Raw genomic sequence first — 57,671 nt, 5'->3', positions numbered from 1 at the left:
AGAAGAGTTAGCCTACTTACGAGCAGAGAATGACGTGCTAAAAAAGTTAGAAGCCTTGGCTCAAGCCAGAAAGAAAAAAGCAAAGACAAGACGATAGTCGTCGAAGAGTTCAAGGCAACACATAGCTTACGACACCTTTTAAAGGCTACGGGGCTGCCAAAGAGTGTTTACTATTATCATCGCACTACCTGTAAGCAACCCTGTGCAAGCAATGATTTACTGGTAAAAATACGTGATATTTTTCACACGCATAAAGGACGATATGGCTATCGCAGAATTACGAGTGCCCTGAGAACAATGGGGGTACTTGTTAATCATAAGCGCGTTCAACGGCTGATGAATGAGTTAGGACTCAAGTCAAAAGTAAGGCCTAAGCGCTATAAATCCTATAAAGGTGAAGTATGTAAAATCGCAGAAAATACGCTTAACCGCGAGTTTACTGCGCAGAAGCCAAATCAAAAATGGGTGACGGATGTGACGGAGTTTAAAGTGGATAATGAGAAGGTATATCTATCGCCTATGATTGACCTATTCAACCAAGAGGTAATCAGTTACGAAGTCAGAAAATCCGTTGCACTCCCTTTGGTAACTGACATGCTTAAAACAGCAACTGCTAGGTTAAAGCCAAATGAAAAGCCAATTGTACACTCAGATCAAGGGTGGCAATATCAAAACAAACAATATCAAAATCACCTTAAGGAAAGAGGGTTGCAACAAAGCATGTCAAGAAAAGGAGATTGTTTAGATAATGCGGTTGCTGAGAACTTCTTCGGCATATTGAAGAGTGAGATGTACCACAACGAAACGTTTAAAGACGTGAATGATCTTATTGAAAACATCAAAGAATATATCCACTATTACAAAAATGAGCGTATTAAGCTGAAACTAAAAGGCCTGAGTCCGATACAATATCGAAATCAGGCCTTGGCAACCGCTTAGAAATGAGTCCAACTTTATGGGGTCACTTCAGCCAGCGGTTTTTTTATGCCTAGCACGCAATTGCATTTATTAAAACTAATCGAATTAGGTTTACCAAACGTATAGAAAAACAATATGCATTTAAAAATTTATGCATACCTACTCACACTTGCCGCCATATAAGGAATCAGCATGTTTTCGCTCTTCAAAAAAGATCCTCTAAAGAAACTAAATAAAGACTACAGTGCGAAGCTCGAACAAGCTATGCACGCCCAGCGAAATGGCGATATTAAGAGTTACTCAATGCTCACTCATGAAGCTGAGCAAATTTTAAAAGAAATAGAGGTATTGGAAAAAAAATAAGCTTAAATTCGCATACATAGCTTTTTAAAGTATTATTTTAGCTAGTTAACCATCAGTATAAGCTTTTGCCGATGGTTAACACGCTAAGAAAATGGAAAGTAGCCAGCTCCGGGAAGTTAACCGATGACAAACACATATCCCAGCAAAAACAAGTATCAATAAAGAATAAAATTTCAGCAGTGAAAATTTGTTACAAGGCGTTATTATCGATATCTTAGCCACTGGTTGTCGCTTTAACGTGCATGTTAGCTCAGGTTTTTGTTCATTTACTCTCACCGATAGACAGTACAGCGGTCATTATCAGTGCGCATATTCGAAATAATCAAATGCAAGGTGACAGGCTAAATGTAGGGATTGAGTTTGCGCAAGAAGAACAAAAAAATGCAAAAGCCACTCGATATGTACGAAATAGAGATTAGTTGATAGTAATCTACGGAGTGTTTGGTTGAACTCACATTTGCTAAGAGGTAAAAAATAGATTACTCCATTTTCAAAACCAATAGGCTATAAAAATGGAGTGTTAATAAGCTTTCGAGCGCTTTAATTTCGCTTAAAATACTGAGCGAAATGAAGAACGACCAGCATTACGACGTTCATTACGGCGACTACGCATGCGACTATGAAGCTCACGACGCTTTGAATCTAACCATTCGTCACGAGTGATTGATGCATCAGAGTTACGTGCTTCTTCGCGGCTGCGATACGCACAAAACTCTTCAAACGCTTCAACATCGTCATTAAATTCACCAGCAACTAGCTCTATCATAATTGCATCATCTAAGAAGCCTAAAACAGGGATATGATCAGGCACTAAGTCTTCAGGATCACTAAAATAGGCCAATGCACTTAAAATTTCTACGCGCTCTTCTTCGGGGATTTGCCATTCACTATCTTCAATCATTGCGACAAATGTTTCTAACTTTTTAATACGAAGACGCACAAACTCTGGAACATTTTCCTTTATATTTGAGCTGATTTTTTTAGCATTATTAATTATTACCTGCTCACTGAGTGCCTGTGCACCTTGCTGAGCTTTTCGCATTACATCACGAAAGTGCTCTAAATCAGCATCGGATAATTCAAACTTAACTTCAAACGCCATTTTAATTCTCCTGTTTTGGCTATTTGGTCACAGTACTTCATCACCATGACTAACAACTATGAAATACCTCGTTGTCATTGTTGAATTTAGCAGATACTGCTGCGCTCATCACCTTTAAAATTAATTTTTTATAAAACACTTGTGGTTTTAGTGTAACAAAGTGTTATTATTTTGTGCATTCGTTAAATGGATTTCAACTAATCAGTGTTCTTATGTCGCTAGAGAGTCAGCTTGTAAAGCATAATACCCCTTCTTCGAACGAGCCGCTCGCTATTATTGAACAAGCCGAAGTACCTCAACTAACACCTTCTAAAACGTGTGATAACTGCCACCAAACGGTGTCAGGTGAATTTTGCTCCCACTGCGGTCAATCTCTCGATTCGACATTAAAATATTTTTGGGTTGTTATTTTGCACTTACTCGATGATATTTTTAGTTTTGACTCTCGGGCAAGTCGAACTGTTTGGCCTTTAATGTTTCGCCCAGGTTTTTTAACTAGTGAGTACTTTGCTGGTCGGCGGGTTCATTACGTTCCTCCCTTACGGCTATACTTATTTATCAGTATTGTTTTTTTCCTTGTTTTAAAGCTTACAGTTGCAGCTGAAGAAACACCTGATCTTGACCTCAACAGCAATAAAGTTGCAATAAATCAAGTAACTAAACATATTGAAACACTCAATGAACAAAAATTAACGCTAACCACGGAAGAAAACAGTAAAACGTTAAACAAGATAGACGCAGAATTAGTTCGCTTCAATCGTTACTTAGAAGAGTTAAGCCTTGATAACACAATTGAAGAAAATGCAAAGCTCACTGCAAGCACGCGCAAGCTAATCACCTTAGAACTTGAGCGAATTAAATTAAATAAACAAATTAGTGGTCTGCAAGATAACAAAGATACAGTTAATGTATCGTTCGGGTTTTTATCAAATGAAAGCAACAAAAAGCTAAGTGACTTGGCTACATCACTCACAGAAAAAGCAAAAAAAACCTTCACGTCTGACACAAACCGTTTAATTAACGAAGTGCTAGGAAAGCTTCCTCAATTAATGTTTGTGCTGTTACCACTGTTTGCCGTTTTACTTAAAGTTGTTTTTATTTTTTCAAAACGTCTTTATATGGAGCATTTAACAATAGCGCTTCACAGCCATAGCTTTATTTTTATGAGCTTATTATTAATTGATATTTTAGATGTATCACATGACAGCCTTATGGATGTTGGCAGTAGCTTTAGTGCAGCCATCGCAAGCTTGTTAGCGTTCATTAGTTTTGGATTACTGCTCTGGATACCCGTTTATCTGTTTATTATGCAAAAGCGCATCTACAAACAAGGTATTTTTGTCGCACTTTTGACTTACGGATTTGTTGGTATTATCTATTTTGTTTTAATGGCATTAACTACGATTGCAGCAATTATTTGGGGCTTAGCTGAAATTTAGATATCTTTTTTGATGTGGCTTAACTTACGTTTACGTAAAACCGATAACTAGCTCTAATAAGATGTAAATAGAGCTAGCTAGTTCACAATAAAAACTTATTGACCTTTATACTGCTCTTTTGCTTTTTCTAATTCACCATCGCTAATGCCCAGAGATTCTGCTGCTTCTTTAATAAGCTCTGGTTGCGTCATTACCAAGCCCATCAAGGCTTGAAGTTTTTCTGGTGGAATACCTAACTGCTGTACAAGCGCCATGGCCATCATTGGATTTTGTGTAAACGCTTGAAAAAGCTCATGTACTTTTTCATCACTTACATTATGCTCTTTTAGTGTTGCTATAATAGGGTTCATGTTTTTGCCTTAGTTCGCTTTCTAGATACCCACTATTATATGGGCAGATCATTCGTTTTAAAGCTGTACAATGTAATTACTCTACGAGTAGTACCACTTTACCTGCATTTTCGTTATTTTCTAATATACGATGTGCCTCATTAGCTTGTTGCCAAGGCAATGTCTTATAAATGTTAAAATCGAACTTTTTACTGACAATATCAGCGTAAAATTTATCAACAAATTCGTTACGCAATTCTCGTTTAAATTCTAAACTTCTATTACGAAGCGTGGAAGCATGGAGTGAGATACGCTTTTGTAGTAATCGAGCAAAATCTACTTCAGCAAAACGCCCGTCTAAAAATGCCAGCATAATGATTTGGCAATCCATTGCGGCAATGCCCGCATTTTTATTTAAATAGCGCCCTGAAACAGGGTCAACGATAACATTTGCCGATAATTTATGAGCCTTCATATACTCTACAAAATCGACTTGTTTGTAATTGATTACATGATCCGCACCCAGCTTTTGAGCATGCTGACACTTTTTATCACTTCCCGCTGTTATTACAACCGTTGCACCAGCACGCTTGGCCATTTGAATAGCAGCGCCTCCTACACCACTTGCGCCAGCATGAATCAAAGCCGTTTGCCCTTGTTGTAAGTTACCTAATTGAAAAAGCGCCCCGAATGCAGTTAAATAGACTTCACTAATAGCTGCCCCTTCAGCCATAGATATCCCCTGAGGTAGACGCATAAGTTGTGCAGCATCTATTGCAACGTATTCACTATAAGCGCCGCCTGCACATAATGAAAACACTGGTTTTTCAAGCCATTGGACATCTACATCATCACCTACTTCAACCACAAGTCCAGCACATTCTAACCCTAAAATAGGGCTGTCGCCTTCAGGGGCAGGATACTTCCCTTGACGTTGCATGCTATCGGCGCGATTTACACCAATTGCAGCGACCTTGACTAATACCTCATGCGGTTTTATTTGTGGTTTTTCAATTCTACATAGTGTTAAGTTTTCATCATCGTGAGAAATATACTGCACAAAGCCTCCTATTTAATTAATTTTACGCCATACCTCGGCTTCGACTAATTCACCATTTTCAGTAAGTGAATGATGCCACAAATCACCCTCTATTTTGTAGTCAAAAGCCATGGTTTTACCAAGCAACGATGGAATATTGCCATAAGAAAAAGTTTCAACGAATTGTTGATTTTTTAATACATATTTACCGCCACCAGCATAGTGGAATTTACCATTTTTTTGCGTAATGTAGTTAAAGTGTGTAGGGGTGATAAGCTTCACTGAGGTTAATTGTGGAGCCTTGGCATTGACAAAACCGCCGTCTACAGCATATTTTCCTTCAACAAACTCCCAGCTACCTAGTAGTGGGTTAGCCATTGAAAAAGAAGAAAACGCTAACAAACTTACTGCTATAAATTTCATAATCTACCCTTTTATAATTTAATAAAAAAAGGCCAGTGTACCTTTTTATAATTTATTGGCTATCAGACTTGTGGCTAATTCGGTTTCATTTAAATCGCCAACTTTGTTTATATGGATATACATCGTATACCTCACCTGCCTGTATTTTTGCTTGGCAACTCTGCCAAAAACGAGCAGAAAATAAATCAACATGGTGGCGGTTAAACACTGCAAACGCAGCTGTATTAGCGCTAAAGAAAACGGTAAACTGACTAGGAAAAACATCGTTTTGTGCTATATCAAAATAGCTTTGTGCGCTAAGCTCATCTAACGGGTTATCACTGTTTGGCATGTCTCTGAAATTACATTCAACTAATGGACATATTTCATCATAATCATAAAAAACGACGCGCCCCCAACGGGTTACACCAAAGTTTTTCATTAACATGTCTCCTGGAAATATATTTGCACCAGCCAACTCTTTTATTGCTTTACCGTAATCAATCATCACGTTTTCAAGTTGTTGATTATCGCATTGATTCAAATATAGATTGAGGGGCGTCATTTTTCTCTCAACATACACATGTTTCAATATCACCGCTTTATCTGTAATAATCACACTACTGCCAATCACATTTTTCATCTCGGTTAGCAACTCATCACTAAAACGATTTAAGTCAAATGCTAAATACCTAAACTCATGGGTATCTACCAGCCGGCCCACTCTGTCAGCTTGTTTTACGAAATCGTACTTCGCCATGACCTGTGCTTTGGTGGCTGTTTTTGGTGCATTAAACTTATCTTTAATGACTTTATAAACATATTCAGAGCAAGGAGTTGTAAAAACCAGCATAACCATACCCGGTGTACCTGGAGCTGCAATGTATTTATCTGTCGGTGGGCTGTTTTTTGTTGTATCAACTTTGTAGCGGTAAAACTCTGTTTTAGCATGCTTTATGAAACCAATAGCATTAAATAACTCAAATCGTTGTTTATGAGGCATGAGTACACTTAGGTAATCGACATAACGCGCAGGCTGATCAGTATCAACCATAAAGTAAGTGCGCGCAAAACCAAATAGTAAACTCAACTGATCTGCGCCCATCATTACTGCGTCTAACTTTAGGCCTTCTTCAGTATTTAAAATGGCTACAGCAAACGGCATGTTATCACCATTTTTAGCAATGCACCGACCGATCAAGTAGCATGCTTTATTACGAAAAAACAGTGAGTTTGCATATTCTATATACCCGTCGTTCAAATTAATTAATTCATAAACTTGAGGACATTGTTGTTTCGCTCCTAACATCAACGTGCTTTGCAAAACAGATACGTCTTGTGAGAAATTATTAAATGGGGTTCTAAACGCCTGCGCTAATACCAGCTCAGTAACGGCACTAGCAAAACCACTTTTTAATGAAATACGCTTTACTAAGTTATCAAATGGTCGAGGGGCTGTGCGGTATTTAGCCTTTAAAACGAATAAGTGCACAGTACGGATTTTTCTATCATGCCATATAGCACCAAATGTAGAGTTAAAAAAGGTATGTGCTATTGGTTGATTTTCGTGATTATTTACCATTGCCGCGTAGATGTTTTTTGCCTGCTGCCAGATACGAGCATCATCGTATTCTTTGTATGCTATTAACTTAACCGCACTACTAACATTAGCAACTTGACGCTCATACACTTGCAGCCGGGCACGCATAGCGGCCTGAACATCATGCCATTGCCTTTGCTCAAAGCGGCTTTGAGCACCTAAAGTGATATTCAAAAACTCAGCAAACATCGCCTCAAAGCCAGCAAACACAGCTCGTGCAAGCTTCGTTGCAATAACTTCCTCGAGATTGCAGTTATGGGACTGATTTTTATTATGTTCAGGCTTTAAATTAGGCATATTTTTATCGCTTATAACGATTATTTTACATTAGCAGTTTACATACCATAGCAAGCAGGCTTAAATTTAGATAATTAATAAAGCGAATGAATAAGATTGATCAAATGAATATTAGGAATGTCGATCTCAACTTACTTGTCTACCTTAATGTGCTCATTGACGAGCAAAATGTTTCAAAAGCAGCAAATAAGCTCGCACTAACACAGCCTGCGATGAGTAATGCACTTAAACGGCTGCGTGATTTATTTGAGGATCCGTTGTTGGTTCGGGCAGCAGGTAATATGACCCCAACAGCAAAAGCGCTGAGCCTTAAACCCGAAATAGAAGCCTTATTAAAAATGGCAGAGGCAATCACTCAACCTAGCGAATTATTTAACCCTACCAATGCTGAACTTACTTTTAGAATAATGGCGAATGACTATTTAGAATCTACACTAGTCGCGCCTTTTATAACGTCTCAACTAGAGAAACACCCCGGACTCAATTTTGATGTACTTAGCCCCAGTGATGTAAACTTACAAGACATGGAAAAAGGAACAATAGACTTAGCCATAAATCGTTTTAATGGTATGCCCCGCTCATTCCATCAGGCAACTGTATGGCGAGATAATTACTGCTGCCTTACGCATCCTGCAAATAAATATTTAGACTCACCTGATTTAGAGCAATATTTAGCCGCTGAACATATTTGGGTCAATCGTGCTGGTTGGGGCGCTGAAGCCGCTGTCACAAATAAATCAGGCAGTCAGAAGCTTGGCTGGGTCGATGAAGCTCTTTGGCAATTAGAGCAAACTCGTCATATTCGTGTATTCACTCGCCATTACATGGTGGCAAGCTTACTCTGCCAATCAAAGAAACTCATTGCAACACTCCCGCGTAGACAAGCAATGCTGCTGGCAAAACACACCGATCTAGTCATTAGCCCAGTCCCTTTTCAGGTGGTGCCAATTGAAGTCAAGATGCTATGGAGTCCTTTACTGCACCACGCAAGCCCTCATCAATGGTTACGCCGCGAATTAATAAACTTTGCGAGCACTATTGCGGATAGATAAGTTGGTTGGGCTAGACCCAACCCCCTACTTATTGATTAAATCAATATCAGTTATTGAAAACAACAATTTCATTAATAGTGCTTCAGAGGCTAGAGTAAAGTCATACAAAATGATTCACTCACCTAACAAAGAGACATGATTATGATGCAAACTACAGCAAGCTTCACCCAACAAGATGGTTTATTCATTGATGGTAATTTACATACTTTTATCGAACAACAACTTTGCGAAAAAGCAACATTAACAAGTGAGTATGTGTACCAAGCGTTAGCAACATTAGTAGATGAATTTGGTTGTCAATGTCGTAAAAACAAACATCAGGATGATGATACTCTAGATGCCCAAACTTTATTACACGCGTACCAAGTTGAACACGCACACCCTCATTGCCACGTAGACGCACAAACAACAACAGCTGTGCTAGATGAGTATTGCTGTCAAGTGCCTGCAATTATTGTTGTTGCATTAATGGATACGCTAAGTGGTACGCCAAGTAATGAAGATGATGCACAAGAAATTTATCAACGTGCTGCCCAATTAACAAATCGTCCATGTATGTACCGCGCTGCATTTAAAAACGAAAATGCAGCTTAAATTATGATTGCTCAATACGCTCGATAATCTTCTTTGCAAACTCGCTGCAACTGAGGATTATCGCGCTATGACCGTGTTTTTCTAAATCAAACGTTATCTCATTTGCTTCAAATGTTGCTGATAATGCATTTTCAATCGCTTGTGCAGCTTCATGCCAATTCATAAACCGCAACATCATAACCGCACTTAAAATACTGCTTGTAGGATTTGCTTTATCTGTTCCTGCAATGCGTTCGAATGGGCCATGAGTTGGTTCAAAAAAAGCCACTTGACCATTCAAATTTGCAGCGGGCATAACTCCAATCCCCCCTACTTGGGCGGTTAACATATCAGCTAAATAATCCCCGTTTTGATTGGTTGTTACAACTACATCAAATTGCTCTGGGTGCATTAGGGCTTGCTGTAACATGTTATCAGCAATAACCTCTTTAATAATTAGCGATGGCGCGTGTTCTCTTTCAATAATTAACCAGCGACCATTTTCATGTGGGATAGCACCATATTCTCGCTTTGCTAACTCATAGCCCCAACGCTTAAATGCACCGTCTGTAAATTTTAAAACATTTCCTTTGTGAACCACTGTAAGCGACTCACTTTTTTGCTCTAATGCATACTCAAGCGCATAACGCATGACTCGCTCAGAACCTTCTTTAGATATGTTTTTAATTCCGATGCCGCATTGTTGGTCAAACCGTAAACGAGTAACGCCCATTTCTTGGCATAAGAAATCTAAGATTTTCTCAGCCTCAACACTGCCCGCTTGCCACTCAATTCCAGAATAGACATCTTCAGAGCTATCACGAATGACGACGATGTTTGTTTTTTCTGGATGCTTTAATGGTGAAGGTAATGCGCTATAACCTTTAATGGGACGTATGTTGACGAATAAATCCATTTCTTGTCGAAGTGCAACATTGAGAGATCTAAAACCACCACCAAGCGGTGTTGTGAGCGGCCCCTTTATTGCCAATTTAAACTGCCTTACAGCATGTATTGTTTCTTGAGGAAACCAATCACCATCGTATAGCTTTGCTGCTTTTTCACCATTATAAACTTCGAGCCAATGAATTTTTCGTTTGTTTTTGTAACAATGGGCAACTGCATGATTTACCAAATTACGCATGACTGGGGAAATGTCTTGGCCTACGCCATCACCATCGATAAACGTAATAATAGGGTTGTCAGGAATGAGCCACTGCCCCTGATCATTAATAGTAATTTGCTCGCCATTTTTAGGCACTGATATATGTTGATACTGCATACGCCCCCCTGCAAGAAAATATATTTAAGCATGGCCGTAGCACATTGTCTTTAGCTAAAGAAGAATAATGATTATTCAACGGCTAAATAGTCAGTTAGGTGTTTCTTCAACTAAGATCTCATCAATAGCAGCGAGTAATGCATGAACACGCTGACTATCAAAAGTAACCGAATCAGATTTAAGTAACCTATCAAGTTCAACTGCTTGTTGATAAAGCGGTTGGCAATCAAACATGCCTGCTGTCCCTTTGATCATGTGAACACTTTGTGCAAACCCTTTCATATCTGCATTATGAAACTGATCAAGTAAGGTATCTCGCTGCGCTTTTAGACCACAGATATAATCTTTTTTTAGTAACTCAAACTCATGCTCTGGCAGTTTTACGTCATCTGCAATGTCAATATCGAGGTAACTGGCAATTTTATGACTGAATTTTGTTCTATCGATTGGTTTTGCAATGTGATCAATAAAGCCTTGTTTTAAGTAACGCTCGACTTCGTTTTTCATAGTGTTTGCTGTTAATGCAACAATAGGGGTAGTCAGCCCCGTCGCTTGCATAATATGAATAGCTTGCTCACCGTCCATAATTGGCATTTGAATATCAAGCAAAATCAAATCAAAGTGCTCATCCAAAGTCGCTTGTACAGCATCTTGCCCATTCTCTACAGCAGTGACAGTTAAACCCATTCGTTCTAAGATTCGTTTGATCAATTGTCGGTTTTCAGGGTGGTCTTCTGCCACTAGCACTTCACCAACCAAATTTCGCTGTAAATTATCAGGCGCTGTATTTTTCACGTCGTCTTTGCGTATTTCATCAAATGAATCAACCCAATGGGTTCGCTCAGTTGTGTATAATGCTAACGCCAAACAAAATTCACTACCACTGCCTACTTCTGAATGAACTGTTATTTCTCCATCAAGCTTGGTCGCTAAGTTTTTAGAAATATTTAAACCCAGACCGGTGCCACCGTACTTGCGTGAAATGGATGAATCAGCTTGATAAAAAGGCGTAAACAGCTCCTTTTGCTCTTTATCTGTCATACCAATACCGGTGTCTTTCACTTTTATTTTGAGTTTGTTTTTCGAGCAGCTAACAAGCAATTGAATATGGCCAACTGTTGTGAATTTAAGCGCATTAGTTGCTAGGTTGAGCAGTATCTGTCTTAATCTAGTTGGGTCACACACAATCCAATCAGGCAAAGGGAATTCATAATCAACTTTAAATTTTAAGCCTTTATCGCGAATTTGCTTACCTAACAACGATTCTATTTCGGCGATAGTGGCAAACAAATCAGTCTCAACAAGTTCAATTTCTAATCGGTTTGCTTCTATCTTCGACATATCAAGTATGTCATTGATTAAACCAAGTACATGGCGACTATTTTGTAAAATAACGCGTATTCCATGATTACGCTCGTGCGGCTTTATATCACCTAAAATTATGCCATCAGCATAACCAATGATAGAAGTCATAGGGGTTCGTATTTCGTGGCTCATATTAGCTAAGAAGCGGCTTTTAGCCTCACTGGCGTCACGTAGCTCTTCAGCTAATTGTTGTAATTCTTGAGTGCGAAGTTGTACCTTTTGCTCTAGGTTTTTGGTCAATTCAACGTTACTATCATGTAGCAAGCTAAATTTGTTTGCTACTGCAAAAGCAAGCAACATAGCGTCCAGTGAAGTACCAATCAAACCCAGTAAATACAGATCCATCGAGACAGGTTCAATTAAACCTAAATTCGTTAAATTACCAATCATATTGGGAATGGCCATAGCCAAATACGCTAATACAAAGTAACGCGCCGGTTTAAACCCACTCATCCAACTTCTTATACCAACAACCATCCCTAAACACAGTGTTGCACCTGTGACTAAAGTCGCCCAAATAAAACCAAAACCAGGCCACACCACTGCAAAAGGAACCCCTGCTGTTGCAATGATGCCTAACCCAATTGATAAACTTGAAAGCTTTGGAGAAGTTTCTTTTAATTTAAGTAGACTATTAAAAAATAAAATATTTGTTAGTGGGATTAAAGTAAAACCAATCCAGTGAAGATGGGCACTATAAAAGCCAAATATTTGATCTGGGATATGAAAAAACTGGCTCCATGCGAAAACCCAGCACGCTGTAAATAGCGCATAGTAAAGGTGCGTAACATCCCGCGCACCAAAATAAATGAGTAGATTATATAACCCTAATGCAATGCCAACACCAAAACAAAGCAACATGATCATATTGTCAGAAGTAATTTTTTTAAAAAATACGTCGTAAGGTTTGAGTACTAATTTAGGTGGTGTATAAAAGTAATCACTTTGAAATTTCGCAATTAATATGTAGGGTGTACCAGGCGATAATTGCACTTTATTACCATAGTGAAATGCAAACTCGTTAGGTGATAAGCCGCCAGTTTCATAGCGTTTTACTGGTTGCTGGGCATCCGACATATCATAAATACGTGTTTCAATTTTTGAAAGCAACGTGTTGTATGGGTATAGCACAAGCTCATTAAAATCCGTTTTGTTTTGTAAATGAATAACAAACCAAAAACTACCGCCAAAAAAAGTGGTTCTTGTTTGCGGCTGCTTGCCTTGCAACCACGCATCAACTTCAAAGCTATTACGAGGAAATGAGCCATTAACTACTTCAAGCACTTGCCCTTTTTGCAATAAATTAGTTTTACTTTCTTGTTCAGTGTAATTGAACCGCTCAGGTGCGATGGCAACAACTAAGTTACTAAAAAACAGAAATAAAAAACAAAGTAATACTTTTAGCATTGCCTGTCTTGGCATACTTACACCTTAAATTATAAACGCGCAGTTAAAACTGATAACTAATATCCAGCCCGTAACGTCGACCCTCACCTTTAAAATCTTCAAGCATGCCAAGGAAAGAGCTTAAATCAAATTTTAAATGACTATATTGTGTATCAAACAAGTTTTTACCCCATAAAGCAAATCCCCAGTTATCTATTTGATACTGCAAATTTGCATTCACAATGCTATATCCATCTTGCATAGCATAAGGGTTTTGATTTTGGTCAAAATAATACTCTGATTGATAGTCCACAATTAATTGAGCTTTTAATGGGTTACTTGCTAAATCTGCATTATATTCAACACCTGCACTGAGATTCCATTCAGAGGTAAATGGTAAGCGGTTATCTGTTAACGCATTGCCTAGGGGATCAACATACTCTTCAAATTCAGCGTGAGGAATGTAACCCATAGCAAATTTAATATTAAGCGCGTCGGTTATCCAATAATCTAATTCAGCCTCAACGCCGTAAATAACTGAGTCAGCAACATTTTCTAATAATTGAACGGGTGGGCTTTGTTCAAAGGCTGAAGGTTGATTCATAAAAACTTGCTGGTCATTATAATCATAGTAAAAAGCCGCCCAGTTAAAGCGAATACCTTGTTGTGGCCACCATGATTTACTGCCAACTTCGTGAGCGTTTAATCGCTCTTTCTGGTAATCGGCTAATTGAGCTTGTTCAACAGATGATAAAAACCCACCATTATATCCCCCACTTTTTGCGCCATTTGCAAAACGATAATAGGCATATGTTGAGTCATTAACCTTGTAATTAACGCCTAACTGTCCAGAAAACCCATTATCTGATTGACTGCCTTTTACATGATAAAAAGGAACTACAACACCTTTTAAATCAGTGGGGTCAACCACAACATTAAGAGTAGAAACCGAGTCATAATCGAGTGATTCATACGAGTAACGAAGGCCGGCCGTTATTAACCATTTTTCGTTTACTTGAAAATCAATCTGACTAAACGCGGCTATGGTCTGATTTTGTATTTCATTATCGTAGAAAAAGGTAGCAGTTAAGTTTGTTGGCAAAATACCACGATAATCACGCAAAATATCATTAACATTATTCTGCCCTATCGACTCATCAGAAAAATAGAGCCCCGTTGTTATAAAATGCTCACCGAGTTTTGACTGTAAACGCAGTTCTTGCGTTACAAGATGAGTGTCTAAACCTAAGCTTCCTTCACATAATCGAGCGGGTGAACCGTCGCAATTAAATGCATGAAAGCGTTCAAGGGTGTTGTAGCTGGTCAAAGAGATAAATTCATTGTTAGAGTCTAGCTGCCAATTTAAATGCGCACTCACTCCTTTACCATCCGTTGAGTGGGGAGAATTATTATTAACACTCACAGTGTAAAAATCATCACTTCCATCATTAAAACCAAAGTTATCGAAACAAGTCGTTGAGCCCGCTTGCGCAGGAGTACATCGCTCTCCTGTAAGTGGATTTGCAATTATACCAATGCTTCCAACAGGCTGAACAATGCCATCCCAATCAGAAATGTGGCCTTTGATTAATACTTGCACAGTATCAAAATCAGCTAAAAAAGAAACACGACCATTTATTTGCTCCATCCCAGCAGTTGGGGCATCAAAATAAATGTTATTGGTCGAATAATCATAGTCTTGGTGATTTAGTGCTACACGAACAGCTGTGTTCTCACTGATGGGTAAATTAAACATAGCATCGAGGCTTGATGAATTGTTATTAGCAGCGCCTGCTGTTATGTAACCACTTTGCTCAAACTCTGGGCGTTTAGAGCGAATAAGGATAGCTCCGCCAGTGGAGTTACGGCCAAATAGTGTTCCTTGTGGACCACGCAAAATATCTACCTGCTCTATATCAAACAGATTAACTATTTGATTGCTCGCAGAACCTACAGCAATGTCATCAATATACATGGCCACTGGAGATGTATTTGCCGTATTATAATCAACCAAGCCTACACCACGGATATTAACGGCAGGTGGAGTACCTTCCGCTGCATTTTGGCTAATTTTTAAATTTGGAGCAAATACAGATAACTCCGTAGAATCTTTAAAATGTTGAGCTTTTAGAGCGTCGCCTTTTACAGTACTGACTGCAATACCAACTTCTTCAATTTTTTGCGCTCGCTTCTGCGCATAAACCTCGATAACTTCCATATCACTTTTATGCAGAATATCATCATTTTCAATAGCTTGAATATAAAGCGGAAGAATCAAACCTGATGAGCATATCAACCATATGTTTTTTGTCATAAAGTTACCTTGGTTATAAATGTGCAAAGACCATATTCAAATATGTATGTAAACATACTGTTATATGGTCAATTATAGACTAATCCATCGACTAAAACCGCTGCGATAAGAAAGATTAATTAATTATTGCTGGGTTCAAAGGCATTTTCCCCACTTATGTTTTCAGGATAGTTACATATTGCCCGAGAGGTTTGCATTCCTGCCATAACAGCAGCTTCAACACAACCAGCATTTACGCCTGTTTTTATCCAGTCACCTGTAATAAATAAGTTGGTAAATTTAGTTTCATTGGTTGCCAACCTATATTTACTTGAACCTGTTACAGACAAAACATAACGTTCACTGGGATCAACGTTGACGCGCCAATATTGCTCATCAAGAGATGATTTATCAGCTTGCCCTGATCCATATAATACTGACCAATCGAATTCTTTGTGCTGATAAGCCAAAGGCCATAACGGCTGCATATTATTTTCTAACATGCTTTCAAGGTTTTCTTTTACTTGTGCTTTTGCGCTTACTACGAATTCATGATCGCTCTGAGGTGGGTACTCATCACAAGGAAAAGCACTGCAAAAATAAGCAATATTTACCGGGGAAGAGTTAAGTGGCCATTGCTCTTTATCTATTAAGTTTGACATTGCGGCCCATGTATCAAAAGGCTCGCTAAAACCGCTTAGAATAGGTCCCTCTTCACTTGCTGGCATATATTGCCAACCCAGCTGTTGATCTGTTTTTGTAAGCCATAACTGTGCAGCTTGAGTTGCTACCGTTTTAACATTTTTAGCTTGAGCAAGAAACGAACTATCTAGTTCTAATAGTTCAGGACAAACATGCTCAAGTGATGCCACAGAAACACCCAAAATCAGTTTGTCAAAATCATCATTAACTCTTAAAGTTTTAATGGGTAGCGGCCTGCCATAAAAGGCTTGGTATTTTGCTGGCCAATCACTCCAAAATGATTCTAAATTAATATTATATTGCTGTAATAAAGTGGCTTGTTCTGAATTTAATTGATCGTAAATTGGTTCACTTGGCCAACACGGCAAATTTTTTATATTAACGAGAGGCTGGTATTCTGCTGCTGAATTTAATGATACTTGCTGTTGTAATTCAATTGTATTAACAATGTACTCGCCCTGAGCATTTAGGCTTGGAGTGAGGTTTTGTAATTGATGGAAATATTCAAACTTAACGCCTCTTTTTTGCAACAATTCGTACAAAGGAGCAAAAATCACATCCCCCATTCCAGCTTGCATTTTCCACATTACGCCACCTCGATAACACAAGGCTATACGCAACATAGCAAGTGCAGCAACTCCCGCCTCAACATTAGGCTTACTAAAGTCGCCCTTTGGATAAGCAAACACTAAATCATAAAAGCCACGCACCGGTGCAGAATTCACACTATACTGCACATTTGCGCCGTTTCTTGTTAGCCACTGTCTAAAGTCGTATTTATTAATTACACCAAATCCATCACGGTATACTTTATCTTTTACAAGACCAACCAACATAGCTATCGCCAAATCTGCACAAATATATAATCGTCTCAGATCAGAGTTGTCATCTAATAAATCACTAATTTCGCTGTTTAACCAACGTTTTAGCTTTCTAACCACGTACCAGATAACAAGGCCGTCTTTTTTTTCATCGCCTTGTGGGTTTAACGTTTGCTGGCCGTGAACAAAGTGATTGAGTTTAGTAATTAACAAATTCGGGGTTGAGCTTATCTCATTAGCTTGCTGCTCTATGTCATTTGCAAATTGCTGCCACAACTGCTCCGTATCATCGACTAAATCTCCTAACTGCTGTTGCAAGTGACGCAATAGGGATTGATCACGTGTTTTTTTTGTTTTTAGTAGCGTACTTTTATTAGCATTTACTGCGGTAGTTTGTATGTCAGCTATCCATTTTTTTAGCCACGCCAGCGTCATTTTTACAAAATCCCACGCTGTAATATCAAGGCTTCCTTGTGCTGGGTTACCTGGAAGTAAGGGAAAGTCTAAAGGCCAAGTTTGCCATGTTGATTCAATGTATTCTTCAAGTGCTACAAAACTGTGCGGTTTTAAAGCCTGTTGCCAAGTTGGTAATGAGCAACTTTCAGGCCTTTGCAATTTATCATATACAGTTTCGATGGTTTTAAAACTATTAACATAAGCACCAAACCAGACATGTAAACCATGTTCTTCTATTCGTTGTCCGTACTTTGCATTTCGTCCACTGGCTCCTTTACCGCCTAAACGCCAACCTTGTTGGTAAACAGTAATGCTTCGGTGCTGCTGCCAGTCTTCTTGCTCTGTAAGATACAGCGCCGCAGTCATTGCAGATACGCCACCACCTATGATGACTATTTTTTCTTCATTCATATTACTTCCTTTATAACTTATTTTTAAAGCTGGCTTGCCGGTAGCTGATCAAAGTCCATTTGAATGTAAAATGGTAGGTGCAGAGGTTGACTCCCTAGTTTTAAGCCAAACATATCGGCAAGAGGAAAACTGTCCAACTGAGTTAGATTTAGAGTGAAGTCTGATTTTAAAAGTTTAAGTTTATGTACCTTTTTTATTTCAGATGGTGAGTGCATTACTGATTGGTAAACTGCATTTTCACCCTCCCCATCTGGAAATTGCTTAAATAGAATTTGATCCATTTGTGGGTTGATAAAACCTTTAAGTAGCTGTTTAATCAAAGATAGATCAATCCCAAAATGAGTGCCTTCAAAGAGGTTAGCGACCTGTTCACCAAAGTCATCAAGTACAGATAAAAATGAGTTATCTTCTTTATTAATCATTTGTGTAATAGAAAACAATTCATGCATTTGTAACTTTGAGTTTGGAGAGAATTGTTTGAAACATGCTAAAGAAATAGAAAATGGCGAAAGCGCTGATACTGAGCTTGGCATTTCATATTCACACAAATATTTATTGTAGCCCCATGTTTCTCGACCATTAATAAGTGCATAAATATTGTTTACACATATAAAAGCAGGATACCAATATAGATGACTTATATCACCGTGTTCAACTTTTACAGTGGGCAACCAGATAATGATGTCGGTTTCTTGCATCCAACCGTGGTTATTAAAAGGTGGGGTAACCGAAGCTATTTTTTCAATATCAGTAAAGGTAATAAGTGCGAACTCTCCCAAAGCCTTAAAACTCATAGTATCTGTGGCTGCTATATTGAGTGTGGAATCGATGTATTGTTGTACTTTTTCTACTTCAACTTCGGCGAAAAACCCATACATATTAGCGTTGGTCATTCTGCATGGTGGTTTGGCTATGGGATTCGATAAGAAGTGTTGGTAAGGCGTTGTTGATTTATTCATGACACTTAAATTCCATTAAAAAAAATAAGTATAGCTGAATTAATTAGGGTTGTTTTGAGGTAACAAATATCGGCAAAGTTGTTGATAACCAGCACTATTAAACCCTGTAGAAAGCGGATTCATGAACCCATGTTTATAATCAGTCACTGTGCACATTATTTGTTTTTGCGCACTCAACCCCTTTATCACGTGGTGAATGTCAAAATGTTGCTCATTAGTAAATATTAATTCACACGGAATAGGAGAAATAACATCAATGTAATGACGAACTTGATTTGGGTAAAATGCAATGAGCTTTTTAATATGTGGGTTATTCACGTGCGCTATACTTCGCCAAGCAGCAGCACCACCTGCACTAAAAGCAATCACAGTCGTGGCCGTAGCAATATTTTCGAAAATTGAATTAAGCTTATTAGCGTAACCATTATGATTACATTTGCTCATAAAATGTGCGTATTGTTGTTCATCATCAGTGACGGCTTGTAACTCTCCATTATAAGGGTCAACTATGAGGTGGTCAGTATTGAACTGCTTAGCAAAATGAGAAAGGTGTGCTGTTTTACCAAAAATATCACTGACAAAAATATATTTCATTTCTTAAAACTACTGCTTACTAATTAAACTTACCCAATAACGTTACATCGAAAACCATACAAACTCCAGATAAATTTAAATTAAGCTTGTAAAGCTAGAAATTAAAATGTAATATTATCGCTTGGCTGTAAAAAAGCCCTCGCGGTTAACCCCTTTACCCTGATCCAGTAAGCCCGCAAATACGTATATTATAAAGCTAAGTTATCGTACGGCGAGAACCCTAATTCAGAATACGTCATATTTTTAGATATGTTCGCATAAATGTCATAAAGATCGTCAACACTGTAATGAAGCTAAACACAACATAGTCGTCTAATTGTGCTTTTGAGCTAAATAAAAGATTAGCAGCACAAAGATAACAAGAAAAAAGTGAGTTTTATTATGTCTTATAGTTATAACGGATCTATGATCCAAATTGCCCATCCGGTGCAATCAATTTCAGTGAATAAACAACGTGTTATTTTTTCAGATACACAAGGTCTTAAAAATGCCTTATTCACCAAAGCAAGTGATGCACGTCAATTTGTTAAGTGGTTAAAAGCTAACTAATCAATATTGATATGTATTCAAATACGATATTCGCCAGCATATGCTGGCGTTTTACTTTCTCAAGCTAAAATTATCCTGCTACACTAATTAAATGAGCCTGTAAATTAGTAGTACTTATATGTGTCGTAGCATTTTACTTTTCATGTTTCTTTTCACTTTGCCCGCGTCTGCCACAAGTAAAACTATCAATTGGGTTGTCGTTGATTTTGCCCCTTATTATATTTTATCAGACCAATTTATCGGCACAGGCAGAGATGAAAGTGTTATTTCATTATTAGAGCAAGAATTACCCAGCTATACTTTCAATCGTGTTATTTTCCCTTCTAGCCGCGCATTACTAGAAGTATCCAATCCTAATAAAACCTATTGTATGCTTTCCCTTTACCAAAGTGAGCACCGCCGTCAACACATTACATTCAGTGAAGAAAGCTCTACGATCGGTTTATCACCGTCCGTTGCAATTCATAAAAACTTAATTGATAAACTTAAGTTAGATCAACAGATACCTCAGTCCTTTAATTCATTATTGAACAATAAAAAGCTCACTTTGGGTATTTCAATGAGTCGCTCTTATGGTCTTGAAATTGATAAAGTGATTAATAATAGTGCTGATGCATCTATCATCATTCGCCCAGGTAGAGATACACTTTCAAGCCTCACTTATATGTTAAATAAGCAAAGAATAGATATATTGTTAGGCTACCCGAGTGAACACTTTTATATGGCTAAAACAATGGGTTTTGATACTGAATTGACTCAATTACAACTTCAAGAGGCATCAGATTTTAGTTTGGGTTACATTGGTTGCACTAATACTGAACAGGGTAAGGAACATATTGCAGTGCTAAATAAGGCCCTTAGAGGGATAAAACAAACTAAAGCATATAGAGATATTTTACTTCGGTGGCTACCTGATCATTTAAGACCTATTTTAGCCCACCACTTACACAGAAACGCCTCACGAAAATGAGGCGCTTATTTGCATTTTACTGTTAAAAAATCGAAGATTACTTTCGAATACCTTCAATATATAAACCGATATCAACGTGTGTTGATGCTGGGCCTAAATTATAGTCTATTCCATAGTCTGCTAACTTAAGGCTTGTTTCGCCTTCAAACCCAACGCGATAGCCACCCCAAGGGTCTTTACCTTCACCAATTTTATCAATTTCAAATGTAATAGTTTTAGTTACGCCGTGCAGAGTAAATTCACCGGTTACATTCGCTTCATCGCCATCATCATCAAACTTTATTGATGTGCTTTTAAAGCTCGCATTTGGGAATTTATCAACATTTAAAAAGTCACCGCCACGTAAATGCTTGTCGCGCTCTGCATGATTCGAATCGATGCTTTTTGTATCAATATTAACCATAATCGTTGATGCATTTGGATTTTTAGCGTCATAACTAAATTCACCGTCAAATGTATTAAAACGACCATGTAGCCAGCTGTATCCTAAATGCTTAATTTTAAAATTAACGAACGCATGAGCACCTTTTGTATCAATAACGTAATCTGCTGCTTGTGCGGCTGTGGCACCAAAAAGTGTTGCAGCAACAGCTGCGCTAACAAGTAATTTTTTCATTCTAATCATCCTTTTGTGGTTTGATCATTCTAATTAAAGTTTTATCTTTATCGATAAAGTGATGTTTTAATGCCCCAAGTGCATGTAATACTACTAGCCCTATTAAACTAAATGCTGCCCAATAATGAACTTTACCTGCAATATCTGCCTGATTTTCGACTGAGAACTCAATGGCGGGAATACTAAATAAAGCAAACACGTCAATTGAGCGACCATCAGCAGTCGAAATCAGATATCCTGAAATCACGATGCCAATCAGTAACACATAGATCACTAAGTGTGCGCTATGAGCAATTTTATTTACAAGAGCACTTGAGCTTGCAACTGGATCTGGCTGTGTACCCAATGCCCGCCATGCAAACCTAAATATAAGTAAAGATGCCAGTGTAATACCCACACTTTTATGTAAATCCATTGATCCTTTATACCAGCTATCGTAGTAGGTTAATTCAACCATATATAACCCTAGACCAAATAACCCTAAGGCCATTAATGCCATAAGCCAGTGAAGGAAAATTGCCACTAAGCCATAACTTGATTGGGTATTTTTAAACATATTTAACGGCTCCTTGAGTTAATAAAACTAGAATAGCCCTTCCCGAAACAAAAGAAAATAGCGGATAACAAACAAGTTATGTGCGTAAATGCACAGGTAAGAATAGAGGTGAATTGAAAAGTTATTAGTATATTTATTGATTAATCATTTTCCCTCAAACCAACATAGATTTGACTGTGGGGCTCAACCTGAAGGCATGTGATCAGCCCTTCCTTGATCAGTTCAAGCATTGCTATAAAACTGACCACAACACCACTTCGACCCTCATCTACTGTAAACAAGATAGAGAAAGGCAATTGCGTACCCGCTTTGGAGAGTTTAGATAAAATTAAACTCATCCGTTCACGTGTAGAGAGGGTCTCCGCAGTAATGTGGTGACTTTCAAAGGTTTTAGCTCTTGCCATGACTTCGCTTAGGGCTAACAATAAATCTTTAATTTCTACATTTGGAAGCTGTTGGTAATTGTCATCTTGGACTGGCATTAAAGCGTGTGCAGTATATATATCACGACCAACACGGGGAATATCATCTAAGTTTTCAGCTGCTTTTTTAAATTGTTCATATTCTTGAAGTCGCCTTATTAACTCAGCACGCGGGTCTTCCTCTTCTTCAAGCTCTTCGTGTTTGGGTAATAATAATCGCGACTTTATTTGCGCAAGCAAAGCAGCCATCACTAAATACTCACCAGCAAGCTCTAGTTGAAACTCACTCATCATCTCTACATACTTCACATACTGCTCTGTAATACTGAAGATTGATAGTTCGAGAATATCTAGTTTGTGTTTTTTTATGAGATAAAGCAGTAAATCCAGTGGACCTTCAAACGTCTCTAAAATTACTTCAAGCGCATCAGGGGGGATATATAAATCTTCTGGGGTATCAATAACCGCTTTACCATGCAAAAAAGCCAGCGGCAGCTTTTGCTGTACTGGCTCCTGAGGCTCAACAAGACTTGAATTATTTACATCTGTCACAGTAATGGTGTGCTATTCAAACGGTGCTGTGTCACCACACCCAACTCGAAGCACTTCAACATCATCTTCCGATAAATCAATCACTGTGGTCGCCTGCTCTGCTAAATAGCCACCGTGAATAATTAAATCAACCAATGGGCCAATGCGATCACGAATTTCATCAGGGTCTGATTCTGTAAACTGTTCGTCAGGTAAAATTAGTGAGCACGACATTAATGGCTCACCGAGTTCTGCCAATAACGCGCACGTTATCGGATGCTCTATAACCCTGATACCTATCGTTTTTTTCTTATCATTGAGTAAGCGTTTAGGCACCTCTTTTGTGCCTTTAAAAATAAACGTATAAGGCCCTGGCGTGTTGTTTTTTATCAACCTAAATAATTGGTTATCTACTCTGGCATAAGTCGACAATTCAGATAAGTCGCGGCAAACCAAGGTAAAATTATGGTGTTTTTCAATACCACGAATGCGTTCAATACGTTCTTTTGCTTGCTTATTACCTAAATTACAACCGATTGCGTAACCTGAATCTGTTGGGTAGACAACAACGCCACCTTTTTTAATAATATCAACCGCTTGCTTTATCAATCGTGGCTGCGGATTATCTGGATGAATATGAAAAAAATCACTCATGTGCGTCTCCTTCTTTACCTTCCCAAAACTGCCAAACACCTTGACAATCTTTCGGCAAATATAAGTTTTTCCCTAATTCTAACCAACTGGTTGGAAAATGAAAATCTGAACCTTGTGAGCATAATAAACCGTATTCACGGCTTAACTCACCCAAAAATTGTCTTTCACTTGGCGCCTGTTGTGGTTGCGCAACTTCCATTGCATCACCACCGGCTTCTTTAAATTGTAGCAATAATTTACGTAGCCACTTATTAGACATCTGATAGCGCCCAGGATGCGCAATAACCGCTACACCACCAGCAGCATGAATTGCAGTTATTGCAGTTTGCATATCGCACCACGTACTTGGTACATAACCCGTTTTAGCGCGGCCTAAATACTTTTTAAACACACCGGGAATGGTTTTAGCAACACCGCGCTCTATCAATGCTCTGGCATAGTGAGCACGGGTAATTTGTGCATCTTTAGCAAGCGCTTTTGCTTGTTCATAAATGCCATCAAAGCCATTTTTTTCAAGACGCCGACCAATCTCTTTTGCTCGTTCTGCACGTTTTTCTTGCTGCTGCAAAAGTAACTTATTTAAAGCCTCATTGCGCACATCGACATTCAACGCAACAATATGTATTTCAAAACTTTCCCACTTTGTTGAAATTTCAACACCCGTAATTAAACTCAAAGGTAATTGTTCGTTTTTAATGAACGCTTGCGCAGGTTCAATCGCAGCCACTGTGTCATGATCAGTAATTGCAAAAACATCAATCTTTTTATCTACGGCACGAAGTAGTAATTGCTCAACACTCAATTGTCCGTCCGAGTGTGTGGTATGGCTATGTAAGTCGTATTTTATCAAAAGTGGGAACTACTAAAGTTATAATTGCTTAATTGTTATAAAGTATAACAAATTTTTTAAATAAATTGTTTTAAATAAACACTTGACATAAATGCCACAGGTACGCTTTACTGTAGCCACTTAAGACACAGACTAATAAGAAATATAATGACCAATTCAATCCAAAACACAATCTGGTGGTGGCACTCGTAAATTATCGGGTGACGAATTGTCGTGTCTAACACATTCTAAACCCGCTTGTAGCGGGTTTTTTTATACATAAATTTTAGGGTAACAAACATGAATAACGATTTAACTCTTACACATCATTGGTGGTGGCGCCTGGCTTAGCGGGACAGTAATGGTTTATCTAAAATATAGATGTCGTTATTTAACCCCGCACAGCATAGCTTGCGGGGTTTATTTTTTTTTGAGGGAATGAGGTTTGATTTTTAGTCACATAACAACAGCACCGGGTGAGGTCACAAGTATCACCGAAGTCAGAGAATACATTCACAGTCCATTGGCCTTGTATGCACTCTTAGATAAAGATAATTCATTATTATTAGAGTCAGCAGAAATTGACTCTAAAGACAGTGTCAAAAGTTTAATCTTGGTTGATTGTGCGCTAAAAATAACGTGTACAGGTAAAATAGTGACAGTGACTGCGCAGTCAAATAATGGCATGCAGCTATTACCTTATTTGAAAGACACATTACAAAACTGCTCAACAACTCTTAATGAACACACATTAACTATTAAATATCAAAGTACCGCTAAAGATATTGATGAGGGCAGTAAATTAATTGCTGATAACGCATTTAGTGCTCTAAGAAACTGCATTAATAATATCAGTAGCACCACAAAAAACCCGTTTTCGTTATTTTTAGGTGGTGTGTTTGCTTATGATATGGTCGCAAATTTTGAGCAGCTTACTGATGTACCCGACGGCGAAAATAGTTGCCCAGATTATGTTTTTTATTTAGCAGAAACTCTCGTGGTCATTGATCATCAAGCTAAAACAACCGAGCTTATAGGTAATGTTTTTAATGGGCCAGATGTGCATGCTAACTGCTTTGAGGTAGGTAAAAAGCTTGAGCGTTTAAATAAAGTATGTGACCAAGCAAGTAATTTCAGTGCTGAAAAAACAGTAGGCCATAGCAATGTAAGTGTAGACATCAGTGACGAGCAATATTGTGAGCAAGTAAAAAACTTAAAAAAACATATTGTTGATGGTGACATCTTCCAAGTCGTACCTTCGCGCACCTTTTCATTACCTTGTGCGAACCCGCTTCATGCTTATAGCCAGCTAAAGCAGCAAAATCCAAGTCCCTATATGTTTTATATGCGAGACAGCGAGTTTGCTTTGTTTGGGGCATCCCCTGAATCGGCCTTAAAGTTTTGCCCTCTAAGCCAACAAGTAGAAGTTTACCCAATTGCAGGAACTCGCCCCCGTGGAAAGTTTGCAAATGGACAAATTAACCCCGATCTCGACAGCCGAATCGAGCTCGAACTACGTAACGACCAAAAAGAGCGTGCTGAACATTTAATGTTGGTCGATTTAGCCCGCAATGACGTAGCACGTATAAGCGTACCGGGTACCCGCCATGCAAAAGAGCTTTTAAAAGTTGATAGGTACTCACAAGTTATGCATTTGGTCTCTCGTGTTGTAGGTACATTAAAACCAGAGCTTGATGCACTTCACGCCTATCAGGCGTGCATGAATATGGGTACTTTAGTTGGCGCACCTAAAGTTAGTGCAGCAGAGCTCGTTCGAAAAACAGAAGGTAAACGCCGAGGCAGTTATGGCGGTGCTGTAGGTTATCTAACAGGTGATGGCGCAATGGATAGCTGTATTGTAATTCGCTCAGCCTTTGTAAAAAATAGCATCGCGTATGTCCAAGCCGGCGCAGGTGTAGTTCACGATTCAGATCCGCAGTCTGAGGCAAATGAAACACGCGCTAAGGCCCAAGCGGTTATTACAGCCATTCAATCGACGTACCAAGGATAATAAAAATGAGCGAACGTAATATAAGCCTTTCGAGCGTAAAAATTTATTTTTTAGATAACTTTGATTCATTTAGTTATAACTTAGTCGATGAACTTTCTATGTTGGGCAGTGATTTAGTGGTATATCGTAACAATATAGAAGCGACACTCATTTTTGACAAAATGTGCAATGAAACCAAGCCCGTTATTTTGGTCTTGTCGCCAGGCCCAGGAACGCCTTCTGATGCAGGCTGTTTAATGGCGTTGATTGAGCTGTGTAAAGGCAAATTTCCGATGTTAGGTATTTGCCTAGGCCAACAAGCACTTACCCAGAGTTATGGTGGTGTCATTGGTCATGCTGGTGAAACTGTTCATGGTAAATCTTCAGTGATTGAATTAGCTCAGCACCCAGTGTTTGATGGGATGGGTGAACGCATGCCCGTTGCACGCTATCACTCACTCATGGCTACCGTCGTTCCTAAAACATTAGACGTGATAGCTAACTTCGGTTCGATCCCAATGGCGATTTATCACAAGGAAGATAATGCGCTTGGGTATCAGTTTCATCCTGAGTCTATTTTAACGCCCAATGGCGCAGCACTACTGCAACAAAGTATGCAGTTTTTAGCTAACACGAAGCAGTAGAGGATTTTATGTCAGTAAAACAACAGTCAACAACGCATAACACCCGCGCTCTAATTGATGAGTTACTCGCACAAACATCATTAAGTTTTAACCAAAGCCAACAGTTGTTCAATGCAATCATGCAAGGCGAAGTCAGTGAGATTGAGCTATCTGCTTTACTAGTCGCATTAAAAATTAAAGGCGAAGTCAGCGACGAGATAGCTGGCGCCGCTGCGTCTATGCGTGCCAATGCAGTGCAATTTGAAACACATTTAACTCAGCTTGCAGATAGCTGTGGAACCGGTGGCGATGGCTCAAACACCATTAATATCAGTACCACTGCCGCAATTGTAGCCGCAGCTTGTGGCATAAACATGGTTAAACATGGCAACCGCAGCGTATCGAGTAATTCAGGCTCTGCGGATTTACTCAAAGCACTAGGTATTAATATTGATATGAGCCCAGCGCAAGCTGTTGCGTGTTTAGAACAAACAGGGTTTACATTTTTATTTGCCCCGCATTATCACAGTGGTGTTCGTCATGCGATGGGCGTTCGTACGACATTAAAAACACGGACTATTTTTAATATCTTAGGGCCATTAGCAAACCCTGCAGCTCCGCAAGTGCAGTTACTTGGTGTTTATGATGAAAGTTTATGTCTGCCAATGGCGCAAACGCTCAAAACATTAGGAACACAACGAGCGATGGTGGTTCATGGTGCTGGTACAGATGAAATAGCATTACATGGTACAACAACGGTTGTTGAGCTTAATAACGGTGAGCTTAAACACTATACGTTAACAGCTGAAGATTTTGGTCTTGCAAACTATTCACTTGAACAACTTGCAGGCGAAGGTCCAGAATATAATGCTAATGCCAGCCTTGCTATACTCGCAGGAAAAGGCTCAGACGCACACAATGCAGCAATAGTAGTCAACGTTGCGGCATTGCTCTACATGACAAAAAAAGTAGAAAATCTTAAAGCTGGCGCACAGTATGTAAGCGATGTTTTAAAGTCAGGCCGAGCCTTAAGTACGCTAAATGCCATCATTGAACACAGTAATAAAGCCCTAAATGCAGAGGTAACCAATGGCTAATGTATTAGATACAATTGTAGCGGATAAAAAAATAGAACTTGCTGAGCGAAAAGCTAAGCGTCCGCTTGAAAGCTTTAAATCACAAGCTGTTCCAACGGACCGTGACTTTTATCAAGCCTTGGCAGCCCCAGGAACCCAATTTATTTTGGAGTGCAAGAAAGCATCTCCTTCAAAAGGGTTAATCCGCGAGCCTTTTGACTTGGCAGAAATAACGAGTGTATATAAAAAACACGCAACTTGTATAAGCGTGCTTACTGACGAAAAATATTTTCAAGGCAGCTTTGATTATTTAGAGTTTGTACGAAGCCAAGTTGAGCAGCCGCTAATATGCAAAGATTTCTTCATTGATGAATATCAAATCTACATGGCACGCATTTATGGTGGTGATGCTATTTTATTGATGCTTTCAGTGCTTGACGATAATCAGTACAAAGCCCTTGCTGAGGTTGCCCAAAGCCTGAAAATGGCGGTGTTAACCGAGGTTAGTAATGAAGAAGAAGTAACTAGAGCTTTAGCGCTTGATGCACAAATTATTGGTATTAATAACCGTGACTTACGTGATTTAAGTACAGACCTAGCTACAACTGAGCGACTCCGTAAACTTATTCCTGATGACAAAGTAGTCATTTCAGAGTCAGGTATCTACACCCATCAAGATGTGAAACGCCTCGCGCCATTGTGTAATGGCTTTTTAATTGGTAGCTCTTTAATGGCTGAACACGATCTAGAGCGTGCGTGTCGTCGCGTTATATTAGGCGAAAATAAAGTATGTGGTTTAACTCGTAGTCAAGACGCCATAAATGCTTATAACAGCGGTGCTGTATATGGCGGGCTTATTTTTGCAACGAAATCGCCGCGTTTCGTAGATTTAGATTGTGCATTGCAAATTACGCAAAGCGCCCCGCTCGCTTACGTTGGGGTATTTGTAAATTCAACAATCAAGGACGTTGTTGAACATGCTAACACATTGAAATTAAGAGCAGTGCAATTACATGGCGATGAAAATGAAGCCTATATAGACGAGCTTCGTTCAAAATTACCGTCTAATTGCCAAATATGGAAAGCGCAAGCTATCAAAGATAGTCTTCCAGCTCACGTAATTGGCGTTGACCGTCACTTATATGATACACACAGTGACAAACAAGTGGGTGGAACGGGTAAAACATTTGATTGGTCTGTTTTAAAAGATGCAACGCAACCCTTTATGCTAGCCGGTGGGCTCAACGCAGGCAATATTCAAAACGCGCTTTACCAAGGTGCTCATGGCTTAGATTTAAATTCTGGGGTTGAGTTAAGCGCAGGCAAAAAGTGCCAACAAAAATTAAATGATGCATTCAACAGCATCCGCAAATATTGAGGTAAATATGAATAATCCAGCTTATTTCGGCGAGTTTGGCGGCATGTTTGTGCCTGAACTTCTTGTTCCTGCACTCAAGCAGTTAGAAAACGAATTTAATAAATCACAGACTGATGCAGCTTTTAAAGCTGAGTTTGAAAAATTACTCAATGAGTATGCAGGTCGCCCTACACCACTAACGCTGACCCGTAATTTAATTAAAAATCCAAAAGTAAAATTGTACTTAAAGCGCGAAGATTTATTACATGGCGGCGCGCATAAAACTAACCAAGTACTAGGCCAGGCGTTATTAACTAAGCGAATGGGTAAGAAAGAGGTTATCGCAGAAACAGGCGCAGGCCAGCATGGTGTTGCAACTGCATTAGCCTGTGCATTACTTGGCTTAAAATGCCGTATTTATATGGGTGCAAAAGATGTTGAGCGCCAGCAACCCAACGTTTTTAGAATGAAATTGATGGGTGCTGAAGTAATCCCCGTTACTGCTGGATCTGGTACGTTAAAAGATGCAGTAAATGAAGCTCTACGTGATTGGTCTGCAAATTATAAAGAAGCACATTACTTACTAGGCACAGCTGCGGGTCCTCACCCCTTCCCTACTATTGTACGTGAATTTCAAAAAATGATTGGTGAAGAAGCTAAACAGCAAGTTTTAAAAGCTGAAGGTCGCTTACCAGATGCTGTGCTTGCTTGTGTGGGTGGTGGCTCAAATGCGATTGGCATGTTCACAGATTTTATCGGTGAGCCTGATGTAAAACTGATTGGTGTAGAACCCGCAGGTAAAGGGTTAGATACCCATGAGCATGGTGCAACAATTTGTAAAGGAACCAAAGGTATTCTGCATGGTACTTACACGTACATAATGCAAAATGATGATGGTCAAATTGAAGAGTCATATTCTGTTTCAGCGGGCTTAGATTACCCAGCTGTAGGACCTCAGCATGCCTTTTTACACGAAACAGGCCGTGCTCAATATGTTGGCATTACTGATGAAGAAGCGCTTGAAGCATTTCAGCTACTGGCTAAAAACGAAGGGATTATTCCTGCTCTTGAATCAAGCCATGCGATTGCCTATGCGTTAAAGTATGCAGAACAACAAACGGAAGACACTATTTTAGTGGTTAATTTAAGTGGCAGAGGTGATAAAGATTTATCACACGTTATGGATGTACTATCTAAAGGAGATAATTCATGAGCCAAACTAATCAAAAAACAGACCGTTACGGGCAAACATTTGCGGCCTTAAAAGAACAAAATCAAGGCGCGTTTGTCCCTTTTGTAACCATTGGCGATCCTAACAAATCATTAAGCGTTGATATTATCAAAAGTTTAATTGATGGTGGCGCTGATGCCTTAGAGCTAGGTATTCCATTTTCAGATCCCATTGCAGATGGTCCTGTAATACAAGCGGCAAATATCCGTGCATTGGATGTAAATATTAATACCCAAGATTGTTTTGATATTATTAAACAAGTACGTGAGTACAACGAAGATATTCCTATTGGTTTACTTTTGTATTCTAACTTGGTGTTTAAGCGTGGATTAGAGGCATTCTATAAAGATGCCAAAGCTGCAGGGGTTGACTCAATTTTAGTAGCCGATGTGCCTTTGCATGAATCTAAAATGTTCCGCCAAGCCGCAGTAAATAATGGTATTGATCCAATTTTTATTGCCACACCCAATGCATCTGATGACACTTTGCGTGAGTGCGCATCTTACGGTCGAGGCTACACGTATCTGCTGTCTCGTGCTGGTGTAACAGGCACTGAGACTAAAGCCCAAATGCCCGCATCGCCAATTGTAGCTAAGCTAAAAGAGTACCATAGCGCACCTGCACTGCTTGGGTTTGGTATTTCTACACCTGATGATGTCAAGTCAGCCCTTGCAGCTGGAGCCGCTGGTGCTATTTCTGGCTCTGCAGTGGTTAAAATTATTGAAACAAATCTTGATGATCCACAAACAATGCTCAATGGTTTAAAAGAATTTGTAGCTAGTATGAAAGCTGCAACCCAACTTTAACAAATTTGTTGGGGCGCATTAGCGCCCCTAATCGAGCGTTTAGTGAGCTGCGTGCTCACCTTCTTTTATTTCTTCAATAAATTTGCGGTTAAACGCTGCTAAGTCTGCTGGGCTTCGGCTTGTCACTAAACCTTTATCCACGCTCACCTCTTCATCAACCCAATTTGCACCTGCATTCATTAAATCGGTTTTAATACTCGCAAACGAGGTAACAGTGCGATCACGCAGCTTGTTTATCTCTGCTAGCAACCAAGGTGCATGGCAAATAGCTGCGACTGGCTTATTTGTTTTTGCGCCAAAGAAGCCATCAATAAATGCTTTTGCATCTTTATCTTGGCGAAGGCTATCTGGATTAAATAACCCACCTGGTAGTAGCAACGCATCATAATCATCACTGCTTGCATCGCTAGCAAGCTTATCTACGGCAATTTTGTCGCCCCAAACATCTTCATCCCAGCCGGTTATTTCTCCCTCTTTAATTGATACAACTTCAACTGTTGCACCTGCATCTAACAACGCATCACGCGGTGAAATTAGTTCACTTTGCTCAAAGCCATCTGCAGCTAAAATAGCAATTTTTTTACCATTTAATTGAGTACCGGTTTGTAATGTAGACATAATATCTCCTTATTTAAAAATGTTTTCAAATAAAGAGCAGACACTATGCCAAATTTAATACATTGAAAATATTGAAGATATTTAAAAGGAAGGAGCAACACCCTGTAATTGTGTAACAGGGTGAGAAGAATCTACATTACAACGCGTCTTTTAATGCTTTAGCTGCCTTAAATATGGGTTTGTTAGCACCTTCAATTTCAATTGCAGCCCCTGTTTGCGGGTTACGCCCTGAGCGTGCAGGATAATAACTCAGCGCAAATGTACCAAACCCATTTACTTGTACTTGGTCACCTTCTGATAGAGATTTTGTGATTGCGGTTAGTAAACTTGCAAGCGCTGCTTTTGAGTCTTTTTTACTCAGCTCACTGTGCGTAGACATCGCCGTAATTAACTCTGCTTTATTCATAAATGCTCCTAAATCCCCGCGATTCAAAAGCGCGGTTCAAATGGTATAAAAATCAAAAGCAGTCAGGCTAAGGGTTGTCGGGGAGTAAGTCAACCTTGTATCGGGCTAAATAACTTGGTAAAACGTCAATCCTAATTTTATTTACTAAGCGCTGTATGCACGCAATTATCGAATTTATTCCCTTACTGTTGTTTTTTGCGATTTTTAAGTTGGCTGATATTTACTGGGCAACCGCACTATTGATAGCTACAACATTTACCCAAGTTACCTACAGCTATCTTAAAATGGGCAAAGTCCCTACTCGGCAATGGCTATTTTTAGCTTTAGCGGTAATACTTGGTTCGCTTACATTGGTATTTCATGATGAACAATTCGTAAAACTAAAAGCGACATTTATTTATGCTGGGTTAGCAATTGCATTAATTGTTAGCCGGTGCTTTTTCGCTAAAAACTTAGTACAAAAAGCATTAGAGTCTGTATTAAAAAATGCTTTTGACACTCACCAAACTATTGCTGTGCCACAGTCCATATGGGAAAGACTTAACCTATTATGGATAGTCATTACTGCAGGCGTAGCCAGACTCAATTTATATATTGCTTATAACTTTTCACTCGATTTATGGGTCAATTTTAAAGTATTTGGTTTAATGGCAATCACTTTTGTCAGCATTTTTGCGAGTATTTTAGTACTTTATAAATACCTACCCGATGATGAAGCTAAGCCTAATAAGTAAGCAAAAAACTCTTTTCATGTAATAAAAATGTCGTTTTAGCTTGTTAGCCTTATCTGCAAACCCAGAACCGAGACGACCTTGAACGCCACTCAATACCGATGGTTTGAATTTACCCTGATATTTATCGTATTACCTTTATTAGGGTTTACACTTAGAGCTTACTTAGCAAACTGGCTTATTCCTGCACTTATCATTTTAATGAGTGTGTGCTGTATGTTACTACTCGGCGACCCTCAATTTAAACGTTTTAGGCTCACAAGCTTAGGTCAGTTCAGTGCAGTTAAACGGCGCTTATTTAGCTTTTTTTTTATTGGTGCATTATTTTCAGGGGTATTCTATTCGATAATGAATCAAGGTAATTGGTTTGTTATGCCCAGAACATCATTAAATGATTGGTTATTATTACTTGTCCTTTACCCTTTGTTATCTGTACTACCACAAGAATTGATTTTTCGAACTTACTTTTTCCACCGCTACAAACGAATCATGCCCCATAAAACAGTTCGTATTTTCACAAGTGCATTTGTATTTGCACTTGCGCATGTTGTTTATGCTAATTGGGTTGCTGTGCTGTTGGCTTTTCTAGGGGGGCTTTTATTTTCTTATACCTACGCACAGAGCCGCTCCACATTTGTGTGCGTGATAGAACATAGTTTATGGGGATTGTGGATGTTTACTCTTGGGGTAGGTCAATACTTAGATTCAGGGGCATTGTAAAACGCGCTTTAATGAAGTGGAGTCACTTTATTAAAGCGCGTTTTAAACCTTGTAATTTTGAGCTATTAAAAGCCAAAAATACTGATTGCGAAAAACTTCGTAGCAACTGTGTTGACAAATATAAGCACTAAAATCACTGGGATAAATGTAGAAAGCGAAAAGTTAACATATTTCTGTGTAAAGCTACCATCATAGGTCGGGCAACCTTGACTTAACTCCTCATTTAACCCTGCTTTTTTCCAGCGATACATAACAAATAAACAAACCATTAAACCGTTAAGTGGTAAAATAGTGTCGTAAAACACATCATATACAACATCAAACATACTCTTTGAGCTTTCGCCATAGGTCACGAATGAAGTAAGCCAATCAACCATGCCAAATGACATAGTACATAACACAGTTAAAATACCCACCGTGCCAGATAAGATCAGCAACGCAACCTTTCGGCTAATCCCTTTTTTCTCACATAATGTAGCAGTCGGTACTTCAACGATAGACACTAAAGAGGTGATAGCAGCAAAAAATACTAATAAAAAGAAGATAAACGCAACCACTGACGCTCCTACATAGCCAATATCAGACTGAAGCGCTAACAAAATCTTAGGTAAGAACTCAAAGATCATCGATACTGAAGAATCTGATAGCTTTGTTGGATCTGTGTCAGGATTGAAACTAAATATTGCAGGCAACACCATTAAACCCGCAATAAAGGCCACGAGGGAGTCTGTAATGGCAACCATTTTGGCACTGCCAACGATGTCATCTTTTTTAGAGATATACGATGCGTATGTCATCAATATACCCATACCAAGTGATAATGAGAAAAACGCCTGCGCTAAGGCACCGTTTAAAACACTGGCATCCATCTTGGAAAAGTCTGGAATAATATAATATTTAACGCCCGCCATTGCATTATCTAGTGTTAATACATATACAACTAGCGCTGTTAACAGTACAAAAAGTGCCGGCATTAAAAACTTTGCTGCTTTTTCAATACCCTGCTTTACACCACCAACCAGTATTAAGTTAACGATGATTGCAACAACCGCCATATAGCCAAATACACTGCTGCTGTTTATAAAAACACCAAAACTTGTCGGATCTGCTAATTTATCTAAATTACCTATGGCGACCTGACTTAAGTATCCAAATATCCATACTGTGATCACCATGTAAAAAACGGCTATCATGAAAGGCGTAAGAACGGCCAAGAAACCCGCAAAGGTCCATTTCTTATCATTAGCTGAAAGAAATTTGTACGCATGAAGGGGATCTTTTTGCGCCTTTCGACCCATTGCCATTTCAGCCATCATCACTGGCAAACATATAAAAATGACAAACAGTGCATAAATGAGTAAAAATGCACCGCCTCCATTTTTTGTTGCTGAAACAGGAAAGCCAACTAAATTACCAATACCCACTGCAGAACCTGCAGCTGCTAATATAAAACCGAGGCGGGAGCTAAAGTGCTCGCGATTATCGCTCATTAAAAAACCTTATTATTATTTTGTGCTATCCCATCGACTCTACCAGTGTTGTACTGGGCTTTTCAAGCAGATTAAGATTAAAAGTAATCTGCCACTGTAAACCTAAATTCTTCGCCCATTAAATTCTCTGTGCTAATATAAAAAAATATTCATTCACATAAAAATACAGAGCACACAACATGTTGTACATGATTTACTCAACTGACGTCGAAAATAGTCTTGAATTAAGAAAAGCGGCAAGGCCTGCTCACTTAGCACGATTAGAAGAGCTTGATGAACAAGGTCGATTGTTCAGTGCAGGCCCTTTACCTGCTATCGATAGTGATGATCCAGCAGATGCAGGCTTTACAGGCTCTCTGGTTATCGCTGAATTTAGCTCTCTTGAAGCAGCGCGTGAATGGGCTGCAACTGATCCATATGTGACTGGCGGCGTATATGATAACTCTGTTGTGAAACCTTTCAAAAAAGTGTTTCCCAAATAAAGCACTGTAAAATAAGTTCAGTGTTGGTTCACTGATTATTAACTACTATGAGCTTAAAGAATCACACTATTTTATAGTTTTACTTGAGTTTTAGTTGCTTGGTTCATTAAACTACTAGGGTCTGGTTTAGGAGTTCCCGTCATGCGCATTGTATTTTTGGCTTTCAGTATAGTTTCTCTTTCATTGCTGTGTTTTGTTTATTCAAACAATAGCTATGCACAAGATACTATAAAAAAAGTCGCGATTACTAAGAAACAAGCTGTCGATATTGCAAAGAACCTAGAAGATGGTAAGACCCTAAAAATCACTGACCAGAATGACATTTACACCGTAAGAATACTTAAAAGTAATGGCCATGTTGTCGATATACACGTTAATAAGAAAACCGGCGAAGTGAAAAAGGATTAAATTAATGAGAATTTTAGTAATAGAAGATGATTTACACTTAGCAGACAACTTACGTAATGCCTTAGAAAAAGAACGTTATAGTGTTGATCTTTGCCATGATGGTGAAGCTGGTTTGTTTCATATCACAGAGTACCCTCTTGATATGGCTGTTGTTGATTTAGGTTTACCTAAAATCGATGGTATAGAGCTTATCAATAAAGCGCGAGCTCAAGGTGTAACCATACCTATCTTAATCTTAACCGCGCGAGACCGTTGGCAAGATAAAGTAGAAGGTTTGGATGCCGGTGCTGATGATTACCTTACCAAGCCTTTTCATGTTGAAGAATTAATAGCTCGCTGTAACGCGCTGATCCGCCGAAGTGCAGGTAAAGCAAATCCGGAAATGACTGCTGGCCCGATTAAAATCCACACACGTTCACAACAAGTGTGGGTTGATGATAAAGAGTTAAGCCTCACAGCTTATGAATACAAAGTTCTAGAATATTTAATGGTTAATCCACAAAAGGTAATTTCTAAATCTGAGTTAACTGAGCATATTTATGATCAAGATTTTGATTTAGATTCAAATGTTATCGAAGTATTTGTATTACGACTTCGTAAGAAACTTGACCCTGATGGCACCCTTAATCCTGTAGAAACGCTACGAGGGCGTGGCTATAGGCTTAAAAGTCAGTGGTAGCATCACAAATACCATTAAAGGTAAGGCAAGGATTTATCCTTGTCTTTGTTTTATTAGTTGCGTTACCAATTTTGTTTTTCTCAATCGGCAAGGCGTATTACGCTTCACTGGTTGAGGCAACAGAAAAAACGCTTGAAGCGCACCTATACTCTCTCATCTCTGAAGTCGACTTTACCGAGCGTGGCATTGTTATGCCAAGCACCATTCTAGCGCCTGAGCTAAATAGGCTAAACTCCGACACTTACGCAATGATTTACCGTGATGACCAACCCGTTTGGCACTCTGAATCGGCCGTAAATGTAAATATTGTCCCTCACTATATTGAAACCAAAGCAGGCGCCGCTGATTTTAGGCGAGTTGAATACAAAAATACCGTTTATTGGCAATTAAGTTTAACCGTCATTCTAAATAACATAGATCAATCTGAACATGCCCGTTTTATTCTGTTAAAGCGAAATGACGCACTGCTGCGTTTAATGGATGGCTTTAAGCAAACCTTGGTTAATTGGATGTATGTCATGGGAGTGGCAATCGCGGGATTAATGGCTATAGGTTTTGTTTGGAGCGCACGACCATTACAACGTTTAGACAAAGAAATTAAAGCGGTAGAATCTGGTGATATTCAACAAATAAAAGGGCTCTACCCTGTTGAATTACAGACTATTAAATCCGATTTAAACTTACTACTTGAATCGCAGCAACGCCAAAAAGAGCGTTATCGCGCCTCTTTAAGCGATTTAGCGCACGCCCTTAAAACACCGTTAGCCGTTTTAAAATCTAGCCCTTTAGCAAACGACGCAGATGCCCAAGAGCAGCTGGATCGTATAAATGTGATGATCGAGCATCAATTAAAACGCGCTGCAACTGGGGCATCAGACACGTGGAAAAAACAAACAGCTATTAAACCAGTTCTTGATTCAATTTTAAGTGCCATGAGCAAAGTGTACCGTGAAAAAGATATTATTTTTAATAGTGCAGTATCAGACAAAGATTTCTTTTTAGGTGATAAAACTGACTTACTCGAATTATTGGGTAATTTAATTGATAATGCCTGTAAAGCCTGTCGCTCCCAAGTTGATATTCAAGTAATACAAAGCAAATCATTATGCATCATTATTAGCGATGACGGTCCAGGCGTGCCAGAGAATAAAAGAGAATCGTTACTCACTCGAGGTACCCGTTTAGATACATATGAAAGTGGTCATGGTGTGGGTATGGCTATCGTTTCTGACCTTGTAAAGTCGTATCATGGTTTACTGACTATTTCTGACTCACCGCTACTTGGTGGCGCAAAATTTACATTAGAGTTTAACTACAATGGCAAAAAATAAACGCTTAAACATTTATATAACTGCGCTAGCTACACTTTTGAGTACATCCGCAATAGCGAATGAATGCACAATCATTGAAAGGCCTACACCGAGTGATTCAAAAAAGTACATACAATGCTTAGATAAAGAAATTGCGCTATTACAACGCAACCAACAAATTTGGTTAAACAAACTAAGGTTAGATTTAAGTAAAATACAAGAAGACACGGGAAACACACAGTTATTACCCATTTTCAATCGCAGCGTAAAAAGCCAAAACCGTTTTTTAGAAGACAGTTGCCGCTGGCGCTACCTTCATAAAATGCCCAATGCAACCAATGCTGCTATTGTCTATAAACTGTGTGAAATACGCATATTAGATCAATACATCGACGTATTAAAACAGCCTTTAAAATAAAAAAGCCACGCTATTAGTTAGCGTGGCTCAGCAAGCAAGTCAGCGATTAGCTTTGATCTTCCAGCTTTTCACCATTACCTAATAATGTGGCTAACCAACGACCTTCATCACTCGTCTCAAGAGCTATTTTAACGATCATTGTCAGTGGAACTGACAGCAACATGCCAACAGTGCCTAATAACCAACCCCAAAATATTAACGACAAGAACACAACCAATGTCGATAAGCCTAGTCCCTTACCCATGTATCTGGGCTCAACAATATTACCCATTACTGTATTTATCGTTAGATAACCTGCACCAACTAAACCGGCAACAAGAGGGCCTTGGGTAATTAGAGCGAGTAACACGGCTGGCAAAGCAGCAATTATCGACCCAATATTTGGAATATAATTAAACATAAATGCCATCACACCCCAGAGCACAAAATAATCAACATTTAATACCCAAAGCAATACAGATGCGAGAACACCGGTGCCCAAACTGACGAGTGTTTTTATTGCCAAATAAGAATTGATTGAATTAAGAAAACGATCTATTTGCTTAATTTTCATATCTGGGTCATCTAACGCCATATGTATTTTTTGACCAAGCAATGGCGCTTCAAACAACATAAATACAACCGTCAGAATAATTAAGAACAAATTAGCCATAACGCCACCAAGGCCAGCTAGCATATTTGTAGCAACATCAATCATCTTGCCTGGATCAAACATGGAGATTAATTGCTCTTTATTAATCAATATATTGTATCGGCCGGCCAAATCTACTAACCAAATAAACTCCGTTTGCAACTTTGATTTATATTCCGGCAAATCCTTTGAAAAATCAGTTAAGGACTGCCCTACTAAACCAGCTAGGCTCATACCAATACCGACCACCATAAGCATTATAAGCATAATGGCAATTCCTTTGGGGATCTTATAACGGGCAAAGAAACACAGTAATGGGTTGCAAATAATTGCAATAAAAACAGCTAATACAAATGGGATCACAATAACACTTGCAGCTTTAATACCTGCTAGTCCAATTACCAAAGCAGCAAATACCACTAAGCTTTTATTAGCGCCAGTTAGTCCAGTCAAGTGACAATCCTTTAAAATGGGAATTATCACTAGTGTATTTGAAAAGTTAAGTAAATGAAATATTTGCAAAGTGATCAAAAGGCGCTTTACTTCGTATTAAGTACAAATATACAAACGTTGAGACGTATTGATGAAAATATTAATTACAGGGGCTACCGGATTAATTGGCACACAACTATGCGCACAATTAGTCAAAACGCATTCTCTCACCGTCTTAACGCGAGACAGTGATAAAGCAAAACAAAAACTTGGCGGACAAATAGATTTTATAAATGCGCTTTACGATATCGATTTTAATACCCTTGACTGCGTAATCAACCTTGCAGGCGAGCCTATTGTTAACAAGCGCTGGAGCGATAAACAAAAAGAAATCATCAGGAACAGTCGTATTGAATTGACCCAAGAGATAACAGCAGCCATTAAATCAAGTTCCACCCCACCCCATACTTTTATCTCTGGAAGTGCTATTGGTTATTACGGTCGTCAGGGAACTCAACAAATTGACGAAGAGTTTACTCAAGTACACAAAGAGTTTAGTCACACGTTGTGCAACGATTGGGAAAACGCAGCCCGTGATGCTGAGACTGAGTCCACTCGGGTTTGTTTAATACGAACGGGTATTGTGTTGTCAACAAATGGTGGCGCGCTGCAAAAAATGCTACCTCCATTTAAGCTCGGTTTAGGTGGTCCAGTAGCAAGTGGTGAACAAGGTATGTCGTGGATACACATCAATGACATGGTATCGCTCATTGAATTTGTAATGAATAATCAGCACTTAACGGGTGCTATAAATGCAACGGCTCCTACACCCCACAGTAATCGTGCATTTAGTAAAACACTGGCAAAAGTATTACATCGGCCTGCAATTTTCCCAATGCCCGCATGGGTTCTTAATATTGCTATGGGTGAAATGGCAGACTTACTTATTTTTGGCCAATACGTTGTACCCAATAAGTTGTTAGATGCTGGTTTTGAATTTCAATACCCTGAGTTACAGCGTGCATTTGAAACATTACTTGATAAAAAAGCACAGTAAATTTAGTGTATTATGAATTTTTATGGTGGACGTGCTCTTCGCTTTCACCATAAAATTGTAATTGACCTGAAGCTTGGTCAAGCGATGTACTAATATATCAATCTTAAATAAGAACTAATTCCTACATCTATAAAAGCAAGACTATATTAGTATTTTACATTAATCATTTGGTATTAACTTGCTATAACAAAGCTAATCCATAATACTTACAAAACTAACTAAACATATTCATAGAGCAGCTTAACATGCTTCACTTACCTACAGTAATTGGCATATCTTTATTTTTAAACATTCTTATAAGCTGTTTTTTCTTGTCTGTTTACCTATACAAAAAACAAACCTGTTATATGTATTTCGCACTCGCATGTGGTGCTTTTGCTACAGCAGAAGTACTAGCCTGTTTAAGGGTGGTCATTGAAAACCCATTTATCACACATTACCTTGCTGATTTATTTATTATAGCCAGCCCTTTATTTGCTATTACAGGTTTAAAGCAAGTGACCTCAATGCAAAGTAATTCGTTTGCTTCCTTCAAAATTGTGCTTGGTGGCAGTGCCCTCGTACTAATGCCAATTTATGATGTCAATGGAGGACAATTACTTACAAGCTTTATCATTGCGTGCTTGTTCTTAACAGCAGCAAATACCGTATATAAAATGCAAACAAATGCTACAGCCCAAAAAAAGATGCTTTGCGTATTTTTTGTGTTGCACAGTGTAATTATGTTCATTCAGGTGTTATTGCTCAGCATGCAACTAATGAGCACATCTGCCCTAGATTTTAATCAACCATTACAAGTAATTTTAATAAACCACTTATTTTTAGCAACGGCAACTGCGTTAGTTATGCCATTTGTACTGTTTGCTGATATAGAAGCTAAGCTTCAGCGTTTAGTCAATCGAGATACGCTAACAGGATTATTTAATCGTAGAGGCTTTTTATTAGATGGAGAGAAAATAAGTCGGTATGTAAAAGCGCATGACCAAAATTTAGCTGTTGTAATGATAGATATTGACCACTTCAAAAGTGTTAATGACCAGTTTGGTCATAGTACAGGTGATATGGCAATCAAATGGATAGCGCAACATATTCTCAGTCAACTAAATGACTATGATATTGCAGCGAGGATTGGCGGAGAAGAGTTTGCGTTAGTATTGCCAGAGCAGTCATTGTCTCAAGCATCTTATACGGCACAAAAGCTGTGCGACGTAATCCGCGAACACACCTTAAAATTTAAAGGCAACACAATTAATTTATCGGTAAGCATTGGTGTAGCTTGTAAAGACTCTAAAACTCAATCAATTAAAGGATTACTCGATCTGGCTGATAAACGATTGTACATTGCAAAATCTCAAGGCAGGAATCAAGTTGTTGCAACGGATGAACATGCAAAACAAAACAAAACAAACTTAGCATTTAACAATCAAGTAAACTAAAACTGACATGCTTAAGCGCGCATTAGGATATAAGCGAATACAATATAGCAAATTAAAAAAACCACGTTTTCTTATACCAACGTGGCGTTAAACTGTAGCACTGATGAAATATCATAAAGCGAGCGCAGATTTGGCTTGGCTTAAATTATAAGATACCAAGGTGTTATTTGAAATTTGAACCGCTTCGTATAAATCTGAAATACCAGCCGTATCCTTCTTAGCCATAATACGAGAAACGCCACGGTTACTCAGTGCAAATGAGGTAAGCTCACGTACTTTGAGCTTAGGGTCATTACTCTGTTTTAAAAGTGCAATCGCTTTACTACAAATAGCTTCTGCAGCCTCATAATTTTTTGATTTAACGTTTAATACACACCCATTAAAAGAATCTGTTAAAGGCTGTGTTGACGTTGAGCTTTCAAGCACCATTAACTTGTAATCACTTCCATCAGCCAAAGTCGCCGCTGAACAAGCTAGTAAAGAACCAAGTGCGATAATTTTGATCAGTGTATGTTTCATAGTGGTATCCTGTTTAGTTATGAAGTTTTTATTCCCGACAACTAAACTTTAGAGTATTAACTCAACTCCCACAAACGATAAAAACAATCCTAATAGGTGAATAAATTTAAGTTATAAATCGTGCTTTAATCTGGTTATATGTTTAATAAAACACAAGTACACAAAACCACATCACTAAAGAACAATAAAAATGCTCTCGCCTTAACTATTAAGTTCACAAGACATGTTTAACCAACTTTTAGCCTTTTCTGTAGTGGTAAATATCTCTGCACTCGTATTTATTTTTTCCACAAGAATAATTTCTTGTATCCGGTTAGAAACAACAACCGCTGACGCTTCGCAGCTTTGTTCTTCGTACCAACGATACATCTCTTTACATTTATCAAGCACACTGGGACTACCTAACACTTCATTATCCCAAATTTCTAAACGTCTCCAGCTTTCAAATACCCGACTAATAATCGCTTTTTTTATTAGCTCATTATAGTGCTCGATCCCCTCATCATTAAATGGCCCAAAAGCTTCAATTATGAATAAATCTTTATTCCAAGACAGCTTAACTTTCCCATGTATGTTCAAACAAAACCTCTAATTGTTCAGTACAAATGTTTTGATGGTAATCATTTAAATCGGGCAACCCTCAATTTAAACTTTGCTCATTTATGTTCTCTTATAAAGCAAAAAACCACGTACAAGACGTGGTTTTTAATTACTTTAAAATTATTACAAAGATAAATTTTCTTTAGCGCGTGTTAGGTTATGTGAAACCAATTTGCTGTTAGAGATTTGTGCAGCTTCATATAAGTCAGACAAACCAGCAGTGTCGTTTTTAGCCATAATGCGTGACACGCCACGGTTACTTAATGCAAAAGAAGTTAACTGACGTACTTTAAATTTTGGACCGTCGCTTTCTTTTAATAATGCAATGGCTTGTGTACAAATTGCCTCTGCTTGCGCGTAATTTTTTAACTTAACGTTTGATACACAGCTATTAAATGACGATTCGAGTTGCTGTGAAGCGGTTGCTTGCTCAATAACCATTAATTTATAGTCACTACCACCAGCCATAGCAGCTGCTGAACAAGTTAAAAGTGAGCCTAGTGCGATAGATTTGATAAGTGAAAATTTCATGATTACATTCCTATTAAGTTACGTCGTCTTTGTTGCCGACAACTGAACTTTAAGCTGTTCGTGCAATTGCGACAAACGATAAAAACAAACCTAATAGATGAAGAAAATTAACTTATAGACTTTAGTCTAACCCAAAGAGATGATCCCAGAGCAGCCTATGCTAAATATACGTATTTAAATTGTTAATAAATCATAGAGACTAAAACCTTTAAGCTAAAAAACTAGCTTTTAAAAGCTTTATTTCAAGTCAAATTTTTTTATATAAATGCTTAAATTTCACTCTCAAACACTGTTTACTTTTAAAACGAGCTAGGAAAGTAGCTTTTCACTTAGTTAAGTACATCGTTGTTTTGAAAAATCTAACGCCAAAGTAAGAAAAAGCAAAGTTGAGGTAAAGCCACTATAAACTGCCCTACCCATATGCCATAATCTAAGTAATTAATAAATTTAGTAACTTGGCGGTATTTCAACCGTTACAGGCTAACTTAAAGGGTTTTTAAATGGCTTATCAAGAGCAAAATCAAGCAACTATTTATTGGCACGACTACGAGACGTGGGGGGCGAGCCCACAAAAGGATAAGCCAAGCCAGTTTGCAGGTATTCGTACCGATCTTGATTTAAATATTATTGGTGAACCGCTAATTGAATATTGCAAGCCGGTGGCTGATTATTTGCCGCATCCTGAGGCGTGTTTGATCACCGGTATTACCCCACAAGTAGCGATGCAAAAAGGCTTAGTGGAAGCGGATTTTATAGCCAAAATTCACGCTGAGTTTAGTGTGCCCAATACCTGTGTAGCCGGTTATAACAGTATCCGTTTTGATGACGAAGTAAGCCGTTATAGCTTTTATCGTAATTTTTACGACCCCTATGAGCGTGAATACAAAAATAATAACAGCCGCTGGGATATTATTGATTTAGTGCGTGCGTGTTATGCACTGCGCCCTGAAGGCATTGAGTGGCCGTTAAAAGAAGACGGCAGCCCTAGCTTTAAATTAGAACATTTAACCGTTGCGAACGGCATTGAACACGCAGCGGCACATGATGCACTGAGTGATGTAACGGCCACTATTGCATTGGCAAAGCTAATAAAAGAAAAACAGCCAAAACTATATAACTTCTTTTTTAGCTTACGCGGTAAAAAAGCACTAGCAGAGCTTGTTGATGTATTTAACATGACGCCGCTAGTGCATACCTCATCACGCATTCCCGCAACGCAAGGTTGCACCAGTTGGATTGCGCCAATGAGCTTTCACCCGGTTAATAAAAATGCGGTGGTGTGTTTTAATTTAACTGAAGACCCACTAGTATTACTCGATTTATCGGTAGAAGAATTGCGCACTCGCCTTTACACAAAACGCAGCGAACTTGGTGAAGATGAACTGCCTGTTGGTTTAAAACTAGTAAATTTAAATAAATGCCCTATTTTAGCACCTGCGAAAACCTTATTACCTGAAAACGCAGCCCGTTTAGGCATTGACCGCGAGCAGTGTTTAAAAAACCTTGCGATTTTAAAAGCCAACCCTGCACTTCGCGATAAAGTCACTGAAGTATTTAACGACAGCCCTGACTACGGTAAAACCACTAATACCGATTACATGCTCTATGATGGTTTTACCAGCAATGCAGATAAAGCCAAATTTGCCATTATCCGTGATGCCAGCCCTGAGCAATTAGCGGGTATGAAATTGGACTTTGAAGATAAGAAATTTGATGATTTACTGTTTAAGTACCGCGCCCGCAACTGGCCACAATCACTTAGCCAAGATGAACTTGACCAATGGCGACAGTACTGCCAAAACAAGCTAATGCATGGTGAAGATCAACCATCGATCAGCGCACAAGATTTTATGATTACCCTTGAAAACCTCGCCCATGAACATGACGATAACGAGAAAAATTTAACTATTTTAAAAGCACTTTATAACTATGCGCAAAGTATGTAGTTTGCAGTAATTTAAAGCCGCGAGTAGAGTTTTCGCGGCTTTTTGCTTTAAAATTCAAACTCTAAGGCAAGGCGAAAACTGTGGTCTTTTCCTTCTTGGCTCAGCTCGGTGACAATCCCTACTTCCCACTTGAGTTGTCGCTTCGCTGAAAATCGATGCAGGCCAATAAAACCAGGGCCAATACCCAAGAAGTCTTCTCCTGCGTATAGCTCTAAAGCAGGCTGAAACTCAGAGCGAAAACGATAGCGATATTGTGCGCGAAACTCAGTTTCCCATTCGTTTTTAATATCACCGCCCCATTCATAGACTAAAAATGCATTCATGGTAAGGCTAGTCCGGCCAAATTCTTTTTCCCATAAAAAGCCCGTTGTGGCTTCATAACTGTCTTTGCCTTCTTGCATTTCAAGTTCAAATAAAGCGCCCCAATCAGCCCACAGCCGCCCTTGTTCAACCAACTGCCAACGCAGCTCTAGTTCGTAGGCTGAAAAGCCAAAGTTACCGTCATCATCGCGCTCTCCAACGGCATAACCTTCTAAACTCATGGTATCGTTAAATGAGCCACCTAAGCCAACTCGTTGGGCTAAAATATTGCCCTTATCGGTTTGATGAGAGATCAAACGCCATTCAAATTCTCGCTCAAATGGTAATACGTAAGGGTGGTAAACTTTGTCTACGACTATTCCATCGGCTCGTACACTAAACGATGTTATAAACAAAAGTGAAGTTAAGCACCACGTGAGAATAAACCTCATGATTGCTCCTTTTGTGAAAGTTGCCGAGTAAATACTATACTGGTGCCAATAAAGGCTAAAACCGCTGCTAGATACAACCATAATGCAGTTTTGCTTGGCGTTGCTTCATAGCCAACTAAGGCCTTAAGTACACGACCTAACTCTGAGTTTTCGACTAGCACTGCACGCCAATCAAAATAATTAGAGGTAATATTGATCAAATCAATTTGGCTGGCTAAATCTAATGCGATGAGTAATTTTGCCGAGGCATTAAAAGCCAAAAATAACATCAGCGGATACACACCAAATCGTGCTCTAACACTGTGCAATAAAAATAATAGCAACACACCAAAACTACCGCAGATCCCTATTCCCAGCGATGTTCCTATGAGCAAGTTTTTTGCTGTGTCAGTGTTATGCCAAAAACCAACCAGATAAATAAAATAGTGACTAAAATACAACGACATAACCGCAACTATTGCAAGCAATGCGAATAAACGCAGCTGCTTACAACTAATTAGTGACGCAACATACACAATGACGCACAACAGCATTTGACTAAACTCAAGACCACGATAATCAAATAACTGGCTCAACCAAGCGGAACTTTGTACATAAATAATACTACACAGCAGTCCAACAAAAGCGGTTGCTATCAACACGCGCGAGTTTAGTCTTAGCAATGACTGTAACAGTACGAGCAAAATTACGACTGGTAAAAGCTGATTAATACTCATCAATAAACTAGTTATCAGCATCAGTTTTTCCTTCTACTAATACTGCGCCACGGGCCGTGTTAGGTGAAAACTCACCAAAAAACTCATACCGCCCGGGGCTTAGTGGCCCTATATAAATCACACTACGACGATTTGGATACAGCACTTTCTCTCGATTTAAATCAAAGCTGTCAAACTCTTCTGGCGTACTATCTTGATTTTCAATTAAAAGTTTTAGTTTAGTATTGGCCGGTACAATGATCTCCGCAGGATAAAAAAGGTGATCTTTTAAAATTAATTTATATTCTTTACCAACACACGAAAACGGTAATACGCTAAATAGCAGCAGGCTGATAAACCCTAAGCAGTTACTCACTCCCTGCTCCTTGCATAAGTTCAACTCGTACTTGTAAGCCGCCTAATTCACTGTCGGCTAAAGAAATACTTGCACCATAAATTGTTACTATATGTTCAACTATTGCCATACCTAATCCGGCACCTTGCTCACCAGAGGGGTGTTTATCACCTCCAACACGGTAAAAACGGTTAAAAATTCGTGCTTTATGGGCATCATCAATGCCTGGGCCTGAGTCATCAATCTGCCAACCACATACACCTTGTTGATTGTCTAAACGGATCACTATGTTGCCACCACTGGGCGTATATTTTATGGCGTTAGTTAATAAATTACTAAATAAGGTTGCCAAGGTAAATTGGTCACCATTAATAACATAATCATCGCCCTCAATACTGATCATATGTTGTTTTGCATCAAGTCGTTCGTATAGCTGTGCAACCACTTGCTGGCTGATCTCAAGCACCGAAATTGGGCTAAATTGTGCCTGCCATTGCTCAGGATAAGTGCGCCCTAAAATCAACATTTGTTCTACAATATTACTCAGTTTATCGATACCTTGTGCCATTGCATCAAGCTCTAAACTGTTATTACCTTGGGCGCGTAAGTTATGTACATTAATTTTTAAACTACTCAATGGCGTACGTAGCTCATGGGCCGCATCTGAGGCAAAAAAGCGCTCTCTTAAGTATGCACTTTCTACACGCTTAAACAGGTCATTTAAACGTGAGATCACCGGTTTGATCTCATGCGCGTTTACTTGCCAATCAATTGCAGTGAAGTCATTAGCTTGCCTCGTCTTTAATAGCTTTGAAAGACGAGTTAATGGGCTAAGACCTTGCTTAACAAATAAGCTAATTAATATCGCCAATAACGGCACGCTCCAAAGCAATGGCGTCATTGCCGACAAAATCATCCGCTCACTTAATGCGTAGCGTTTACTTAATGGTTCTGCGACTAATACCTGCTTTGAGTTCACGGTTAATCTGAATACTCGCATCCGCTGCCCGGCTAAGTTTTCAACGCTAAAACCATTACTTTGCGGTTTTTGTGCGAATTGAGCGAGAGGTTTCGATGCACTTAATAATTTTTTATCACGCCAAACTTGAAAAAGTAATTGGGTTAAATCGTTACGTATTACAGGTGTATGAGTTTGAATCGGTTGGTCTATTAACACATGAGCAATAGTCTTTAATTCATTATCAAGTAACTGCTCAGCTTGCATCATGCTTTCACGGTAACCTTTACTAAAGGCTAAAAAACAAGTCAAAATCACTGTTGATAAAATAATCAGCGTGAGTCTGCGTTTGATAGACACTAGCGTTTGCCTACCACGTAACCGATGCCTCGTAAGGTTTTGATCAACTCTTTAGGAAGTTTTTTACGAAGATGGTGAATGTGTACTTCAATAGTATTTGACCCCACTTCTTCTCCCCACTCATAGAGCTTGCTCTCTAATTGTTGTTTAGATAACACGCGACCTTGGTTTTCGAACAGTGCTTTAAGAAGCATAAACTCTTTACGTGGTAAATTAATAGCTTGCTGATCCACTGACACAGTGAATGCTGAAGTATCCATCTCGATGTTAGCCACTGTAATTTTACTTGATTGCGCATGAGTTACGCGCCGACTAGCGACTCTTAAACGGGCAAATAATTCAGCAGGATCAAATGGCTTAGCTAAATAATCATCAGCACCTAAATCTAGCCCTTGTACTTTGTCGTCAATGCTACCGCGTGCCGTTAAGATCACTACAGGTAAGTTAGGGCGATGCTTTTTGACGTGTTTTAATACATCAATGCCATCGCCATCAGGTAGTCCTAAATCAAGCACGAGTAATTCTATTTCGTCATTTTCGAGCCATTGCATGGCTGATTTTATACTAGCACAGTGCTCGACACTGTAACCTTGTTGGCGAAGTGAACGACATAATCCTTCAGCCACTAACTTATCATCTTCAACCAGTAGTAAATGCATATTATCTCTTAAGTTTTTTATCTACTTTTGCCAACAACTGGGTGATCTCTTGCTGGCGGTATAAATCCGCTTTTGGTCTATCAGGGCGTGCCGGTGCCTGTTGAGCGGCTAGTAAATGTGTTTTTGCCTTTTTGTATTCTCTTTCGTCATACAAAAATGCCGCGTATAAGTAATTACTATCGATGCCGTCTGGGTTTATAGCAAGCGCTTGGTTAAATAATGCATTCGCTTTGTCATCATCACCAAATCCAATTGGCCAACCCGGTACTTTGCTGTAAAGAGTCGCTAAACTGGTGTAAGCAGAGCCTGATAACGCATTAGCATCAATTTCTATGGCTTGCTCTAACTGTGATTTAGCATCTTTTGCTAACCCTAACGCACCTAAGCCCCCTTTTGCGCCAGCGTAACTCGAAAGCACAATACCATACCAAATATGGCTTGGTGCCTTATCATCGTAGGTTTTTGCAAACCCAGCGGCCTGCTCTGATAACTTTTCAAATGCATTGAGCTGCGCTTTATCTACTAACTCATAATTTACAGTTGCCCAACTGGTTTGCACCTGAGCTAAATCGCTAGCAAGATCAGCGTGCGCCGCACTGGTTAAAAATATCCCTGTTAACAAGCAGCTAGTATAAAGTAGTTTAGTCATAATCATTCACCTTTATCAATTTAATCTGCAAAAAAACTTTTAATTTTAGGAAGTTGCTTTGCAATTGCGTTATCTACTAAGGAGGGAAATGCCCCATTTAATTTGACAAATAAGCGCTCTGGAAAGCCAATGTAACTGCGTGAGTTTCCGGATTTCAATAATGAAATAAGCGCATCTGCCACTTTATCGGGTGGATCCATTTTATTGCCTAAAGCTTTATTCATCGCGCGTACTTGTACTGAATTGATAGTTGTATCCGTTGCTCTAGGTGCTAAATATAATATTTTTACATCACAATGACTGAGTTCGCGGGCCAGCGCTTCTGTCATTCCTCGTAAGCCAAATTTACTTGCGCAATATAAGGTTTGATAAGGGTAACCAATACTGCCAAACGATGATCCCACATTAACAATTGAGCCTTTTTTAGCTAAAATTTGTGGCAGAAATAGTTGGCATAGCTTAATTGGCACCGACAAATTAACTATCAGTAAGTCATCTATTTGCTGCTCAGTCATTTCACTAAAACCTTGCATCACATTAATGCCAGCGCTATTTATAAGCATTGCTGCACCGCCGAGTGATTTAGCATGTTCGAGTAAATTTTGGCGAGTCTGTGCTGATGTTAAATCGCCAATAAATATCTCACAGTCTTGGCCACACTTAACCTGTAATGCCTCAAGCTGTGCTTGTTGACGACCCACTAACAGTAAACGCCAGCCATGCTGAATCAACTTTAATGCCACAGCTTGACCAATTCCGCCTGTTGCACCTGTTAACACGCAAAGTGGACGGTTCATGCAGTTTGCTCCAAGTCGCTACTTGCAAACTGTGGATCTGTATCTAATTCACGAAAAATATTGCCATATAACTTATAAAAACATTTAGCGGCATGCACAATCGCTTGTTGATCTGCAGGAGACTCTATTTTATTCATCAGATCTTCAAAAAACTTCACATGCTCAATATCCAAAGCTCCATGAGATGTTAAATAGCTAAATGCCTTTTTAGGTAATCCGGTCATATTGGCTATATTACTTGCCGCATTATCGGCTAACGCAATTGACGTGCCTTCGAGCACGTGCACCATGCCAAAAAATGCCAATGGATTACCACGATTAATTGTATCGTAGGCATAAGCAACCATTAACTCGGTGGCAAATTTGGGAGCACTTTGACGTACTTGTTGTTTATCAAAACCACAGGCTGCAATATCATTGAGCACCCACTCTTGATGACCTATTTCTTCTTCTATATATTCCGCAACAGCCTCGCGGATCCACTCTTGTTCAGTCGATAATTTCGCGCCCACGGCCATCATTAATGGGACCGTATGTTTAACGTGATGATAGGCTTGAGCTAAAAATGAAGCATACTCAGTTGTGCTTACTTGCCCCTTGAATACTCGAGCAATGATCGGTGCAGCCAGTAAATACTCGCGTTCTGCTTGGGTTTGTGATTTTAATGTCTCGAAAAAATTGCTCATAATATTGCCTCACTGTACAGTGCTGTTAGTTGTGCATGATAATAGTTTGCTATTGCTTGGCGTTTAGGGCGGTTATTACTGGTTAATAATCCCCGCTCTGCAGTAAGTGGTTCAGCTAAGCGATGAAATGTTTTAATTTGGGCATATTCAGGTAATTGTGCGTTAATACCTCTACAATGCTCCGCTAATACCTCATCAGTCATATTTACTGATGCATAAATAAGTGCTACTAAATGCGCTTTACCTTCACCGAAAACAACAGCTTGTTGTACTTCACTGTTACTGAGTAGCAAAGATTCAGGCCACTCAGCGCTGATGTTGCGCCCAAAACTAGTAATAATTTGGTTTTTTAAACGCCCCTTAATAGTTAACCGACCTTGTTGTTGATCAACCAAATCACCGGTTGCATACCAACTCGTTTGATCATGGGGTTGTTGACCTAAATAGCCTAAAAATAAGGGTCCTTTAATAAATAGCTGCCCGTCTACCAGTTTGCTTTGCAAGTGATTTAACACCCGCCCTGCACACTCTATGTCATCATCATTTGGCGTGTTTAAGCTCACCACTGATGAAGCTTCAGATAAGCCATAACCTTGATAAACTGGTAACCCTAAACTACGCGCTTCAGTGATCAATTCACTGCTGAGTACAGCGCCACCAACGGCAATAAATTTCAGGCTCTTTGGTACTGTCCATCCCTGTTTGGCAAACCATACTAAACAGGTCAATAATTCTGGCACCAAAATAAGCGTATTCGGTTGCACACTATCAATGGCATTGATCAGTTGACTGGCATCATTTAATTTTGTCCCAGAAAAGCCTAATTCTGGTAGTGTCATAACATGCACTTCACCTGCGGCTAATAACGGTGCAAAAACCCCTGCAATGTTTTCAAGTAATACTGGCAAAGGTAATAAACACAGATGTTTTGGCTGTTTTATCGCTATTTTTTTATGCAATGAAGTCGCCACTTGTAATTGACTTTGTAAAGATAAACACACTCCCTTTGGCTCACCGGTAGAGCCTGAAGTAAACGTCACTTTTTGGGTATCTGTAAAAAACTTTGTAGGGCTCGAAGCGCTTACTTTATAGATATAAAGCGGGTAACGACTTAACACATTTAGAGTCGCAATACATTCTAATCCGTCAAGTTCACAATGGGTGTCGCTGATAAAATGCGAAACGCCGCTTTTATTCACGCTATTAGTTAGCTGTTGTGGGCTAAAAAAGGTCGGCAGTGGAATGCTTACTTGTTGTAACTCAATTAATGCAAAGTCAACAATTAACCAAGCAGGCGTATTGTCCATTACAAACGCCACTACTGACATATCAAGCGCTTTAAAGTCGATAATTAACTCGGCCACTGCTTGCATCAGCATCTGTTTACTGATCGGCTGCATTTGTTGGTCATGATGATCAACAATCACAGTATCAAGCGCTGCGTGTGGTAGTTTCGATAAAAACCCCATTATGCCTCCAATTGCGATGCTAATTGGCAACTCGCTTGATGGTAGTGCTGTTTAATATTAAACAAATGAGGTGTATTTATTACGCACTCATGAGCAGCCACTAAATCAACCACGCACAGTGTTGGTTTATTTTCATAATAAGTACCCCAATCGGCTGGGTTATCAAGAGCCTGACTATTGGCTAATGCAATTTCAGTGCAATTAACTGAGAGTATTTTTAATAATGCTCTAACCTTTGCAGTAGCACAAAATACCAAGCGTTTTGCGCCAATTTGATAAAGTGCTTCATTCATTAGTACAAAATGAGCGAGGGTTGCTTTGCGGTTGGTTGAACATAAATTACCAAGCTCGTAAATATCTTCTCGTGGTACATCAACAAAGTATTCAATCGGCTCTGGTATGTATTGCTCGATAAAAAGTGATTGAGTAGCAGCTCTAAGTCCCAGCGTACAAGAATCGGCGGCAATACTTAATTGGCATAATATCGGCATAAACTGCTTAATATTAGCCCCGTAAGCTTTGGCAAAACTCGCTTTAACGACTTGCTCTAATTGCACACGAAATGGCATGTTTGCATTTGCACACACATAATCATGTGTGCTCGTAACTGGCAAGTTAGTAACTTGAAGTGATTGCATAGTGTTCGCTCTTTTTAGACTATGGGTAAAATCTAACGAGCCAAACTTAAATAAAACTTAAGAAAAATTAATTTTCATAAAAAAACCCAAACAATGTTTGGGTCAGTAATTACGTAAGCGAAGATTTAAGGGATAACAAAACACATCTACCCGCTTATCACTTACTGGAGGTAGATGTGTTATCCGATAATCTATTTTTTATGTAGCGCTTCAATACGTGCTAATAAGCTTGAAGTGTCATAACGGCCGCCACCTAAGGCTTGCACATCTGCGTAATATTGATCAACCGTTGCGGTCATAGGTAAGGTTGCACCATTATTTTTTGCTTCATCGAGGGCAATGCCTAAGTCTTTACGCATCCAGTCAACAGCAAAACCAAATTCATACTCACCCGCTAACATTGTTTTATGGCGGTTTTCCATTTGCCAAGAACCTGCCGCACCTTTTGCGATAGTCTCTATTACTTTTTCACCATCAAGCCCTGCTTGCTTGGCAAAATGCAGTCCTTCAGCCAAACCTTGCACAACACCAGCAATACATATTTGGTTTACCATTTTGCATAGTTGACCAGAGCCGACTTCACCCAGTAATTGGCTAAAACGGCTAAAGGCAGCCATTATTGGTTGTACTTTAGCAAATACGGCTTCATCACCACCGGCCATAACCGTTAACACTCCGTTCTCAGCGCCAGCTTGACCACCTGATACCGGAGCATCAATAAATGCCACATTTTGAAGCGCGGCTTTTGCTGATACTTCACGGGCAACTTCAGCAGAGGTCGTCGTGTGATCAACTAAAATAGTGCCCGCAGCCATACCTGCAAGTACACCGTCTTCGCCATACACTACTGAGCGTAAGTCGTTATCGTTTCCTACACACAAAAATACAATATCAGCACCTTGCGCTGCAAGAGCCGGAGTCAGCGCGACTTCACCATTGAATTGCTCTGCCCATTGCTGCGCTTTTGCTGTTGTACGGTTATATACCGTCACCGTGTGACCTGCATTTACTAGGTGACCTGCCATTGGGTAACCCATTACACCTAAACCGATAAACGAAACATTCATTGACATAAAACTGTCCTATTTCAGTGGTAACTTAAAAAGATAATTTGATTATCTCAACCGAACAGTAAAAAAGCGAATGAAAAAGACTTCATTAAATTTCTTCAAGGATAGCTCACAGCAGGTACACTATGGATAGCATTTATCAATTCACCGTTCCTCTTGCTAACGGCGAAGACTTTGCCTTAAGCCAGTTAAAAGGCAAAACTATATTAATAGTTAACACAGCCAGCAAGTGCAGCTTTTCAGTACAGATAGCTGCGCTCGAAAAACTATATCAGCAATACAAACACCGTGGCTTCACTATATTAGCATTTCCATGTAATCAATTTGACCACAATGAGCCAATAGAAAATGCAAATATAAAGCGCTTTTATCAAGAGCAATTCAATGTTAGTTTCCCTGTGTTTAGTAAAGTGATGGTAAATGGCCCAGACACCCACCCTTTATTTAATTACCTTAAAACACAGACCCGAGGCATTGCACAAAATCGCGCAATAAAATGGAATTTTACAAAGTTTCTAATAAACTCTCAGGGTCAGTTATCTGTGCGCTATGCACCGCGCACTAAGCCCGAAACCTTAAAAATGGTAATAGAGAGTACCCTTGATGAAGCAAACAACGATAGCGCTTTTCAGTTCGCAAAAATATGAGCAACCATTTTTTGATGCCTGCTTAGAAAATCAACCCAGTATTACCCTTTCGTATATTGAGCAATCACTAACAGAGCAAAGTGCTGTTTTATGCAAAGGGTTTGATGCAGTCTGTGTGTTTGTTAACGATGTGGTCAACGATGCAGTAATAAAACAGTTAGCTGAACATGGGGTAAAATGCATACTGCTTCGTTGTGCTGGGTTTAATAATGTAGATTTAGCAGCAGCAAAGCAACATGGAATAAAAGTGTGCCGTGTGCCCGCATACAGCCCTGAAGCGGTTGCAGAGCACTGCATCGCACTTATGCTTACGTTAAATCGTAAAACCCATAAAGCATATAATCGTATTCGTGAAGACAACTTCGATTTAAACGGTTTATTAGGTTTTAACCTGTTTAAAAAAACCATCGGTATTATAGGCTGCGGTAAAATAGGTAAAGCACTGGTCAACATTCTTAACGGCTTTGGCGCCAACGTTTTAGTATGCGACCCCTTCGCCGAGCAAGGTGATTATACCCTTTGCGACCTTGATACATTACTAAGCCAAAGTGACGTGATTTCACTACACTGCCCACTCAATGAGCAAACACACCATTTAATTGATGAGCACGCCTTTAATAAAATGAAGCCAGGTGTAATGCTTATCAACACTTCACGCGGCGCGCTGGTCAACAGTAAAGCCTGTATCAATGCACTCAAAAGTAAAAAACTAGGTTACTTAGGCCTCGATGTTTACGAGCAAGAGTCTGAGCTCTTTTTTAAAGACCGCCGCGACGAAATCATGCAAGACGATATATTTTCACGCCTAGTGAGCTTTCCCAATGTATTAGTGACAGGTCACCAAGGCTTTTTCACCAAAGAAGCATTGACTGAAATAGCCCAAACCACCATTAATAACGCGATCGAGTTTGCTAATAACCAACCACTGAGTAATGAGGTTGAATAAGGCTAGGTGCTAGGTCAAAGTTTAAAAACAATATACTAAAAATAAACCCCGTCGCTTTGCTTAAATCCGCCAAGTTCCTTAGCTGGTGTGGCTCATATCTATTCTAACGCTATTTAAAATTCAGTTGACAGGCTGTTATGAGCGAGGGACGGGCCTTAAAAAGTTAGTAAACCGATGGTCTACTCTAAGCTGGCGTTGGCGTTTCATTATTTGATGCTAACTTTGAACCACAAGTGGGCGTAAAGTAAGTCCAAACTCTAGATAACCTTGGTGTTAGTAGTCGACATAAGTTAGCAATATAACTATACGAGAACCCATAGCTATTAATACAGCTCTTGTTACTTTGTTATAATCCTCCCCTCTAACTAGCTAATTAATTTATGAGCGTTATCTGCTCCCATAAAATTGTAATGACATAATTAATCAGAGATACTAGAAACAACACTGTAGTAACAAATTAGAAACGGAATTTTATTTTCATGGAAGCATTCAAGCATATCACTCTAGCTATACGCATATTACTATCATTCACTCTTGCTATGTTTATTATCTCTTGTGGAGGGGGGAAAAGTGCAGATGGAGGTACAAATCCACCTATTTCTAACGTAGCACCAACAGTTTCAGCATTAAGTGATCTAGCATTTGATGAGCAAGCTAGCTATACAGTAACAGTAACCGCTAGTGATAGCGATGGTAGTATTGCAAGTTATGCGTGGACACAGATATCAGGCGATACCTTAATTTTAACAAATACTAATACAGCAACAGTTAACATCACAACCCCTGATATTACTGATGACGGGAATGGAGAATTACAAATAGCTATAACAGACAATGACGGTGCCATTACGACAACAACGGTTAACTTTACAATAGCAACACAAAATAATTCAGTATCAACTGAAATTGAACCAAATAATGTCAAAGAGCAAGCGAATTTACTAACTGTCGGTGAGACTATAAGTGGTTCAATAAACTCTAAT

General features: G+C 39.1%; 62 protein-coding genes (1 of these 62 running past the window's edge). 28 read left to right on the top strand and 34 right to left on the bottom strand.

Annotated elements, in window-relative coordinates:
* The 4 genes from ACHUE3_RS04165 to ACHUE3_RS04150 form a co-directional block, all read left to right on the top strand.
* Positions 1-97 carry the 3' portion of a transposase gene (locus ACHUE3_RS04165; RefSeq protein WP_394190497.1) on the top strand. It extends 404 nt beyond the left edge of the window, so 97 of the gene's 501 nt are visible here — the last part of the coding sequence; its start codon lies beyond the left edge, outside the window; it ends in the stop codon at positions 95-97.
* Positions 94-939, top strand: a complete 846-nt coding sequence (locus ACHUE3_RS04160; protein WP_394191639.1) for an IS3 family transposase — start codon at positions 94-96, stop codon at positions 937-939. The genes ACHUE3_RS04165 and ACHUE3_RS04160 overlap by 4 nt, the downstream gene beginning before the upstream one ends.
* A gap of 171 nt (positions 940-1,110) precedes the next feature.
* Positions 1,111-1,281: a DUF6435 family protein gene (locus ACHUE3_RS04155; RefSeq protein ID WP_135475185.1), complete on the top strand. Its 171-nt coding sequence runs from the start codon at positions 1,111-1,113 to the stop codon at positions 1,279-1,281.
* 242 nt (positions 1,282-1,523) lie between these two features.
* The gene (locus ACHUE3_RS04150; RefSeq protein ID WP_394190495.1) at positions 1,524-1,700 is read left to right on the top strand and encodes a hypothetical protein; all 177 of its coding nucleotides are present in this window, start codon (positions 1,524-1,526) and stop codon (positions 1,698-1,700) included.
* A 131-nt stretch (positions 1,701-1,831) separates the two neighbouring features.
* Here the strand turns inward: ACHUE3_RS04150 and ACHUE3_RS04145 are convergent, their stop codons facing one another.
* A complete protein-coding gene (locus tag ACHUE3_RS04145; RefSeq protein WP_394190493.1) occupies positions 1,832-2,383 on the bottom strand; it encodes a YkvA family protein in 552 nt (183 codons plus the stop codon).
* 212 nt (positions 2,384-2,595) lie between these two features.
* Here ACHUE3_RS04145 and ACHUE3_RS04140 point away from each other — a divergent pair, with 212 nt between their 5' ends.
* Positions 2,596-3,822: a DUF3667 domain-containing protein gene (locus ACHUE3_RS04140; RefSeq protein WP_394190491.1), complete on the top strand. Its 1,227-nt coding sequence runs from the start codon at positions 2,596-2,598 to the stop codon at positions 3,820-3,822.
* Positions 3,823-3,917: 95 nt separating this feature from the next.
* Here the strand turns inward: ACHUE3_RS04140 and ACHUE3_RS04135 are convergent, their stop codons facing one another.
* From ACHUE3_RS04135 to aceK, 4 genes are all read right to left on the bottom strand, one after another.
* Positions 3,918-4,172 (bottom strand): DUF2999 family protein, encoded by a 255-nt coding sequence (locus ACHUE3_RS04135; RefSeq protein ID WP_394190489.1) that lies wholly within the window; start codon positions 4,170-4,172, stop codon positions 3,918-3,920.
* Positions 4,173-4,248: 76 nt separating this feature from the next.
* Positions 4,249-5,211, bottom strand: a complete 963-nt coding sequence (locus ACHUE3_RS04130; RefSeq protein ID WP_394190487.1) for an NAD(P)H-quinone oxidoreductase — start codon at positions 5,209-5,211, stop codon at positions 4,249-4,251.
* Positions 5,212-5,223: 12 nt separating this feature from the next.
* A complete protein-coding gene (locus ACHUE3_RS04125) occupies positions 5,224-5,613 on the bottom strand; it encodes a hypothetical protein (RefSeq protein WP_394190485.1) in 390 nt (129 codons plus the stop codon).
* Positions 5,614-5,698: 85 nt separating this feature from the next.
* The gene (aceK, locus tag ACHUE3_RS04120; RefSeq protein ID WP_394190483.1) at positions 5,699-7,489 is read right to left on the bottom strand and encodes a bifunctional isocitrate dehydrogenase kinase/phosphatase; all 1,791 of its coding nucleotides are present in this window, start codon (positions 7,487-7,489) and stop codon (positions 5,699-5,701) included.
* A 104-nt stretch (positions 7,490-7,593) separates the two neighbouring features.
* Here aceK and ACHUE3_RS04115 point away from each other — a divergent pair, with 104 nt between their 5' ends.
* Both ACHUE3_RS04115 and ACHUE3_RS04110 read left to right on the top strand, forming a co-directional pair.
* Positions 7,594-8,541, top strand: a complete 948-nt coding sequence (locus ACHUE3_RS04115; RefSeq protein WP_394190481.1) for a LysR family transcriptional regulator — start codon at positions 7,594-7,596, stop codon at positions 8,539-8,541.
* Positions 8,542-8,685: 144 nt separating this feature from the next.
* A complete protein-coding gene (locus tag ACHUE3_RS04110; RefSeq protein WP_394191637.1) occupies positions 8,686-9,135 on the top strand; it encodes a hypothetical protein in 450 nt (149 codons plus the stop codon).
* Between the two features lies 1 nt (position 9,136).
* On the opposite strand, the gene icd is transcribed toward ACHUE3_RS04110, so the two are convergent.
* From icd to ACHUE3_RS04080, 6 genes are all read right to left on the bottom strand, one after another.
* A complete protein-coding gene (gene icd / locus ACHUE3_RS04105; protein ID WP_394190479.1) occupies positions 9,137-10,396 on the bottom strand; it encodes an NADP-dependent isocitrate dehydrogenase in 1,260 nt (419 codons plus the stop codon).
* A gap of 90 nt (positions 10,397-10,486) precedes the next feature.
* Positions 10,487-13,183 carry a 7TM diverse intracellular signaling domain-containing protein gene (locus ACHUE3_RS04100; RefSeq protein WP_394190477.1) on the bottom strand — a complete coding sequence of 899 codons (2,697 nt, stop codon included), beginning with the start codon at positions 13,181-13,183 and terminating at the stop codon, positions 10,487-10,489.
* A 28-nt stretch (positions 13,184-13,211) separates the two neighbouring features.
* Positions 13,212-15,461, bottom strand: coding sequence for a TonB-dependent receptor (locus ACHUE3_RS04095; protein WP_394190475.1), 2,250 nt, complete (start codon positions 15,459-15,461; stop codon positions 13,212-13,214).
* Between the two features lie 119 nt (positions 15,462-15,580).
* On the bottom strand, positions 15,581-17,830 hold the full coding sequence (locus ACHUE3_RS04090) for an NAD(P)-binding protein (protein ID WP_394190473.1): 2,250 nt from the start codon (positions 17,828-17,830) through the stop codon (positions 15,581-15,583).
* Positions 17,831-17,853: 23 nt separating this feature from the next.
* Positions 17,854-18,789, bottom strand: a complete 936-nt coding sequence (locus tag ACHUE3_RS04085) for an acetoacetate decarboxylase family protein (protein WP_394190471.1) — start codon at positions 18,787-18,789, stop codon at positions 17,854-17,856.
* A 39-nt stretch (positions 18,790-18,828) separates the two neighbouring features.
* Complete coding sequence (locus ACHUE3_RS04080) at positions 18,829-19,383, bottom strand: dienelactone hydrolase family protein (protein WP_394190469.1); 555 nt, start codon at positions 19,381-19,383, stop codon at positions 18,829-18,831.
* A 381-nt stretch (positions 19,384-19,764) separates the two neighbouring features.
* Here ACHUE3_RS04080 and ACHUE3_RS04075 point away from each other — a divergent pair, with 381 nt between their 5' ends.
* A complete protein-coding gene (locus ACHUE3_RS04075) occupies positions 19,765-19,932 on the top strand; it encodes a hypothetical protein (RefSeq protein WP_167850818.1) in 168 nt (55 codons plus the stop codon).
* Positions 19,933-20,050: 118 nt separating this feature from the next.
* Positions 20,051-20,902 (top strand): hypothetical protein, encoded by an 852-nt coding sequence (locus tag ACHUE3_RS04070; protein WP_394190467.1) that lies wholly within the window; start codon positions 20,051-20,053, stop codon positions 20,900-20,902.
* A gap of 37 nt (positions 20,903-20,939) precedes the next feature.
* Here ACHUE3_RS04070 and ACHUE3_RS04065 read toward each other — a convergent pair whose 3' ends face one another.
* The 5 genes from ACHUE3_RS04065 to rnm form a co-directional block, all read right to left on the bottom strand.
* Entirely contained in the window at positions 20,940-21,518 is a 579-nt protein-coding gene (locus ACHUE3_RS04065; protein WP_394190465.1) for a YceI family protein, read from the bottom strand.
* Position 21,519: 1 nt separating this feature from the next.
* Positions 21,520-22,074 carry a cytochrome b gene (locus tag ACHUE3_RS04060; RefSeq protein ID WP_394190463.1) on the bottom strand — a complete coding sequence of 185 codons (555 nt, stop codon included), beginning with the start codon at positions 22,072-22,074 and terminating at the stop codon, positions 21,520-21,522.
* 140 nt (positions 22,075-22,214) lie between these two features.
* Positions 22,215-23,048, bottom strand: a complete 834-nt coding sequence (locus tag ACHUE3_RS04055) for a segregation and condensation protein A (RefSeq protein ID WP_394190461.1) — start codon at positions 23,046-23,048, stop codon at positions 22,215-22,217.
* 12 nt (positions 23,049-23,060) lie between these two features.
* Positions 23,061-23,681 carry an L-threonylcarbamoyladenylate synthase gene (locus tag ACHUE3_RS04050; protein WP_087531825.1) on the bottom strand — a complete coding sequence of 207 codons (621 nt, stop codon included), beginning with the start codon at positions 23,679-23,681 and terminating at the stop codon, positions 23,061-23,063.
* Positions 23,674-24,531: an RNase RNM gene (gene rnm, locus ACHUE3_RS04045; protein ID WP_394190459.1), complete on the bottom strand. Its 858-nt coding sequence runs from the start codon at positions 24,529-24,531 to the stop codon at positions 23,674-23,676. The genes ACHUE3_RS04050 and rnm overlap by 8 nt, the downstream gene beginning before the upstream one ends.
* Positions 24,532-24,955: 424 nt before the next feature.
* Between rnm and ACHUE3_RS04040 the strand changes: the two genes are divergently transcribed.
* From ACHUE3_RS04040 to trpA, 6 genes are read left to right on the top strand one after another with little or no spacing between them, the layout of a single operon-like run.
* Positions 24,956-26,521: an anthranilate synthase component 1 gene (locus ACHUE3_RS04040; protein ID WP_394190457.1), complete on the top strand. Its 1,566-nt coding sequence runs from the start codon at positions 24,956-24,958 to the stop codon at positions 26,519-26,521.
* Positions 26,522-26,526: 5 nt separating this feature from the next.
* Positions 26,527-27,144, top strand: coding sequence for an aminodeoxychorismate/anthranilate synthase component II (locus ACHUE3_RS04035; protein WP_394190455.1), 618 nt, complete (start codon positions 26,527-26,529; stop codon positions 27,142-27,144).
* 8 nt (positions 27,145-27,152) lie between these two features.
* A complete protein-coding gene (gene trpD / locus ACHUE3_RS04030) occupies positions 27,153-28,220 on the top strand; it encodes an anthranilate phosphoribosyltransferase (protein ID WP_394190453.1) in 1,068 nt (355 codons plus the stop codon).
* Complete coding sequence (gene trpCF / locus ACHUE3_RS04025; RefSeq protein WP_394190451.1) at positions 28,213-29,577, top strand: bifunctional indole-3-glycerol-phosphate synthase TrpC/phosphoribosylanthranilate isomerase TrpF; 1,365 nt, start codon at positions 28,213-28,215, stop codon at positions 29,575-29,577. Before trpD ends, trpCF begins: the two co-directional genes overlap by 8 nt.
* Before the next feature lie 7 nt (positions 29,578-29,584).
* Positions 29,585-30,769 carry a tryptophan synthase subunit beta gene (gene trpB, locus ACHUE3_RS04020; protein WP_394190449.1) on the top strand — a complete coding sequence of 395 codons (1,185 nt, stop codon included), beginning with the start codon at positions 29,585-29,587 and terminating at the stop codon, positions 30,767-30,769.
* Positions 30,766-31,593, top strand: coding sequence for a tryptophan synthase subunit alpha (gene trpA / locus ACHUE3_RS04015; protein ID WP_394190447.1), 828 nt, complete (start codon positions 30,766-30,768; stop codon positions 31,591-31,593). Before trpB ends, trpA begins: the two co-directional genes overlap by 4 nt.
* A gap of 39 nt (positions 31,594-31,632) precedes the next feature.
* On the opposite strand, the gene ACHUE3_RS04010 is transcribed toward trpA, so the two are convergent.
* Both ACHUE3_RS04010 and ACHUE3_RS04005 read right to left on the bottom strand, forming a co-directional pair.
* Positions 31,633-32,211 (bottom strand): type 1 glutamine amidotransferase domain-containing protein, encoded by a 579-nt coding sequence (locus tag ACHUE3_RS04010; protein WP_394190445.1) that lies wholly within the window; start codon positions 32,209-32,211, stop codon positions 31,633-31,635.
* Between the two features lie 136 nt (positions 32,212-32,347).
* On the bottom strand, positions 32,348-32,617 hold the full coding sequence (locus ACHUE3_RS04005; RefSeq protein WP_394190443.1) for an HU family DNA-binding protein: 270 nt from the start codon (positions 32,615-32,617) through the stop codon (positions 32,348-32,350).
* A gap of 155 nt (positions 32,618-32,772) precedes the next feature.
* Here ACHUE3_RS04005 and ACHUE3_RS04000 point away from each other — a divergent pair, with 155 nt between their 5' ends.
* Together ACHUE3_RS04000 and ACHUE3_RS03995 are read left to right on the top strand one after the other, a co-directional pair.
* Positions 32,773-33,351 (top strand): inner membrane-spanning protein YciB, encoded by a 579-nt coding sequence (locus tag ACHUE3_RS04000; protein WP_394190441.1) that lies wholly within the window; start codon positions 32,773-32,775, stop codon positions 33,349-33,351.
* A gap of 78 nt (positions 33,352-33,429) precedes the next feature.
* Complete coding sequence (locus tag ACHUE3_RS03995; protein WP_394190439.1) at positions 33,430-34,068, top strand: CPBP family intramembrane glutamic endopeptidase; 639 nt, start codon at positions 33,430-33,432, stop codon at positions 34,066-34,068.
* Between the two features lie 65 nt (positions 34,069-34,133).
* Here ACHUE3_RS03995 and ACHUE3_RS03990 read toward each other — a convergent pair whose 3' ends face one another.
* Positions 34,134-35,558 carry a sodium-dependent transporter gene (locus ACHUE3_RS03990; RefSeq protein WP_394190437.1) on the bottom strand — a complete coding sequence of 475 codons (1,425 nt, stop codon included), beginning with the start codon at positions 35,556-35,558 and terminating at the stop codon, positions 34,134-34,136.
* Between the two features lie 179 nt (positions 35,559-35,737).
* On the opposite strand from ACHUE3_RS03990, the gene ACHUE3_RS03985 reads away from it, so the two are divergent.
* The 5 genes from ACHUE3_RS03985 to ACHUE3_RS03965 all read left to right on the top strand — a co-directional run bounded on the left by ACHUE3_RS03985 (position 35,738) and on the right by ACHUE3_RS03965 (position 38,855).
* On the top strand, positions 35,738-36,040 hold the full coding sequence (locus tag ACHUE3_RS03985; protein WP_394190435.1) for a YciI family protein: 303 nt from the start codon (positions 35,738-35,740) through the stop codon (positions 36,038-36,040).
* A 141-nt stretch (positions 36,041-36,181) separates the two neighbouring features.
* A complete protein-coding gene (locus ACHUE3_RS03980) occupies positions 36,182-36,448 on the top strand; it encodes a PepSY domain-containing protein (RefSeq protein ID WP_394190433.1) in 267 nt (88 codons plus the stop codon).
* A 4-nt stretch (positions 36,449-36,452) separates the two neighbouring features.
* A complete protein-coding gene (locus ACHUE3_RS03975) occupies positions 36,453-37,127 on the top strand; it encodes a response regulator transcription factor (RefSeq protein WP_087531813.1) in 675 nt (224 codons plus the stop codon).
* Positions 37,121-38,458, top strand: coding sequence for an ATP-binding protein (locus ACHUE3_RS03970; RefSeq protein WP_394190431.1), 1,338 nt, complete (start codon positions 37,121-37,123; stop codon positions 38,456-38,458). The genes ACHUE3_RS03975 and ACHUE3_RS03970 overlap by 7 nt, the downstream gene beginning before the upstream one ends.
* On the top strand, positions 38,445-38,855 hold the full coding sequence (locus ACHUE3_RS03965) for a hypothetical protein (protein WP_394190429.1): 411 nt from the start codon (positions 38,445-38,447) through the stop codon (positions 38,853-38,855). Before ACHUE3_RS03970 ends, ACHUE3_RS03965 begins: the two co-directional genes overlap by 14 nt.
* Before the next feature lie 46 nt (positions 38,856-38,901).
* Here ACHUE3_RS03965 and ACHUE3_RS03960 read toward each other — a convergent pair whose 3' ends face one another.
* Complete coding sequence (locus ACHUE3_RS03960) at positions 38,902-39,939, bottom strand: AI-2E family transporter (RefSeq protein ID WP_394190426.1); 1,038 nt, start codon at positions 39,937-39,939, stop codon at positions 38,902-38,904.
* Positions 39,940-40,069: 130 nt separating this feature from the next.
* Here ACHUE3_RS03960 and ACHUE3_RS03955 point away from each other — a divergent pair, with 130 nt between their 5' ends.
* Both ACHUE3_RS03955 and ACHUE3_RS03950 read left to right on the top strand, forming a co-directional pair.
* Complete coding sequence (locus tag ACHUE3_RS03955) at positions 40,070-40,975, top strand: TIGR01777 family oxidoreductase (RefSeq protein WP_394190424.1); 906 nt, start codon at positions 40,070-40,072, stop codon at positions 40,973-40,975.
* Between the two features lie 347 nt (positions 40,976-41,322).
* Entirely contained in the window at positions 41,323-42,411 is a 1,089-nt protein-coding gene (locus ACHUE3_RS03950; RefSeq protein WP_394190422.1) for a GGDEF domain-containing protein, read from the top strand.
* A gap of 111 nt (positions 42,412-42,522) precedes the next feature.
* On the opposite strand, the gene ACHUE3_RS03945 is transcribed toward ACHUE3_RS03950, so the two are convergent.
* The 3 genes from ACHUE3_RS03945 to ACHUE3_RS03935 all read right to left on the bottom strand — a co-directional run bounded on the left by ACHUE3_RS03945 (position 42,523) and on the right by ACHUE3_RS03935 (position 44,061).
* Entirely contained in the window at positions 42,523-42,930 is a 408-nt protein-coding gene (locus tag ACHUE3_RS03945; protein WP_394190420.1) for a hypothetical protein, read from the bottom strand.
* Positions 42,931-43,131: 201 nt separating this feature from the next.
* The gene (locus tag ACHUE3_RS03940) at positions 43,132-43,509 is read right to left on the bottom strand and encodes a hypothetical protein (RefSeq protein WP_394190418.1); all 378 of its coding nucleotides are present in this window, start codon (positions 43,507-43,509) and stop codon (positions 43,132-43,134) included.
* A 144-nt stretch (positions 43,510-43,653) separates the two neighbouring features.
* Positions 43,654-44,061 carry a hypothetical protein gene (locus ACHUE3_RS03935; RefSeq protein WP_394190416.1) on the bottom strand — a complete coding sequence of 136 codons (408 nt, stop codon included), beginning with the start codon at positions 44,059-44,061 and terminating at the stop codon, positions 43,654-43,656.
* Positions 44,062-44,561: 500 nt separating this feature from the next.
* Here ACHUE3_RS03935 and sbcB point away from each other — a divergent pair, with 500 nt between their 5' ends.
* A complete protein-coding gene (sbcB, locus tag ACHUE3_RS03930) occupies positions 44,562-46,007 on the top strand; it encodes an exodeoxyribonuclease I (protein WP_394190414.1) in 1,446 nt (481 codons plus the stop codon).
* A gap of 47 nt (positions 46,008-46,054) precedes the next feature.
* Here the strand turns inward: sbcB and ACHUE3_RS03925 are convergent, their stop codons facing one another.
* The 11 genes from ACHUE3_RS03925 to ACHUE3_RS03875 all read right to left on the bottom strand — a co-directional run bounded on the left by ACHUE3_RS03925 (position 46,055) and on the right by ACHUE3_RS03875 (position 55,098).
* Positions 46,055-46,759, bottom strand: a complete 705-nt coding sequence (locus ACHUE3_RS03925) for a hypothetical protein (RefSeq protein WP_394190412.1) — start codon at positions 46,757-46,759, stop codon at positions 46,055-46,057.
* Entirely contained in the window at positions 46,756-47,496 is a 741-nt protein-coding gene (locus tag ACHUE3_RS03920; RefSeq protein ID WP_394190410.1) for an iron transporter, read from the bottom strand. Before ACHUE3_RS03920 ends, ACHUE3_RS03925 begins: the two co-directional genes overlap by 4 nt.
* The gene (locus ACHUE3_RS03915) at positions 47,483-47,809 is read right to left on the bottom strand and encodes a cupredoxin domain-containing protein (protein ID WP_394191635.1); all 327 of its coding nucleotides are present in this window, start codon (positions 47,807-47,809) and stop codon (positions 47,483-47,485) included. Before ACHUE3_RS03915 ends, ACHUE3_RS03920 begins: the two co-directional genes overlap by 14 nt.
* A 13-nt stretch (positions 47,810-47,822) precedes the next feature.
* Positions 47,823-49,127 carry an ATP-binding protein gene (locus ACHUE3_RS03910; RefSeq protein WP_394190408.1) on the bottom strand — a complete coding sequence of 435 codons (1,305 nt, stop codon included), beginning with the start codon at positions 49,125-49,127 and terminating at the stop codon, positions 47,823-47,825.
* On the bottom strand, positions 49,127-49,786 hold the full coding sequence (locus ACHUE3_RS03905; RefSeq protein WP_394190406.1) for a response regulator transcription factor: 660 nt from the start codon (positions 49,784-49,786) through the stop codon (positions 49,127-49,129). Before ACHUE3_RS03905 ends, ACHUE3_RS03910 begins: the two co-directional genes overlap by 1 nt.
* Before the next feature lies 1 nt (position 49,787).
* Positions 49,788-50,435 carry a tetratricopeptide repeat protein gene (locus tag ACHUE3_RS03900; RefSeq protein ID WP_394190404.1) on the bottom strand — a complete coding sequence of 216 codons (648 nt, stop codon included), beginning with the start codon at positions 50,433-50,435 and terminating at the stop codon, positions 49,788-49,790.
* A 20-nt stretch (positions 50,436-50,455) separates the two neighbouring features.
* On the bottom strand, positions 50,456-51,232 hold the full coding sequence (locus ACHUE3_RS03895; RefSeq protein WP_394190402.1) for an SDR family oxidoreductase: 777 nt from the start codon (positions 51,230-51,232) through the stop codon (positions 50,456-50,458).
* Positions 51,229-51,918 carry a TenA family transcriptional regulator gene (locus ACHUE3_RS03890; RefSeq protein ID WP_145233019.1) on the bottom strand — a complete coding sequence of 230 codons (690 nt, stop codon included), beginning with the start codon at positions 51,916-51,918 and terminating at the stop codon, positions 51,229-51,231. Before ACHUE3_RS03890 ends, ACHUE3_RS03895 begins: the two co-directional genes overlap by 4 nt.
* Entirely contained in the window at positions 51,915-53,387 is a 1,473-nt protein-coding gene (locus ACHUE3_RS03885) for an AMP-binding protein (RefSeq protein WP_394190400.1), read from the bottom strand. The genes ACHUE3_RS03890 and ACHUE3_RS03885 overlap by 4 nt, the downstream gene beginning before the upstream one ends.
* Positions 53,387-54,025: a thermostable hemolysin gene (locus ACHUE3_RS03880; protein ID WP_394190398.1), complete on the bottom strand. Its 639-nt coding sequence runs from the start codon at positions 54,023-54,025 to the stop codon at positions 53,387-53,389. The genes ACHUE3_RS03885 and ACHUE3_RS03880 overlap by 1 nt, the downstream gene beginning before the upstream one ends.
* Positions 54,026-54,216: 191 nt before the next feature.
* Positions 54,217-55,098: an NAD(P)-dependent oxidoreductase gene (locus ACHUE3_RS03875; protein WP_394190396.1), complete on the bottom strand. Its 882-nt coding sequence runs from the start codon at positions 55,096-55,098 to the stop codon at positions 54,217-54,219.
* A gap of 122 nt (positions 55,099-55,220) precedes the next feature.
* Here ACHUE3_RS03875 and ACHUE3_RS03870 point away from each other — a divergent pair, with 122 nt between their 5' ends.
* The 3 genes from ACHUE3_RS03870 to ACHUE3_RS03860 form a co-directional block, all read left to right on the top strand.
* A complete protein-coding gene (locus ACHUE3_RS03870; RefSeq protein WP_394190394.1) occupies positions 55,221-55,742 on the top strand; it encodes a glutathione peroxidase in 522 nt (173 codons plus the stop codon).
* Complete coding sequence (locus tag ACHUE3_RS03865) at positions 55,699-56,688, top strand: 2-hydroxyacid dehydrogenase (protein WP_394190392.1); 990 nt, start codon at positions 55,699-55,701, stop codon at positions 56,686-56,688. Before ACHUE3_RS03870 ends, ACHUE3_RS03865 begins: the two co-directional genes overlap by 44 nt.
* 479 nt (positions 56,689-57,167) lie before the next feature.
* The coding region (locus ACHUE3_RS03860; protein ID WP_463530594.1) for a PKD domain-containing protein at positions 57,168-57,671 on the top strand (504 nt) is incomplete at its 3' end.

Origin of the sequence: Pseudoalteromonas atlantica (assembly GCF_043641955.1) — a bacterium.
GTDB classification, from domain to species: domain Bacteria; phylum Pseudomonadota; class Gammaproteobacteria; order Enterobacterales; family Alteromonadaceae; genus Pseudoalteromonas; species Pseudoalteromonas atlantica_A.
The sequence above is the reverse complement of the archived record's forward strand: the minus strand, read 5'-3'. Positions and strand labels throughout refer to the sequence as shown.

Bases quoted from the DNA above. Each gene is read 5' to 3' on its own strand.
- ACHUE3_RS04155 (WP_135475185.1), top strand. From the start codon at position 1,111: ATGTTTTCGCTCTTCAAAAAAGATCCTCTAAAGAAACTAAATAAAGAC.
- ACHUE3_RS04150 (WP_394190495.1), top strand. From the start codon at position 1,524: ATGTTAGCTCAGGTTTTTGTTCATTTACTCTCACCGATAGACAGTACA.
- ACHUE3_RS04145 (WP_394190493.1), bottom strand. From the start codon at position 2,383: ATGGCGTTTGAAGTTAAGTTTGAATTATCCGATGCTGATTTAGAGCAC.
- ACHUE3_RS04140 (WP_394190491.1), top strand. From the start codon at position 2,596: ATGTCGCTAGAGAGTCAGCTTGTAAAGCATAATACCCCTTCTTCGAAC.
- ACHUE3_RS04135 (WP_394190489.1), bottom strand. From the start codon at position 4,172: ATGAACCCTATTATAGCAACACTAAAAGAGCATAATGTAAGTGATGAA.
- ACHUE3_RS04125 (WP_394190485.1), bottom strand. From the start codon at position 5,613: ATGAAATTTATAGCAGTAAGTTTGTTAGCGTTTTCTTCTTTTTCAATG.
- aceK (WP_394190483.1), bottom strand. From the start codon at position 7,489: ATGCCTAATTTAAAGCCTGAACATAATAAAAATCAGTCCCATAACTGC.
- ACHUE3_RS04115 (WP_394190481.1), top strand. From the start codon at position 7,594: ATGAATATTAGGAATGTCGATCTCAACTTACTTGTCTACCTTAATGTG.
- ACHUE3_RS04110 (WP_394191637.1), top strand. From the start codon at position 8,686: ATGCAAACTACAGCAAGCTTCACCCAACAAGATGGTTTATTCATTGAT.
- icd (WP_394190479.1), bottom strand. From the start codon at position 10,396: ATGCAGTATCAACATATATCAGTGCCTAAAAATGGCGAGCAAATTACT.
- ACHUE3_RS04100 (WP_394190477.1), bottom strand. From the start codon at position 13,183: ATGCCAAGACAGGCAATGCTAAAAGTATTACTTTGTTTTTTATTTCTG.
- ACHUE3_RS04095 (WP_394190475.1), bottom strand. From the start codon at position 15,461: ATGACAAAAAACATATGGTTGATATGCTCATCAGGTTTGATTCTTCCG.
- ACHUE3_RS04090 (WP_394190473.1), bottom strand. From the start codon at position 17,830: ATGAATGAAGAAAAAATAGTCATCATAGGTGGTGGCGTATCTGCAATG.
- ACHUE3_RS04085 (WP_394190471.1), bottom strand. From the start codon at position 18,789: ATGAATAAATCAACAACGCCTTACCAACACTTCTTATCGAATCCCATA.
- ACHUE3_RS04080 (WP_394190469.1), bottom strand. From the start codon at position 19,383: ATGAAATATATTTTTGTCAGTGATATTTTTGGTAAAACAGCACACCTT.
- ACHUE3_RS04075 (WP_167850818.1), top strand. From the start codon at position 19,765: ATGTCTTATAGTTATAACGGATCTATGATCCAAATTGCCCATCCGGTG.
- ACHUE3_RS04070 (WP_394190467.1), top strand. From the start codon at position 20,051: ATGTGTCGTAGCATTTTACTTTTCATGTTTCTTTTCACTTTGCCCGCG.
- ACHUE3_RS04065 (WP_394190465.1), bottom strand. From the start codon at position 21,518: ATGAAAAAATTACTTGTTAGCGCAGCTGTTGCTGCAACACTTTTTGGT.
- ACHUE3_RS04060 (WP_394190463.1), bottom strand. From the start codon at position 22,074: ATGTTTAAAAATACCCAATCAAGTTATGGCTTAGTGGCAATTTTCCTT.
- ACHUE3_RS04050 (WP_087531825.1), bottom strand. From the start codon at position 23,681: ATGAGTGATTTTTTTCATATTCATCCAGATAATCCGCAGCCACGATTG.
- ACHUE3_RS04035 (WP_394190455.1), top strand. From the start codon at position 26,527: ATGAGCGAACGTAATATAAGCCTTTCGAGCGTAAAAATTTATTTTTTA.
- trpD (WP_394190453.1), top strand. From the start codon at position 27,153: ATGTCAGTAAAACAACAGTCAACAACGCATAACACCCGCGCTCTAATT.
- trpCF (WP_394190451.1), top strand. From the start codon at position 28,213: ATGGCTAATGTATTAGATACAATTGTAGCGGATAAAAAAATAGAACTT.
- trpB (WP_394190449.1), top strand. From the start codon at position 29,585: ATGAATAATCCAGCTTATTTCGGCGAGTTTGGCGGCATGTTTGTGCCT.
- trpA (WP_394190447.1), top strand. From the start codon at position 30,766: ATGAGCCAAACTAATCAAAAAACAGACCGTTACGGGCAAACATTTGCG.
- ACHUE3_RS04010 (WP_394190445.1), bottom strand. From the start codon at position 32,211: ATGTCTACATTACAAACCGGTACTCAATTAAATGGTAAAAAAATTGCT.
- ACHUE3_RS04005 (WP_394190443.1), bottom strand. From the start codon at position 32,617: ATGAATAAAGCAGAGTTAATTACGGCGATGTCTACGCACAGTGAGCTG.
- ACHUE3_RS04000 (WP_394190441.1), top strand. From the start codon at position 32,773: ATGCACGCAATTATCGAATTTATTCCCTTACTGTTGTTTTTTGCGATT.
- ACHUE3_RS03990 (WP_394190437.1), bottom strand. From the start codon at position 35,558: ATGAGCGATAATCGCGAGCACTTTAGCTCCCGCCTCGGTTTTATATTA.
- ACHUE3_RS03985 (WP_394190435.1), top strand. From the start codon at position 35,738: ATGTTGTACATGATTTACTCAACTGACGTCGAAAATAGTCTTGAATTA.
- ACHUE3_RS03980 (WP_394190433.1), top strand. From the start codon at position 36,182: ATGCGCATTGTATTTTTGGCTTTCAGTATAGTTTCTCTTTCATTGCTG.
- ACHUE3_RS03975 (WP_087531813.1), top strand. From the start codon at position 36,453: ATGAGAATTTTAGTAATAGAAGATGATTTACACTTAGCAGACAACTTA.
- ACHUE3_RS03965 (WP_394190429.1), top strand. From the start codon at position 38,445: ATGGCAAAAAATAAACGCTTAAACATTTATATAACTGCGCTAGCTACA.
- ACHUE3_RS03955 (WP_394190424.1), top strand. From the start codon at position 40,070: ATGAAAATATTAATTACAGGGGCTACCGGATTAATTGGCACACAACTA.
- ACHUE3_RS03950 (WP_394190422.1), top strand. From the start codon at position 41,323: ATGTATTTCGCACTCGCATGTGGTGCTTTTGCTACAGCAGAAGTACTA.
- ACHUE3_RS03945 (WP_394190420.1), bottom strand. From the start codon at position 42,930: ATGAAACATACACTGATCAAAATTATCGCACTTGGTTCTTTACTAGCT.
- ACHUE3_RS03935 (WP_394190416.1), bottom strand. From the start codon at position 44,061: ATGAAATTTTCACTTATCAAATCTATCGCACTAGGCTCACTTTTAACT.
- sbcB (WP_394190414.1), top strand. From the start codon at position 44,562: ATGGCTTATCAAGAGCAAAATCAAGCAACTATTTATTGGCACGACTAC.
- ACHUE3_RS03925 (WP_394190412.1), bottom strand. From the start codon at position 46,759: ATGAGGTTTATTCTCACGTGGTGCTTAACTTCACTTTTGTTTATAACA.
- ACHUE3_RS03920 (WP_394190410.1), bottom strand. From the start codon at position 47,496: ATGCTGATAACTAGTTTATTGATGAGTATTAATCAGCTTTTACCAGTC.
- ACHUE3_RS03905 (WP_394190406.1), bottom strand. From the start codon at position 49,786: ATGCATTTACTACTGGTTGAAGATGATAAGTTAGTGGCTGAAGGATTA.
- ACHUE3_RS03900 (WP_394190404.1), bottom strand. From the start codon at position 50,435: ATGACTAAACTACTTTATACTAGCTGCTTGTTAACAGGGATATTTTTA.
- ACHUE3_RS03895 (WP_394190402.1), bottom strand. From the start codon at position 51,232: ATGAACCGTCCACTTTGCGTGTTAACAGGTGCAACAGGCGGAATTGGT.
- ACHUE3_RS03890 (WP_145233019.1), bottom strand. From the start codon at position 51,918: ATGAGCAATTTTTTCGAGACATTAAAATCACAAACCCAAGCAGAACGC.
- ACHUE3_RS03885 (WP_394190400.1), bottom strand. From the start codon at position 53,387: ATGGGGTTTTTATCGAAACTACCACACGCAGCGCTTGATACTGTGATT.
- ACHUE3_RS03880 (WP_394190398.1), bottom strand. From the start codon at position 54,025: ATGCAATCACTTCAAGTTACTAACTTGCCAGTTACGAGCACACATGAT.
- ACHUE3_RS03875 (WP_394190396.1), bottom strand. From the start codon at position 55,098: ATGTCAATGAATGTTTCGTTTATCGGTTTAGGTGTAATGGGTTACCCA.
- ACHUE3_RS03870 (WP_394190394.1), top strand. From the start codon at position 55,221: ATGGATAGCATTTATCAATTCACCGTTCCTCTTGCTAACGGCGAAGAC.
- ACHUE3_RS03865 (WP_394190392.1), top strand. From the start codon at position 55,699: ATGAAGCAAACAACGATAGCGCTTTTCAGTTCGCAAAAATATGAGCAA.